59 protein-coding genes and 3 pseudogenes (1 of these 62 running past the window's edge) are annotated in these 57,671 nt (G+C 28.1%); 9 read left to right on the plus strand and 53 right to left on the minus strand.

From position 1 onward, the window contains the following. From Q0G30_RS02435 to Q0G30_RS02445, 3 genes are all read right to left on the minus strand, one after another. A partial coding sequence (locus Q0G30_RS02435; RefSeq protein ID WP_294386034.1) for a glycosyltransferase family 2 protein occupies positions 1 to 999 on the minus strand: 999 nt, incomplete at its 3' end. 113 nt (positions 1,000 to 1,112) lie between these two features. Continuing rightward, positions 1,113 to 1,805 (minus strand): TIGR01906 family membrane protein, encoded by a 693-nt coding sequence (locus Q0G30_RS02440; RefSeq protein WP_294386036.1) that lies wholly within the window; start codon positions 1,803 to 1,805, stop codon positions 1,113 to 1,115. A 280-nt stretch (positions 1,806 to 2,085) separates the two neighbouring features. Continuing rightward, positions 2,086 to 2,235: a hypothetical protein gene (locus Q0G30_RS02445; protein ID WP_294386038.1), complete on the minus strand. Its 150-nt coding sequence runs from the start codon at positions 2,233 to 2,235 to the stop codon at positions 2,086 to 2,088. Between the two features lie 306 nt (positions 2,236 to 2,541). Here Q0G30_RS02445 and Q0G30_RS02450 point away from each other — a divergent pair, with 306 nt between their 5' ends. After that, positions 2,542 to 3,726 carry an AI-2E family transporter gene (locus Q0G30_RS02450; protein ID WP_294386041.1) on the plus strand — a complete coding sequence of 395 codons (1,185 nt, stop codon included), beginning with the start codon at positions 2,542 to 2,544 and terminating at the stop codon, positions 3,724 to 3,726. Between the two features lie 60 nt (positions 3,727 to 3,786). Here Q0G30_RS02450 and Q0G30_RS02455 read toward each other — a convergent pair whose 3' ends face one another. Further along, positions 3,787 to 4,035, minus strand: a complete 249-nt coding sequence (locus Q0G30_RS02455) for a hypothetical protein (RefSeq protein ID WP_294386043.1) — start codon at positions 4,033 to 4,035, stop codon at positions 3,787 to 3,789. A 177-nt stretch (positions 4,036 to 4,212) separates the two neighbouring features. Then, positions 4,213 to 4,362, minus strand: a complete 150-nt coding sequence (locus tag Q0G30_RS02460; protein WP_195467845.1) for a hypothetical protein — start codon at positions 4,360 to 4,362, stop codon at positions 4,213 to 4,215. A gap of 341 nt (positions 4,363 to 4,703) precedes the next feature. Here Q0G30_RS02460 and Q0G30_RS02465 point away from each other — a divergent pair, with 341 nt between their 5' ends. Next, positions 4,704 to 6,605, plus strand: coding sequence for a glutamine synthetase (locus Q0G30_RS02465; protein WP_294386283.1), 1,902 nt, complete (start codon positions 4,704 to 4,706; stop codon positions 6,603 to 6,605). A gap of 48 nt (positions 6,606 to 6,653) precedes the next feature. Here the strand turns inward: Q0G30_RS02465 and Q0G30_RS02470 are convergent, their stop codons facing one another. The 5 genes from Q0G30_RS02470 to Q0G30_RS02490 all read right to left on the minus strand — a co-directional run bounded on the left by Q0G30_RS02470 (position 6,654) and on the right by Q0G30_RS02490 (position 10,804). Then, positions 6,654 to 7,196 (minus strand): hypothetical protein, encoded by a 543-nt coding sequence (locus Q0G30_RS02470; RefSeq protein WP_294386047.1) that lies wholly within the window; start codon positions 7,194 to 7,196, stop codon positions 6,654 to 6,656. A gap of 13 nt (positions 7,197 to 7,209) precedes the next feature. Then, on the minus strand, positions 7,210 to 7,830 hold the full coding sequence (locus Q0G30_RS02475) for a J domain-containing protein (RefSeq protein ID WP_294386050.1): 621 nt from the start codon (positions 7,828 to 7,830) through the stop codon (positions 7,210 to 7,212). 58 nt (positions 7,831 to 7,888) lie between these two features. Next, a complete protein-coding gene (locus Q0G30_RS02480; RefSeq protein ID WP_294386053.1) occupies positions 7,889 to 8,788 on the minus strand; it encodes a DUF5685 family protein in 900 nt (299 codons plus the stop codon). 160 nt (positions 8,789 to 8,948) lie between these two features. Next, positions 8,949 to 9,740: a TPM domain-containing protein gene (locus Q0G30_RS02485; protein ID WP_294386057.1), complete on the minus strand. Its 792-nt coding sequence runs from the start codon at positions 9,738 to 9,740 to the stop codon at positions 8,949 to 8,951. Further along, on the minus strand, positions 9,737 to 10,804 hold the full coding sequence (locus tag Q0G30_RS02490) for a hypothetical protein (RefSeq protein WP_294386062.1): 1,068 nt from the start codon (positions 10,802 to 10,804) through the stop codon (positions 9,737 to 9,739). The genes Q0G30_RS02485 and Q0G30_RS02490 overlap by 4 nt, the downstream gene beginning before the upstream one ends. A gap of 832 nt (positions 10,805 to 11,636) precedes the next feature. Here Q0G30_RS02490 and Q0G30_RS02495 point away from each other — a divergent pair. Together Q0G30_RS02495 and Q0G30_RS02500 are read left to right on the plus strand one after the other, a co-directional pair. Further along, positions 11,637 to 11,918: pseudogene (locus tag Q0G30_RS02495) on the plus strand (3D domain-containing protein); the annotation flags it as partial. Between the two features lie 78 nt (positions 11,919 to 11,996). Continuing rightward, the gene (locus Q0G30_RS02500; protein WP_294386066.1) at positions 11,997 to 12,131 is read left to right on the plus strand and encodes a hypothetical protein; all 135 of its coding nucleotides are present in this window, start codon (positions 11,997 to 11,999) and stop codon (positions 12,129 to 12,131) included. A gap of 67 nt (positions 12,132 to 12,198) precedes the next feature. Here Q0G30_RS02500 and Q0G30_RS02505 read toward each other — a convergent pair whose 3' ends face one another. Then, positions 12,199 to 12,702, minus strand: a complete 504-nt coding sequence (locus tag Q0G30_RS02505; protein ID WP_294386069.1) for a DUF4358 domain-containing protein — start codon at positions 12,700 to 12,702, stop codon at positions 12,199 to 12,201. A 246-nt stretch (positions 12,703 to 12,948) separates the two neighbouring features. On the opposite strand from Q0G30_RS02505, the gene Q0G30_RS02510 reads away from it, so the two are divergent. Further along, on the plus strand, positions 12,949 to 13,743 hold the full coding sequence (locus Q0G30_RS02510) for an N-acetylmuramoyl-L-alanine amidase (protein ID WP_294386071.1): 795 nt from the start codon (positions 12,949 to 12,951) through the stop codon (positions 13,741 to 13,743). A 58-nt stretch (positions 13,744 to 13,801) separates the two neighbouring features. Here the strand turns inward: Q0G30_RS02510 and Q0G30_RS02515 are convergent, their stop codons facing one another. From Q0G30_RS02515 to Q0G30_RS02530, 4 genes are all read right to left on the minus strand, one after another. Further along, positions 13,802 to 14,677, minus strand: a complete 876-nt coding sequence (locus tag Q0G30_RS02515; protein WP_294386074.1) for an aldose 1-epimerase family protein — start codon at positions 14,675 to 14,677, stop codon at positions 13,802 to 13,804. Between the two features lie 130 nt (positions 14,678 to 14,807). Beyond that, positions 14,808 to 15,122, minus strand: coding sequence for a rhodanese-like domain-containing protein (locus Q0G30_RS02520; protein ID WP_294386077.1), 315 nt, complete (start codon positions 15,120 to 15,122; stop codon positions 14,808 to 14,810). Positions 15,123 to 15,188: 66 nt separating this feature from the next. Beyond that, a complete protein-coding gene (locus Q0G30_RS02525; protein WP_294386081.1) occupies positions 15,189 to 15,734 on the minus strand; it encodes a methyltransferase domain-containing protein in 546 nt (181 codons plus the stop codon). Between the two features lie 192 nt (positions 15,735 to 15,926). Further along, entirely contained in the window at positions 15,927 to 16,394 is a 468-nt protein-coding gene (locus tag Q0G30_RS02530) for a hypothetical protein (protein WP_294386083.1), read from the minus strand. Positions 16,395 to 16,713: 319 nt separating this feature from the next. Here Q0G30_RS02530 and Q0G30_RS02535 point away from each other — a divergent pair, with 319 nt between their 5' ends. After that, complete coding sequence (locus Q0G30_RS02535; protein WP_294386085.1) at positions 16,714 to 17,016, plus strand: hypothetical protein; 303 nt, start codon at positions 16,714 to 16,716, stop codon at positions 17,014 to 17,016. 43 nt (positions 17,017 to 17,059) lie between these two features. Here the strand turns inward: Q0G30_RS02535 and Q0G30_RS02540 are convergent, their stop codons facing one another. Genes Q0G30_RS02540 through Q0G30_RS02610 form a run of 15 tightly spaced genes read right to left on the minus strand, consistent with a single transcriptional unit; the run spans position 17,060 to position 25,887 of the window. Then, positions 17,060 to 17,512 (minus strand): 4Fe-4S binding protein, encoded by a 453-nt coding sequence (locus Q0G30_RS02540; protein ID WP_294386087.1) that lies wholly within the window; start codon positions 17,510 to 17,512, stop codon positions 17,060 to 17,062. Next, positions 17,505 to 17,948: an NADH-quinone oxidoreductase subunit B family protein gene (locus tag Q0G30_RS02545; protein ID WP_294386089.1), complete on the minus strand. Its 444-nt coding sequence runs from the start codon at positions 17,946 to 17,948 to the stop codon at positions 17,505 to 17,507. Before Q0G30_RS02545 ends, Q0G30_RS02540 begins: the two co-directional genes overlap by 8 nt. A gap of 12 nt (positions 17,949 to 17,960) precedes the next feature. Beyond that, positions 17,961 to 18,938 carry a complex I subunit 1 family protein gene (locus Q0G30_RS02550; protein ID WP_294386092.1) on the minus strand — a complete coding sequence of 326 codons (978 nt, stop codon included), beginning with the start codon at positions 18,936 to 18,938 and terminating at the stop codon, positions 17,961 to 17,963. 11 nt (positions 18,939 to 18,949) lie between these two features. After that, positions 18,950 to 20,959 carry a proton-conducting transporter membrane subunit gene (locus Q0G30_RS02555; RefSeq protein ID WP_294386094.1) on the minus strand — a complete coding sequence of 670 codons (2,010 nt, stop codon included), beginning with the start codon at positions 20,957 to 20,959 and terminating at the stop codon, positions 18,950 to 18,952. Beyond that, positions 20,956 to 21,291, minus strand: a complete 336-nt coding sequence (locus Q0G30_RS02560) for an NADH-quinone oxidoreductase subunit K (RefSeq protein ID WP_294386097.1) — start codon at positions 21,289 to 21,291, stop codon at positions 20,956 to 20,958. The genes Q0G30_RS02555 and Q0G30_RS02560 overlap by 4 nt, the downstream gene beginning before the upstream one ends. Beyond that, a complete protein-coding gene (locus Q0G30_RS02565) occupies positions 21,292 to 21,732 on the minus strand; it encodes an MnhB domain-containing protein (RefSeq protein WP_294386099.1) in 441 nt (146 codons plus the stop codon). 1 nt (position 21,733) lies between these two features. Then, positions 21,734 to 22,012: a hydrogen gas-evolving membrane-bound hydrogenase subunit E gene (gene mbhE / locus Q0G30_RS02570; protein WP_294386102.1), complete on the minus strand. Its 279-nt coding sequence runs from the start codon at positions 22,010 to 22,012 to the stop codon at positions 21,734 to 21,736. Continuing rightward, entirely contained in the window at positions 22,009 to 22,272 is a 264-nt protein-coding gene (locus Q0G30_RS02575) for a hydrogenase subunit MbhD domain-containing protein (protein ID WP_294386105.1), read from the minus strand. Before Q0G30_RS02575 ends, mbhE begins: the two co-directional genes overlap by 4 nt. Beyond that, the gene (gene mnhG / locus Q0G30_RS02580) at positions 22,265 to 22,609 is read right to left on the minus strand and encodes a monovalent cation/H(+) antiporter subunit G (RefSeq protein ID WP_294386108.1); all 345 of its coding nucleotides are present in this window, start codon (positions 22,607 to 22,609) and stop codon (positions 22,265 to 22,267) included. The genes Q0G30_RS02575 and mnhG overlap by 8 nt, the downstream gene beginning before the upstream one ends. Continuing rightward, entirely contained in the window at positions 22,609 to 22,872 is a 264-nt protein-coding gene (locus Q0G30_RS02585; protein WP_294386286.1) for a monovalent cation/H+ antiporter complex subunit F, read from the minus strand. Before Q0G30_RS02585 ends, mnhG begins: the two co-directional genes overlap by 1 nt. Further along, positions 22,872 to 23,366 (minus strand): Na+/H+ antiporter subunit E, encoded by a 495-nt coding sequence (locus Q0G30_RS02590; RefSeq protein WP_294386110.1) that lies wholly within the window; start codon positions 23,364 to 23,366, stop codon positions 22,872 to 22,874. The genes Q0G30_RS02585 and Q0G30_RS02590 overlap by 1 nt, the downstream gene beginning before the upstream one ends. Positions 23,367 to 23,420: 54 nt before the next feature. Then, positions 23,421 to 24,065: a hydrogenase nickel incorporation protein HypB gene (gene hypB / locus Q0G30_RS02595; protein WP_294386114.1), complete on the minus strand. Its 645-nt coding sequence runs from the start codon at positions 24,063 to 24,065 to the stop codon at positions 23,421 to 23,423. Next, positions 24,066 to 24,407 (minus strand): hydrogenase maturation nickel metallochaperone HypA, encoded by a 342-nt coding sequence (hypA, locus tag Q0G30_RS02600; protein WP_294386116.1) that lies wholly within the window; start codon positions 24,405 to 24,407, stop codon positions 24,066 to 24,068. A 4-nt stretch (positions 24,408 to 24,411) separates the two neighbouring features. Then, positions 24,412 to 25,494, minus strand: a complete 1,083-nt coding sequence (locus Q0G30_RS02605) for a nickel-dependent hydrogenase large subunit (protein WP_294386119.1) — start codon at positions 25,492 to 25,494, stop codon at positions 24,412 to 24,414. A 15-nt stretch (positions 25,495 to 25,509) separates the two neighbouring features. Further along, a complete protein-coding gene (locus Q0G30_RS02610; RefSeq protein ID WP_294386121.1) occupies positions 25,510 to 25,887 on the minus strand; it encodes an NADH-quinone oxidoreductase subunit C in 378 nt (125 codons plus the stop codon). Between the two features lie 245 nt (positions 25,888 to 26,132). On the opposite strand from Q0G30_RS02610, the gene Q0G30_RS02615 reads away from it, so the two are divergent. Continuing rightward, entirely contained in the window at positions 26,133 to 26,549 is a 417-nt protein-coding gene (locus tag Q0G30_RS02615; protein ID WP_133015558.1) for a hypothetical protein, read from the plus strand. Positions 26,550 to 26,984: 435 nt separating this feature from the next. On the opposite strand, the gene Q0G30_RS02620 is transcribed toward Q0G30_RS02615, so the two are convergent. The 8 genes and pseudogenes from Q0G30_RS02620 to Q0G30_RS02655 all read right to left on the minus strand — a co-directional run bounded on the left by Q0G30_RS02620 (position 26,985) and on the right by Q0G30_RS02655 (position 36,927). After that, positions 26,985 to 27,698: a hypothetical protein gene (locus Q0G30_RS02620; RefSeq protein WP_294386123.1), complete on the minus strand. Its 714-nt coding sequence runs from the start codon at positions 27,696 to 27,698 to the stop codon at positions 26,985 to 26,987. A 152-nt stretch (positions 27,699 to 27,850) separates the two neighbouring features. Next, positions 27,851 to 28,056, minus strand: a pseudogene (locus Q0G30_RS02625) (ABC transporter transmembrane domain-containing protein); the annotation flags it as partial. A gap of 718 nt (positions 28,057 to 28,774) precedes the next feature. Beyond that, positions 28,775 to 29,932, minus strand: coding sequence for a tRNA uracil 4-sulfurtransferase ThiI (gene thiI / locus Q0G30_RS02630; RefSeq protein WP_294386126.1), 1,158 nt, complete (start codon positions 29,930 to 29,932; stop codon positions 28,775 to 28,777). Beyond that, positions 29,929 to 31,071 carry a cysteine desulfurase family protein gene (locus tag Q0G30_RS02635; protein WP_294386128.1) on the minus strand — a complete coding sequence of 381 codons (1,143 nt, stop codon included), beginning with the start codon at positions 31,069 to 31,071 and terminating at the stop codon, positions 29,929 to 29,931. Before Q0G30_RS02635 ends, thiI begins: the two co-directional genes overlap by 4 nt. Positions 31,072 to 31,320: 249 nt before the next feature. After that, positions 31,321 to 31,758, minus strand: a complete 438-nt coding sequence (locus Q0G30_RS02640) for an ACT domain-containing protein (protein ID WP_294386129.1) — start codon at positions 31,756 to 31,758, stop codon at positions 31,321 to 31,323. A gap of 1 nt (position 31,759) precedes the next feature. Then, on the minus strand, positions 31,760 to 32,659 hold the full coding sequence (thrB, locus tag Q0G30_RS02645) for a homoserine kinase (RefSeq protein WP_294386131.1): 900 nt from the start codon (positions 32,657 to 32,659) through the stop codon (positions 31,760 to 31,762). Then, on the minus strand, positions 32,652 to 34,121 hold the full coding sequence (thrC, locus tag Q0G30_RS02650) for a threonine synthase (protein ID WP_294386136.1): 1,470 nt from the start codon (positions 34,119 to 34,121) through the stop codon (positions 32,652 to 32,654). The genes thrB and thrC overlap by 8 nt, the downstream gene beginning before the upstream one ends. Positions 34,122 to 34,377: 256 nt before the next feature. Continuing rightward, positions 34,378 to 36,927 (minus strand): calcium-translocating P-type ATPase, SERCA-type, encoded by a 2,550-nt coding sequence (locus Q0G30_RS02655; RefSeq protein ID WP_294386139.1) that lies wholly within the window; start codon positions 36,925 to 36,927, stop codon positions 34,378 to 34,380. A 276-nt stretch (positions 36,928 to 37,203) separates the two neighbouring features. On the opposite strand from Q0G30_RS02655, the gene Q0G30_RS02660 reads away from it, so the two are divergent. Next, a complete protein-coding gene (locus Q0G30_RS02660; protein ID WP_294386142.1) occupies positions 37,204 to 38,841 on the plus strand; it encodes a putative manganese-dependent inorganic diphosphatase in 1,638 nt (545 codons plus the stop codon). Positions 38,842 to 38,887: 46 nt separating this feature from the next. Here the strand turns inward: Q0G30_RS02660 and Q0G30_RS02665 are convergent, their stop codons facing one another. The 10 genes from Q0G30_RS02665 to Q0G30_RS02710 form a co-directional block, all read right to left on the minus strand. Continuing rightward, entirely contained in the window at positions 38,888 to 39,055 is a 168-nt protein-coding gene (locus tag Q0G30_RS02665) for a YvrJ family protein (protein ID WP_294386145.1), read from the minus strand. A gap of 90 nt (positions 39,056 to 39,145) precedes the next feature. After that, a complete protein-coding gene (locus Q0G30_RS02670) occupies positions 39,146 to 39,817 on the minus strand; it encodes a hypothetical protein (protein ID WP_294386148.1) in 672 nt (223 codons plus the stop codon). A gap of 69 nt (positions 39,818 to 39,886) precedes the next feature. After that, positions 39,887 to 40,711 carry an aminotransferase class IV gene (locus tag Q0G30_RS02675; RefSeq protein WP_366013370.1) on the minus strand — a complete coding sequence of 275 codons (825 nt, stop codon included), beginning with the start codon at positions 40,709 to 40,711 and terminating at the stop codon, positions 39,887 to 39,889. Further along, positions 40,712 to 41,350, minus strand: coding sequence for an HAD-IB family hydrolase (locus Q0G30_RS02680; RefSeq protein WP_294386150.1), 639 nt, complete (start codon positions 41,348 to 41,350; stop codon positions 40,712 to 40,714). 60 nt (positions 41,351 to 41,410) lie between these two features. Further along, positions 41,411 to 42,604 carry a pyridoxal phosphate-dependent aminotransferase gene (locus Q0G30_RS02685; protein WP_294386153.1) on the minus strand — a complete coding sequence of 398 codons (1,194 nt, stop codon included), beginning with the start codon at positions 42,602 to 42,604 and terminating at the stop codon, positions 41,411 to 41,413. Positions 42,605 to 42,617: 13 nt separating this feature from the next. Then, on the minus strand, positions 42,618 to 43,445 hold the full coding sequence (locus Q0G30_RS02690) for a PHP domain-containing protein (protein ID WP_294386156.1): 828 nt from the start codon (positions 43,443 to 43,445) through the stop codon (positions 42,618 to 42,620). Between the two features lie 276 nt (positions 43,446 to 43,721). Beyond that, on the minus strand, positions 43,722 to 44,048 hold the full coding sequence (locus Q0G30_RS02695) for a DUF1292 domain-containing protein (protein WP_294130525.1): 327 nt from the start codon (positions 44,046 to 44,048) through the stop codon (positions 43,722 to 43,724). A gap of 214 nt (positions 44,049 to 44,262) precedes the next feature. Continuing rightward, the gene (gene nifJ / locus Q0G30_RS02700) at positions 44,263 to 47,781 is read right to left on the minus strand and encodes a pyruvate:ferredoxin (flavodoxin) oxidoreductase (protein WP_294386157.1); all 3,519 of its coding nucleotides are present in this window, start codon (positions 47,779 to 47,781) and stop codon (positions 44,263 to 44,265) included. A 150-nt stretch (positions 47,782 to 47,931) separates the two neighbouring features. Next, entirely contained in the window at positions 47,932 to 48,363 is a 432-nt protein-coding gene (locus Q0G30_RS02705) for a flavodoxin domain-containing protein (protein WP_294386160.1), read from the minus strand. Between the two features lie 109 nt (positions 48,364 to 48,472). Then, positions 48,473 to 49,552 carry an undecaprenyldiphospho-muramoylpentapeptide beta-N-acetylglucosaminyltransferase gene (locus Q0G30_RS02710; protein WP_294386163.1) on the minus strand — a complete coding sequence of 360 codons (1,080 nt, stop codon included), beginning with the start codon at positions 49,550 to 49,552 and terminating at the stop codon, positions 48,473 to 48,475. Between the two features lie 288 nt (positions 49,553 to 49,840). Between Q0G30_RS02710 and Q0G30_RS02715 the strand changes: the two are divergent. Next, positions 49,841 to 49,936 (plus strand): annotated as a pseudogene (locus Q0G30_RS02715) (small, acid-soluble spore protein, alpha/beta type); the annotation flags it as partial. A gap of 59 nt (positions 49,937 to 49,995) precedes the next feature. Here the strand turns inward: Q0G30_RS02715 and Q0G30_RS02720 are convergent. The 5 genes from Q0G30_RS02720 to Q0G30_RS02740 all read right to left on the minus strand — a co-directional run. After that, the gene (locus tag Q0G30_RS02720) at positions 49,996 to 50,202 is read right to left on the minus strand and encodes a hypothetical protein (RefSeq protein WP_294386166.1); all 207 of its coding nucleotides are present in this window, start codon (positions 50,200 to 50,202) and stop codon (positions 49,996 to 49,998) included. A gap of 193 nt (positions 50,203 to 50,395) precedes the next feature. Continuing rightward, positions 50,396 to 52,150 (minus strand): single-stranded-DNA-specific exonuclease RecJ, encoded by a 1,755-nt coding sequence (gene recJ, locus Q0G30_RS02725; protein ID WP_294386292.1) that lies wholly within the window; start codon positions 52,148 to 52,150, stop codon positions 50,396 to 50,398. 157 nt (positions 52,151 to 52,307) lie between these two features. Continuing rightward, positions 52,308 to 52,847 (minus strand): DJ-1 family glyoxalase III, encoded by a 540-nt coding sequence (locus Q0G30_RS02730; protein ID WP_294386170.1) that lies wholly within the window; start codon positions 52,845 to 52,847, stop codon positions 52,308 to 52,310. 94 nt (positions 52,848 to 52,941) lie between these two features. Beyond that, positions 52,942 to 55,857, minus strand: a complete 2,916-nt coding sequence (locus tag Q0G30_RS02735) for a DNA topoisomerase IV subunit A (RefSeq protein ID WP_294386173.1) — start codon at positions 55,855 to 55,857, stop codon at positions 52,942 to 52,944. A gap of 20 nt (positions 55,858 to 55,877) precedes the next feature. Further along, positions 55,878 to 57,671: the 3' portion of a DNA topoisomerase IV subunit B gene (locus Q0G30_RS02740; RefSeq protein ID WP_294386174.1), read on the minus strand. It continues 156 nt past the right edge of the window; 1,794 of the gene's 1,950 nt are visible here — the last part of the coding sequence; its start codon lies off the right edge, out of view — the gene reads right to left on this strand; the stop codon is at positions 55,878 to 55,880.

The following is a 57,671-nucleotide window of genomic DNA, read 5'->3' on the forward strand; positions in this document are numbered from 1 at the left end:
AAAGAAATATGAACATTTTATTTGACCTAGATTATAATAGCAAACACATAACTGTAAGCTTGGTATCCATGTATAATAATCACTATTTGAAATAGCCATATTATAACTATCTGGCCTTGAATCTAATGCCACTCTATACCAAAATGCTGCTTGTTTAAAATTCTTTTTTTCAATATAATACTCTCCCAAACTACATGCAATTTCTGCTGTGGGCGTATCTATCTTAAAGGATTCAAATGCAATATCAGGTATTTTATCCTTTTTATTTATTATATTTAATGCACTTATAATCTTTAAATATGCACCCTTTACATCCTCTATCCATCCTTGCTTAGTATTTATAAACTTTCTATATTGTTCTATGGCCTCATTATAATATTTATTGTCAAATAATTCATTAGCATAATAATACATATCTCTTGGAGTAAATTTTTTGTTGTTTTTCTCCATGTCTTTAAATATTTGAAGATTTCTATCTGTATACTCTTTAATTTTACCATGTTCAATAGCAAAATCTCCTTCAAGACCTTTACCATAAACCTCTAGATATTCATGAACATTTCCTATCCAAATAAATCTACATTTTCTTTTAACTATTCTATTTCTTCTTAACGATGTAGTCACCTTACCCTCATTATTTCTAGCTAGTATATATTCTGCACTTACATAATCATAACTATCATCCATATTTTCTAAAAGTAATTTTATTTTTCTAATATCGTCATCATTGATATAATCATCACCATCTAACCACATTATATAATCACTCGTTGCTTTACTAAATGCAAAGTTTCTTGCTGCCGAAAAATCATTTATCCATTTAAAATCATATATTTTAGCATTAAATCTTGATGCAATTATCTTTGTTTCATCCTTAGAACCTGTATCTACTATTATAATTTCATTTATAAATGATTTCACTGAATTTAAGCATCTTTCAAGGGTTTTTGCTTCATCCTTCACAATCATACATAAACTTAAAGAAACCTTTCTCTCCATGTATCTCCTTCAATAAAATAAAAATTAATACACATATTATAATAAGAAATCTTATTAAAACATGTGCATTACTATTTAATTATTTAATTCTAAGTAAAAAGCTTTCTCTGAGTCTAATGCTTTGATAATTTTTCCTTTAAAAATTTTTTATTTATAACTTTAATAGTTATAGCTGATATTATAATTATACCTAATATTATAGCTCCATATATCATAAATAAATCCTCAGGTAACGCATTTATTATAGGATCTATCTTTTCATCAAATATCCAATAATCATTTTTAAAAAATATCTTATGAAATATTATAAATGCCTTCGAAAAATCTATAATATATGCCGCTACTAATGTTATAAAAAACATAATTAAAATATTTGCTCCTAAATTAAGATTTCCTATAATTGCTCTACTAAAATATTTATATCCTTTAAGCTTACAAACAATAATATAAATCAAATTACCTACTATAAAAATTAAAGCTATAATAATTAACAAAATAAAAATTCTTTTAACTTCATAGAAATGTATCTCGCCAGAAGAACTCATAGCAAAACTTTTAAATTTTAATGATTTTATAAATGGATTCTGAAGATAATTTATTAATCCACTATAGTCAATAATTAAGTTTTCTCTTGTAACCCCAGTAATATTAATTAAATCATACTTATCTATAATAAATTTATATATAAATTTAAAATTCAATGCTATTATTGTGGAAACTGCTATAATTGATATTGCAGTAAATATACCCATTAGTATTTTTAAAACATTATTTAAATACCCCTTTTTAACATTAACCTTTCCCATAACTCCTCCTTTAACTATATATTATTTTAACATATTTAAACTTATCTGTAATATAATAAGTATTATTCACAAAAAAATAGTAACCTTATTTTTAATAAAGTTACTATTTATATTAATATTAAATTTATCTATTTTATACTTCCTAAAAATTACTTATACTTAATCCCCTCACTTTAATAATAAAAATACTGATTTAAAGTAATATTTAAAAATTTAATTTATACTTATAACTTCTAAATATTACTTTGAATCAGTTTTATTTATTGATTACTTTTATTTATTATACTTCATCATCTTCTGAAGAAACTGTAAACACCTTTGACGGATCAATTCCTAGCTCCTCACAAGCCTCATTTAAATTACAACCAGTTTCATCGATATATTTTGCTACGTAAGCGTTAACATCAATTTGTGAATAAATATTTTCCACTTTGAATTCCTCCCTACCTTTTAATTAATACTTCGTAATTTATATTTATTATATATTTTTATTAATTAAAATATTCCTATATTATCCTTCCTCTTTAAAACTTAGTATATTTTCAGAAAAATTCTAATAATTATAATTATTCTATATTTTAAATATTTATTCTTCTATTTTCTTTACTCTCCTTTTCTACTTTTATACTATTTTATAAATTTTAAAAGCTTATTTTTAACTAATATAACCCATGAAATAATTCAAATTTATGTTATAATATACTTAATTTACTTTAATCTTAAGGCGGTGAGATAATTGAAAATACATTTTGATAAAAAACTATTAAAGTACTCAATATACATTACTTTAACAGCTATTGCTATTTATTTATCTTTAACTATTATGTTTAATATAGGTAAAATTTTTACTACTATATTTAATATTATCAGGGCTGGATTACATCTAATTAAACCCCTGATTATTGCTATAATTATTGCTTACCTACTATATCCATTAACAAAGTTTATAGAAAATTTTCTTAAAACAAATAACCTATACCAAATAAAAAATAAATCTACTAGAAGAGTAATAGCTATTGTATTATCTTATGTTTCAATAATTGGAATTGTACTTTCTTTACTTTGGGGTATTTATTTCATGATTGGTGGTCAGCTATCAAAAAATACAACAATAACAAATATAATATCGGATATATCTTCATACTTGAGTACTAATTCATTTTCTACTTCCACAATAGAAAATACTTTAAAAAACCTTAATATACCATTCATTGATACCTTACAACCATATATAATTCAAATAGTTGATTCTCTTCAAAAATATATTATGATTAATTTTGGAGCTATGACTTCTAATATTATGTCTATCGGAAGTAGTATTGCTTCATTCTTTGTAGCAATTATTATAAGTATTTATATTCTTAAGGATTCTGAATACTTTATTAGATTGTGGAAAAAATTATATTATTTAATTTTTAGAGAAAGCCGTGTTGGAAATAAAATTGAAGAAATATTTAGGCTAGTACATGACGTATTTTCAAAATTTATTCGAGGTCAATTGTTAGAGGCATTTTTTGTTGGTGCATTATCAGCAATAGCTTTATCTCTAGTTGGCATAGATTATGCTATTGTAATAGGCCTTATTGCAGGTATTTGCAATATGATTCCTTATGTTGGACCTTTAGTTGGTACACTTCTAGCTGCAATTATGGGACTATTGAGTGGTAGACCTATTAAAGTTATTTACGCTATTATTGCTATGCTCATTGTTCAACAAATTGATAATAATTTATTAGCACCTAAAATTGTTGGAAATAGTGTTGGTCTTCATGCCGTCTTTACTATGATGGCAATTATAATAGGTGGTAATATAGGTGGCCTACTTGGAATGTTACTTGCAGTTCCAGTAGCAGCTTCTATTAGAGTTTTATTTAATAAATGGTATGAAGAATACACAAATTCAAACTTACCAGAAAATTAGATATTTATTATAAAATAAAAAAAGTCTGTTTTCAGACTTTTTTATTTTACTTAATAAAATTTATACTACACAACTTAGAAGCATAGTAGCTATTCCCCCTATAATTACTGTTTGCCCTATCTTTATGTTATCAATATTAATAATGGAATATAAGAATCCACCAATAACCAAAAATACACCTGTATATAATATTACATCAAAATAATTATTTAAATAACTCTTAGAAAGAAGACTACTAACTAGCATTACCACTAACGTAATTACTATTCCATATATTTCTTTCTTAATCCTTTCTTTGCAATTATTCATTTTCCCCCATCTCCTTTATTATTTATCCCTATTTTTTATTTACTATATATAAACTACTAATTAAAACGTATACTACAATACTATTTTACCATATTATTCCATATTTTTCTATGCCACTTCCTTTTTTTATAAAAAAAATAAAAATCTCACTTAGACGTGAGATTTTAAATTAATATTTTAATTTCCTATTTTAGTTATTGTTTTCTTACCATCACATTTCCATTTAATTTGTTCTTTACAGCTATCACAAGTTATAATTCCATTAGCCTCACAACCTGGTTCCTCAAAAATTATTTCTCCACAGTTAGGACATACAACGTTATTCATAATAAATCTCCTCTTATTGTTAAAACTATATTTATATATTTTTATTATTAATCATTTAAATATTATTATGCAATTATAGTAGTTAACTTTTTTAAATATATGTTTATCAAATTTTTAAAAGTGTGTTATAATTTGTAAATAGGAATAATTTATGAAAAATTGTGATATTTTATTACAATTTAAACAATAAATATATTGACATATTTATCAAATTTGTAATAAAATCACTATAAGGAAATTGCGAATATTTTTCTTCTTATCCTTATTATTATTCGACTTTTAAATGAGAGGATGTGAACTTATTTCGTAAATATTATATAGATATTACGAAATTAAAGCTTATGATTGATAATTTACTTTACACTATACCTAAAGAAAATCATACAAATGAGCAAGTAAGAGAACTTCTGTATGCCCATCCAGAAATAAAATTTGTATCATTTGTTGGTGTTGATCTTTCTGGAAATGATACTGATGAAAAAATTCCAATAAACTTATTTTTAGATGACTTAGATTCATTCCTTCATGGTGTTGCAGTGCAAACAGATGGTTCATCAGTTGTTTTACCTGGAATTGCTACATTAAATAATGCAAAAGTAGATATGGTTGCTGACTTAAACTGTAAGTGGTTTGTTGATTATAACTATGATTTTATTGATTATTCAACAAATAAACCTGTAGGTACTTTAAGGATCCCTTGTTTCTTATATCATGATAATAAACCTGTAGATTCAAGAAACATTTTAAATAATGCAGTTAAAACTTTTAAAGATAACTTATGGAATATATTTGAAACAAATCCTGAAGTGTTAGATATTTATAATATAAATAAAGATGATATTGATGAAATAGTTATAACTTCTGCTACAGAATTAGAATTTTGGGTTAAAACCCCAAATACCGATGCTGAACTTGAAGAGTTGTCTACTTCTCAAGTACTTCATGAACAATATTGGACAAGAACCAAGGGTAAAGTTCGTACAGCATTAGAAGAAAGCTTATTATTAATGGAAGCTTATGGCTTTGAACCTGAAATGGGTCATAAAGAAGTTGGTGGGGTTAGAGCTAAACTAGACTCTTCTGGTAACTTTAATCATGTAATGGAGCAAATTGAAGTTGACTGGAAATATTCTGATGCAGTTCAAGCTGCTGATAATGAATTATTTATAAAAATATTAGTACAAGAAACTTATAGAAGATATGGATTAGATGTTACATTCATGGCTAAACCTATTGATGGTGTGGCTGGTTCTGGTATGCACGTTCATTTAGGAATTAGTTTAAAACTTAAGAACGGTAAGAGAATAAACTTATTCCATACTACAAAAGATCACTTCTTAAGTGTTATTGGGTATGGTTCATTAATGGGTCTTCTTAAGAACTATGAAGTTATGAATCCATTTATTTCTTCAACTAATAATTCTTTAAAAAGATTAAAGCCTGGATTTGAAGCTCCAGTTTGTATAGTTACTTCTCTTGGATTATCACCAAGTAATCCATCTAGAAATAGATCTATACTTGTAGGGCTTATTAGAGACTTAGCTAATCCTCTAGCTACAAGATTTGAGTTAAGATCTCCAAACCCACATTCAAATGCATATATAACTATAGCTGTATGCTACATGTCTATGCTTGATGGTATTCTTTATGCTGTAAATAATAATAAAACTGATGATGAACTACTAGCTGAACTTTCTAAAGAATATGGCGAAGAGGCAGATTACTTAGAAAGAGATAGAAAATATAGAGCTGAAGAAGATGTATTTGAAGATTTCACTGAAGAAGAAAGAAATAAATATTTTAGTAAAGCACCAGCTACAATTTATGAAAATATTAGTGCCTTAGATAAATATCCTGAAAAGGTAGAGGTTTTAAAGAGAAATGGTGTATTAACTGATCAACTTATTAATAGCTTTAGAATGGCTACTATTCAAAGATGGAAAATGGAAATATCTCATAGAATAGTAAATAAATTCACTGCTGAGATAAGAGCTTCAAAAGCTCTTCATGATGTAAATAAAGCTCTTGATTTAGATTTAACTAACTGGATGAGAATTCATGAATTAAGACTTTATATAATGAAAGATACTAATTCTACTAAGAGTCTTTTCACAAGACTTAAAGATGCAATTAATGATGATAATTTATCACTTGCTTCTGATCTTTATTTAGAATTAGAAGATAAAATGAGTTTATTAAGACATCTATACTCTTCATATAAGAAGAATTTATTAGATATTTAGCAAAAAAATGAACTGCTACTTTTAGCAGTTCATTTTTTTATTATTATTCTATATATTTTTATGTATTCTCTCCATATAGAATGTAATAATCATAGTCATTGCATAATCATAGATTAGGAAAACTGGTTGTGCTACTATCCATAATATTATCAGTGCAATAGTTCTTGCTGAATCATTAAAAAATTTAGACATTAACACTTCTAATCCAGCTATTATATTTACACCCAAAACATTTTGCATTATTATAAATCCAATTATAAATACTATGTTAAAAAATATAATCTTAAGCATTATTTCTAATTTTTCTTTTCTTATTTTTTCTATAAAGTACTTAATTATTCCGTATACTCCAAAAAATATAAAATATAAAAACGATATATTAATTGGAACTAAGAAAAAAGAAATTAAACTAGATGATATATACACAAAAATAGATGTCTGAATATTACTTCTTATAATACATATTGGTATTATAGCAGATGCAATTGTTAATATTGCTAATGTACTTATTGGTAATATTGATGTTGCATATAACACTATAGCAGTTAATGCAACTAAAATTCCACCAAGAGCTATATCCCTCGCCTTCATAAAATTCCCCCTATTAGCAGCAGCCTATAAGATCCCCACCAAAACATTGGCATAATGAATCTAAACACCATAAATTCATGCAACAATCACAAGCATCCATATTTCCAGTTGAAGTTCTATATGTTTGACCGTATCCTCTTCCTCTTGATTGTAATTGATTTAACGCTTGCCTATACTCAAAATTATTGGGATCCATAGAACATGCTCTTTGTATATTGTTATAAGCTGATTCAAACCAGCCCTTTGCCATCATAACATTTCCATATAAGTAATACCATTCTGCATCTCTTTGCTTTATGATATTAAGCTTTGCTTCTGCCGCAGTTATACTTCTCATCTGAATAAGACTTCTCACTTCTGCATAAATAGCTGTGTTACTACTGTATGAATTAGATCCATTATTATAACTAGAATTATATTTATTTGATGAAGAATTATAACTTGAATTTTCTCCACCATTCTTTAACATATCATAAGCTTTATTTATTTCTGCTAATTTTTCCTGTGCTAAATCCTTAAGTGGATTATCAGCATATTGATCTGGATGATATTGTTTTACTAACTTTCTATAGGCTGATTTTATTTCTTCTTGAGAAGCCCCAGGCTTCACTCCTAATACTTCATAGGGATTCATTTTAATACACTCCTTTTATCCTCTGCTATCATCATAATTTATAAATCTTAAATATATATTAATATTTAGTTTTTTTATTCTTGCAATTACAATTACTTATTATTTTTTCATATTTATCCATCATACCCAAATTAATTATATTTTCTAAAATAGCTTTATTTCTCTTTAAAGGTAATTTATCTAATGAATACTTACAGTTATATCCACAATTTAAAATTATAAATTCCATTCTTGGTTTAATTTCTTCTAATAATTCTTCATAACTTTTATTATCTTTATTATATAAATAGTTTATTGGATTAAATTTATTTTTTTCTATATCTTCCTTTAAGTCATCTAACGCATCTATTAAATAAATCCATTTCCCAAGGGCATAGCCTAAGTCATAAAGTTGATATCTTAACTCATTACAATCATCATCAACCCTCTCAGGATATAATTCTAGAATTTTAGCTACTATCAAACTAAAAGGGTGAGAAATTTCATCTATTGATGAAAATTCTTTAGTTTTTTCTAAATTAGATAGCATATTTAAATTTTCTTCTATTATATCATTAATAATAGTAACATTTCTGTTAAATTTTTGTTTATATGGAGCTAATGCAGCACTTTCAAGTTTACTTTTCAAACTTCTATCATCATTTACATCATCTATTAACTTATAATATACTAATGAAACATTCATAGCCGCTGTATATTCTAATGCTTTATTATTTATAATCATAGGCTTATTTTTTAATGGATGAGCCATACACCTTTTAAATTGAATATTAGGCTCTTCGCTATGTAAAGCATCTAAAAGTAATCCTAAAAAGGCCATATCATAATTTAATGCTAACCTCGGAATATTTCCAAAATTATCTTTAATATGCATACATACTCCACAGTAATATCCTCTAAACATTTCATATTCTCTTATTTTAAGTTCAGGTTTAAGCGGAGTCACATAACCAAACAAATAATCACTCCCTTATATATGTTATTTATATATAGATTTAGTATAATTTATTTACAAATATTAATCAATTTTTACTATTTATATTTTATTTATTATTCATTATCTATCTATAAAATAAAAATAACTCTTTAAAACCTAATTTTAAAGAGCTATTCTAAACTTAAAAACTTCCACCACCACCGCCGTGAGTATTTCCACTGCTAGAATTATGGGTAGAACTTCCACCACTACTTGAATTATTTTTTTCAATTTTTCTTTTAGTAGTGAATGTATTTACAAAAGTATCCCTTCTTCTGGTGAATACTATAGAATTATTATCTACATAATTTATACTAGAAATTGATTTTGTATTTTTATAAGAATTAACTACAACTATACACACTAAACTTGCTACTATAGTTGCAGCCGCTAAAGCAATTAATACTACCTTTATATTATTCTCTTCTTCACTATAGGTATATTGATCTTCTGGTATTCCACTCTCCATATAATATTGTATATCTGTTAAGAATATATTACATCCATCAAAATACTCTTCATTACTCAAATACTTACTTATATCACTAACAATAGAATCTATCCTATTATCAGTAAAATATTCTATTGCATCTCCACTAGTAGAAATCCAAATTTTTCTATCACTCATGTCTATTAATAATAATAATCCACTATTATTATTACCTAATCCATAGCCATTATAATCATAATAATCATCTGCATAATCTCTAGGAGTTTTTCCTTTCAAATCATTAGAGGTAACTATAACCGCATCCATACTATATTTTTCTCTAAATTTTTCAATATTCTCTATTAACTGATTTCTTTCATTCTGTGATAAAAGGTTTGCGTCATCAACTACAGGATTCACATTAGCCTTAACCATAAAACTAATGGATAATATAAAAATTAATGTACTAATAAAAGGTATATACTTCCTATTTAAACTATTCATATAATCATACCTCCTATAAATACTAATAAAAATACAATAATAAAAACAAATAAAAATAATATAAATATTTTCCCCTTAGATACAGGTAATGACCCAAAAATTTTCCCCGTCTGTCCATTCATAGCAAAAATATAATTACTACTTCCTGAACTATATGTCATCATCCATACAGGCATTAATGCATAATTGCAAGAAGTTTTATTAAAGCTTTCCTTAGTTCCTATAACATCAACAGTTGAATATCCACTTATTGAACTTCTTAATATATCATTAGTTCCTAACTTTATTTTCTTTTCTATTAATGGCAAAACCTCATCTTTTGTTTTATCATATTTTTCCGAAAAGAAACCTGGTAAATAAGCAATAGAAAACTCTTGAAATCCTTTAGAATCATATGGCTCTATACTTTCCATAATCTTATCATCCATTTTACTTGATGCATTGCTAGGCACATTTTTAAAGCTTAAATTTGCTTCTCTATAAATATTATATATATCTGTTTTAGTATATTTATAATCTCCACTCACCCATGTTGTAATTTTTTTACCTCTTGCACTCATTTGTCCAGTTACATCAGAATCAACTATCCAGAAAGGAATATAAATACCTGTTATTTTTTCTAATTGTTTGGATGAATAAAATTCATTAGGTAAAAACCATTTCTTTTTACTCCACTTCATAAAATTTTCAATAGCCTTATCTTTATCTATTTTAAATGGAATAACCTTAGAAGGCTTAAATTCTCCATTAAACTTATCACTTAAAACAACAGGTCCATGGCAATAACAACAAAATGTAGCTGTAGTATTATTATCTACTACTACCTCTGCCCCACACCTTGGACATGAATAAATCCTAGTTTTTTCATCAATATTATCCCATTCTTTATTATAAGTATAGTCTAAGTTTTCCTTATTTATATGTTCATTATCTAAGGTATTCAATCTTTCTATTTCATCTATAGTAAACTCACTTAAACAAAAATCACATTTACCTTTTTGTACTTCTGGATTAAATTTAATCTCTGCTCCACAATTTGGACATTTATAGGTAACAGCAGTCATTTTTTTCCCCCTATTTAATATTTCTTATTTATAAAATTATACCATATATTTTAAAATATTATTTAAAATACCAATTATATTTCATATTTAAAAACTTAATTTTAATGGAACACATTTTTTTAATTTGTCTATATATTTTTATCAAAATTTTAATTTACTCTATTATAATATTTAAGGCTATTTGCCCATATTTATACATTTTATTTTTCTTGACTTTTATTTATTAATGTGATTTAAATTCTTTATTTATAAGTGCTAAGAGCATTTTTCCGTAATTATCCAGTTGACCTTTGGAAATACAACCCTTGTTCTATTTTTCCAGACTAATTTGACAGTATTTTTGATATATAGTATAAACTAGTTGCAGAACGAAGGAATTAAATTTACAATCTTGGAGGTGTATTTTCTGTTTAAGAAAATTTTTATTTTAACAACTTCACTTGCACTATTAATATTCGGTATAAATGAGTTTTATGCACAAGCAAGTGTTTTAAATAATTCAAGTAAAAAAGTTGTTAATGTTAGTTATTTAGAAAAACATAATGATAATAATCAAACAAATTCAGATAATGATTCAACTAATAATGGTAATGCTATATTAATTAACTCTAATAACGATATAATTATTAATGACATTACTACTAATACTAATGTAAATATTGAATTTACTTCTACAGCTGATAACATAATGAAAGATGTGTCTATCTATAATAAAAAGGTGAAAGAAAAACAAATTAACGAAAAAGCTGATAACACAAAATCAGAAGCTAATGTAAAATCTGAAACCGTATCTGAAACTAAAGAATCTGACAATTCATATAAAGCTATTTATACAATGGAAGCTACTGCATATACTGGAGATACTACTACTGCTACCGGTATTACCCCAGTTCGCAATCCTGAAGGACTTAGTACTATTGCTGTAGATCCATCAATAATTCCTTTAGGTTCAAAAGTTTATATACCAGGATATGGTGAAGCTATTGCTGCTGATACCGGTGGAGCTATTAAAGGAAATAGAGTTGATTTATTTTTAAATTCTGAAAATGAATGTACTAATTGGGGTAGACAAAATATCACTCTATATGTCCTGTCATATCCAGGTGAATGGTAAAATTAATAGTAATAATTCATTTACTATTGTTCATACTAATTAAAGTAATGCTTTTTATTTTAATTAGGAGGGTTCAGTTTGTTAATACCTAAATTTACTTTTTGTATACATAAATACAATTCTGAAATAGTAAGAAATATTTGCTTTAAAGGTGGCTATTATGAAAAGTTGACTTGTAAGAAGTGTGGTAAAGTTAAAAATCTATATTGGTAGAATAACTTTATTGTATAAAATACAAAGGAGTATATTAATTTCAATATACTCCCTTTTTTTAATTTAACTATTTTATTAATTTTTCGTAAGTTGCTTGTGCATCTGCTGATACGTCACTATTTACTATAAATAATGAAACTAAATTTCCATCAACCTTTACTTCTGCACTTTCAGAAACTTCTTGTTCTTCTGGATAAAAAGCACTTCCTATTTTATCTTGTAAAACTTGCTCTACTGAAGCTTTTACCTCATCTACTTTACCTTCCTTTGCTTTTACAACCATAATAAATCCTGGCCCTGGAGATATTTGAGTGTCTAATATTCCGTAATCTTCTATATCATCTAAATTTAAATGATAAATTTCTGATGCCATAGTATCATCAATTTCAGCAGCAGCTCTCACATATTCTTTCTCATTTAACTTTTCAACTATTTCTTTTGCTGATACTGAATTTGTTTGTTGTGTACTTTGTTCCACTGATGAAGAATTTCCTGAATTTTTATTTCCACACCCAGTTAATGTTGCTCCAATCATAACTGCTATTAATGTACTTACTAATATTTTTTTCATTATTGTAACCTCACTTTATTCTTTTGCTATATCAATTTTCTTGTCCTCTTATTAGACTATCTTGTTATTTAAATTGTTCCCAAGATTTAAAATTTTTTTAATTTTATTTATTTCCATTTATTTACAATTCATTCTATTTTAATTATACTTATATTAAGAAACACAATCTCTTCTTAAAGCAAAGGTAAAAATTTTATTAATAAAATTACTACTTAGATAACTTTTAGGACTCCTTTATGAAATGAGGTGATTTATATAGACAATGATAATTTTAACTTAACCGAAAGACGAAAATTACTTCATGAACGACAAAGAAAAAGGCAAAAAATATTTAAGCTTATAACTTTATCAATTCCTCTATTTATTGTATTAATAACCATAATAAGCATTATGTCAAATAGAAATAATACAATTGCAGCTTTTAATTTAGCTATACCTAAAATAGAAGAAAAACAGCTTTATACTGTTTGTATAGATCCTGGTCACGGCGATTGGGATTATGGTGCAATTAGCCCAAATGGTACAGCTGAAAAAGATATTACACTTTCTATTTCTTTAAAACTAGGTAAGTTATTAGAAGAGGATGGTAGTTTTAAGATTATTTATACTCGTGCAACAGATACTATGGATTGGATAGAAACAGCAAATGACAGTTTAAAAGAAAGAATTAAAATCTCGAAAATATCTAATGCAGATATCTTTGTGTCTATTCATTGTAACTATAGCTCTGATTCTAATGATGTTTTAGGGGTTGAAACCTGGTATAATCCTTCTGATGATAGTAGTTTAACCTTAGCAAAATATTTACAACAATCTCTAATAGATTTAGATTATACTAATAATAGAGGAGTAAAATCATATGTTCCCGGCGAAGAGCTTGCAGTTTTAGAATTAAACTCTACAACATCAGCTTTAGTTGAATTAGGATTTCTAACGAATCCTTCTGATGAAAAATATCTTACTTCAAGTATTGGGCAAGATAATTGTGCAAATGCACTTTATAGAGCAATTCTTGAATATAGAGATGATACTAATGAATAAGAGAAAAAAGAATCTAAATAATAGCAATACTTTACTATTATTTAGATTCTTAAACTTATTATTTTATTGTTACTGTATATGAACTATTAAACTTTTCTCCTATATCTAATTTTTGTATTCCATCCTTATCTTTTAATTCTCCAGTAAAATCTTCAAAATCAGCATGTCCATACCATGGCTCTATACATACAAAAGGTGCTCCTGTTGACTTTGTCCATAATCCCATATAAGGGAATCCAGTAAAGTCCATAGTTAATACTTTATCATGATTAACAGATTTTAATCTTATTTTATTTGACTTTAAGCTATCAAAAACTAAAGCATCACCTTTAAACAAATCAAAACTTAAAGGTATTATATTATTATCAACTAAATATTGCTTTCTTTCACGTTTTATATAACCATCTTTATTTATAGGCATTATATCGCAATTTTCCTTTTCATTGAACTCAAAATAATAATCATCTATTATTTCTCCAGGCATAATTGGACACATAAATGCTGGATGCGCTCCTATTGAAAAGTAAATCATCTTATTATCAGTATTTTCTACTATATATTCTGTTATAACTCCATTTTCTAACAAAGTATAAGAAATTTTTAATGAAAATTTATATGGATATACCTTTAAAGTTTCTTCTGAATCAACTAATTCAAAAACAATATTATCATCCGTCTTTTTTATCATTTCAAACTCTTTCAGTCTAGCTAATCCATGTTGTGGTAAATTATATTCTTTTCCATCAACTCTATAACTCCCATTGTTAACCTTGCCTACTATTGGAAATAATACTGGTGCACTATATCCCCAATATCTCTTATTTCTGTTCCATAAATATTCAATTCCATCTACTTTAGATTTAATATTGTGAAGTTCTGCACCCTGATTGCTTATAGTAATTTTAATTTTTTCATTCTCCAATGTATACAACATTTTTCTCCCCCCTACCATCTATAATATACTATACATAATTATACAATATATTAACAAATTATTACAGAATGAAAAATAACGTATTTAAAATAGTGATTTTTAATCATTCACTACTCTAAATACGTTATTTCTATTCTACTATACCCTTATATCCTAAAAGTCCTTGTCCTAAATTATATAATTTAGTAAATCCTTCTTCCTCTAACATTTGACATGCCAATGCGCTTTTATGTCCAGCCTTACAATAAACCAAAATAGGTCTATCTTTATTTTCTTTTAGATCCTCAAGTTCCCATTCTAGCTCTTCAACTGGTATGTTTATTGCATTAGGTATTTTATTTTCTTTAAATTCACTATATCTTCTAACATCTATGATAATTAAATCTTTACAATCTTTTATTAAATTTTGAGCTTGCATACTATTAATTGACTTAAATGAACTCATAATTACACCTCTTTTGTCATTACATTTAAATTAATTATATAATAATAAATTTTATTTACAAGCAAATTATTTATTTATCGGCTTTACAGCATCTATAATAATTGAAACCATTCCTAAATTATCTTTAGAATTTCTACTATCAAATCTATAGCTTCTACATATTTTCCCCTTTGATTCATCCCATTCCCTATAATGAAAATCTCCTTGTTCATCACAGTATTCTAAAAGTGTAACTTTAAAGCCTGCACTTTCAAATACATTAACTAATGTTTTATAGTCATATACAATTTTATGTGCTGATGCTGGATGCGCTTCATGCCCTGGGCCGCCAACCTTAACCATATTTTGATACCATTGATTTCTAAAATTTTTATCTGGCACTGCACATCTTACATATCCACCTGGTTTCAAAAACTTATAACAATTCTCTGCAGCCTTTACTCCATCTTCATAAGATAAATGTTCCCATACATGTTCCGCCAAAATTGCCTCTATATCACCATTTTGGGCAATATTTTCCCATTGTTCTATTGACAATAAATTAAGTTCATTTTCCTGCGTTGAAATCCATCCATCATATTTTACTTTTCCTGCTCCTACTATTATCCTCATAATTTTTTCTCCCCCTAATACTTTATAAAAATGTAGATTTATATAACTTTAGCTAGAACTTATTATCCAAATAATTTATTTTTTATAATTATATTGAATAATATATATTTTATACCATTTTAGACTTTTAAGTAAATATTTTTAATTATTTTCATAAAGATATTTTTAGTCGTTAGATATTCAAAAAATTATTTAACAATTTAATATTTCAAAATTTATGGTAGTTCCCAATAATATCAATAATATTGAAATAACTCTCTTATAGCTATCGCTAATTTCCTTTTCATCCCTATTTTCACCAGTTTGTGATAAGGCTGTTCTATAGTTATCAAATAAAATTCCTGTAAAAATTGCTGTTACAAATAAATATATTACATTTGCTCCCTTAGGCTCTTCTGTTAAATCTTGTAATGTATCAGCATAATTAGTAGAATTTAATTGATCCGTTATTTTTACCTTTTGCCATTCAAGATATAATATATTAAGTATAGAAGCATATATAATTAAACAAATTCCAAATTCTGATAAATTACTAATTCCTAGTTGTTTTATTAATTCATATTTTTCTTCTTCTGTATTAGTTGCGCTACCATTTGAATTAAAATTACTTTTATTCTTACTATCAGTTCTAGTTGTTTTATTTTTTTTACACCTTTTCATAAATTCAACTTTAAAATTGCTTTTCTATAATATGATATTCTAATAAAAATATACAGTTCCCTATAGTTTTTTCTTCTTCTTTTGTTCTTAATATTATTTTGTAATATGATTGAAATATAGACTTTTTTAATATTAGCTGTTTTTATAACTTTAACTTTTTTATTATAATATAATTATAAATTTGATTTTTCTTAATAAATTTATCACTTTGGAATTGTTTCCAATATTTTTTTGATAAATTATCATTTTTACCGTTGTAAATATTTTACATAACGCATATAATATTAATACGCAAGGGAATTTTTAGGAGGTTTTTTCTATGGTAGATAAGTATATTAACGTAAAAGATTCATTTCAAATTTTTTTAGCTGAAAGAAATATACCTGATCCAGATGAGATGCTAGGTAAAGCTTTAAAATACTTAAAAGATAAAGGTCAAGAGGTTTCATTTAAAGGTTTTGATATAAATAATACGCCTATTGTTGAAATAGATAACGTACTATATAAATTTGATAAATGCTTTGGTCTTTGGCAATCAGCTAAATTCACTAAAATTCAAGGAGATTTTTCAGATTCTCTTATAACTAATAAGAAATCAAAAATTGAAAGCTTTTATTCTTAAATATATAGTAAAGGCGCACATTAAGTGCGCCTTAATATTTTAATTATTTATTGGCATTATCTTTTTTGTTTGTCTCATATTCTTTTTGCTTTATTATATTTTTAGGTTTAGCTGCCGGTTTTGGAGGCAACTTTTTTATAAAATTTCCTCCCACCCTTAAATCTTTCTTATTATTTGAAACCATAAGTACCTCATCTGTTAATGTTATTGCTTTCTTAGGGCAAAAATCTTTACATAATCCACAAAATGTACATGAAGTCAAATCAAAATTCATTTTTATCTCTTGTCCACCTTCTACTGATTTTATTTCTTTAGTTATTGCCTCAGCTGCACATACTCTAATACATATTCCACATCCAATACACGCATTTGAGTCAAAAGAAAGCTTTCCTCTATAATTCTTAGCTCCCTTTACCTCATCAATTGGATTTTCATCTGTCAATATAGGCTTAAATATATTAGATATTCCTTCTAAAAAGTAAGGAATTTTAAACATAATTTTCATCCTCTCTCTTTTTATTCAATATTTTAACTGCTTCTAATATTCCCTTTGCTATAGCCTCTGGCTTTGGTGCGCACCCTGCTACTGTTACATCAACCTTTGTCCATTTATCTAAAGGACCATCAACTGAATAACTTCCTTTAAAAACATTACAGGACGCTGGGCATGAACCAATTGATACGACGACCTTAGGTTCTGGCACTTGAGATAATACTCTTAACATTCTATCTCTTGATTGAACTGTTACTGGTCCCGTTACAACAACTATATCTGCATGTCTTGGTGAACCTGCAAGTTTAACTCCAAATCTTTCAATATCATATCTAGGTCCAAGTAATGCTAAAAGTTCAATGTCACATCCATTGCAAGAACCTGTATTTACATGATATATCCAAGGAGATCTTTTTCTTCCTTTTTCAACTATTGACATTTATATACCTCCCTATAGATTCAAGCTTACTAAAACATAGCTTAATAAAGATAAAGTTGTTGGTATTGTCCAATAGAACTTAAACATTTGATTGGTTTTGTATCTTCCCATAAGTCCTCTAACTATTGATAAAAATACTATAGATATAACTATTACTAAAACTATTAATATTAATGTATTAAGCAATATATCAATGTCTCTATTACCTGTAGTTACACCTATTCCCCCTAAAAATAATACTACGAACAATGCACTCATAACATAAACTTTTATACTATGAGTAAGCTTAAATAACCCTAAATGCAATCCACTATATTCAGCTAATGGACCTTCACAAATCTCTGTTTCAGCCTCTGACACATCAAAAGGTGATATTCCAATTTTAGCTGGCAATATCATTAAAAATGCAATTGCTGCTGGAAGTAAGGATATTGTAAATAAGAAGCTTCCATTTCCATGTTGTGCACTAGCTATTGCTAATAAAGAATATGTTGTTCCTTCTTCTAATATCATTCCAGCTTTTTTACAAACAGCAAGTATTGATGTTACTAAAGGTAACTCATATGCCACCATTGCTACAACCTCTCTTGATATACCAATAGATGCAAATGGTGATGCTGATGCCATACCTCCAACTATCATTGCTACTGATGGTATAATTAATAAATAAATTATTACAACTATATCAGCTGTACCACCAAAAAGTGACCAATTATATATAGGAAATAATACTGGTATTATACAAATACTGACTAATGCTATTATCGGAGCCAAAGTAAACAATCTTTCATTTGCATTTCTTGGAATTATAGTATCTTTTCCTAAAAGCTTTGCAAAATCATAAAATGGTTGTGTAATTTTAGGTCCTCTTCTTCGTTGCATTCTAGCTACTATCTTTCTATCTAATCCTGATAAAAATAATCCCACAAGCACCGTAAAAATGAATCCTGGGAATATAAATAAATATATCAACTTGCTTAAATACTCCATATTCCCACCTCCTACAAAAATGTAATTGTAATTATTGATACTATTACCAAGGTTGCTACTATCCATAAAGAATAATCATTAACACTACCACTATGAACCTTCTGTATTATATTAAAATATCTTCTTAATTGATATTTCATTCCCCAGAATAAATCATTAGTACCTACTTTTACCTCTTCTCCCTTTTCTCCTCCAACATAAATATCATATTTACATGCTGAATTTAAAGTTACTTGTGAATAGTTTACACTATTACCTTTGTGATTCTTATATTTTTTAAATATACTCATGTCAAATTCATTATCTGACTTTTCATGTATTTCTTCCCCTGAATTATCACCTTTAAAAATAACAAATACTAAAACAGCAAGTAATAATATTACAAATAATATTAAAAAATTGCTTGGATTATATATGCCTTTTGTTAGAAATTCAACATTATTAATATCATCAAAAGCAAATATTGAATCATAAGCATTTCCTAAACTTGAAGATACATACCCATTTAAGTTATATATACTTTTAATTACTGGAATTAATACATTATTAACTATTGCCTCTGGAAATAATCCAAATATCACTGTGCCTAGTGATAACATTCCCATTGGAATTTTCATTGAGGTTGGAATATCTTCTATATTTTTATATTCTTCATTTATAGGACCAAAAAACACTGAATGCCCTACTTTTATAAATGATGCTAGAGTAAGAGCTGAAACCACAACTGCTATTATAGATACTATTCCTAATGAACCTGTAAATCCTGCTTCATATATCATCCATTTTGATGCAAAACCATTAAAAGGTGGAATTCCACTAATTCCTGCTGCTCCAAATAAAAACATTGCCATAGTAAATGGCATCCTTTTACCTAACCCTGAAACTGACTCTAAATCTGTAGTTCCAGTAGTATAAAGTACAGCTCCTGCAGTTAAAAATAATAACCCCTTAAATATGGCGTGATTAATCATATGATAAGTTCCACCAGTCATTGCTAAAATACTTATTTCTCCACTTTCTACTATTGCAATACCTAAAGCTGTTATAATATATCCTATTTGAGAAACTGAATGAAACGCTAGTAACCTTTTAAAATCATGTTGTAATAATGCCATAGATACTCCTATTACCATTGTTATAACACCCCAAACTAATAATAAATATCCTACCGGTTTATTTGATGCTAATCCAAAAATCATAAATACTAATCTTATAATTGCATATACTCCAGTCTTACTCATTACCCCTGATAGTATCATTGAAATTGATGATGGTGCTGCCATATGTGCATCCGTTGGCCATGTATGACATGGAACCATAAATGCCTTAACTGCATATCCAACCATCATAAGTGAAAATGCTACTATTAATATTGGTGTCATGGCTTCCATACTTTTTATAGCTACTGCTATCTCAGCCAAATTTAAAGTCTTTGTTTCACTATATATTAAACAAGTTCCTAGTAAAATTAATGATGATCCTAAAGATCCTGTTACTATATATTTAAATGCTGCTTCTACCGATTTATCCTTATAATTTCTAAATGCAGTTAATGCAATTGCTGCAAATGTCATTATCTCAAGCATTACATACATATTAAATAAATCACCAGTAAATACAAAACCTATCATACTTGCAGTTAATAATAAAAATAATACATAATATTTTTCTAATCCATTATCATGACTCATGTATTTTAAGGAATAAATCACTGATAAAAGAGATGCTCCTGTAATTATTAAAGCTAAAAATATTCCTAATGAGTCTATTTCAAGGCCAATACCAAAAGCATTTCCTCCAATTGGACTCCAATTTCCCATCCAATTTACTATAATTTTTCCCTCAATTAAAATTGGCTTAATCAATAATATTACGCAAAAAAATGATACTGCTGTTCCAATAACTGCAAGTGTTCTCTTTACCTTTATATATTTATCTTTAAATAATCCAAGTACAAATGCTAAAATAAATGGAGCCATTATTGCTATTATCGGAAGATTATTAATAAATTCTGTACTCATCCTCTAATCCTCCTTATATCGTCACTTTCTATACTGTTATAATATTTTTGTATTTTAATTACGATAGATAATGCAAGTGCTGTAACACATGCTCCAATTACTATGGATGTAAGAGTTAAAGCCTGAGGAATAGGATCTACAAAATAAGTGCTATTATCACTAAATATTGGTGCTGTACCATTAGTTCTAAAGCCGATTGAAATTAACAACAAATTAATTCCTGAATCTAAAATTCCCATTCCAATAACTATCTTTATTAAATTTTTCTTTAAAACAATTATTGCAAGTCCAATTACAATTAAAAGAAAAGCTCCAATATAATTTATTGTCATCTATTCCTCCCCCTTACTTTTTAAATTAGTTATCATAATTAATATTAAAAAGGAAATTCCCGCAAAAACTTTAAAACCTACAGCAAAATTCATTAAAAATATACTTCCTGATGAGAATAAATCCCCTGGAGTACCCTTTTCAAGAACATTTCCAAAAAACACACCTGAGCCTATTAGTCCTATAAATGCTAGTATTATAAATCCTAATGCTCCAATATCCTCTGCAATTTTAAATGTATTTGCTGCTATTCCTTTATTTACTCCCTTAAATCCATATCCAATATAAATAATAGCTATAGCACCAGCTATTAAAACTCCACCTTGGAATCCTCCCCCAGGTGATAGATGGCCATGAATTATAATATATAATCCTAACGTAAGCAAAATTGGTAATACTAAGTTTGTACAAGATATTAAGATAGAATCTCTTCTCTTTTTCATACTATTTCTCCTCCTTTGCTTTCTTTTCTGGCCTTAAAACTGCTGCAACTCCACAAATTGCAGTAAATAATACTATAGCTTCTCCTAAAGTATCATATCCCCTAAAATCAAATACTATTGCTGTAACAGAATTTATTGCTCCTGTTTCCTTAATAGTCTCACCTATTATTATTTCAGATGCATCTCCAAACACTTCTGGTTTTAAGCCCATTTTAAAACCTAAAAAAGTAAAAATCACAAGAAGTAAAAAAAGAATTAAATAAGTTATCTTTTTTTTCATTTCTTTTCCTCCTTAATCTTTTTTGTCTTAACTTTATTTAAAGTTATTATAAAGATTACTGGAGTTAATATAGCTCCAACTGCTGCCTCTGCTAAAGCAACATCTGGTGCTTTTAGTAATAAAAACTCTAAAGCTAAAAATCCCCCTAAAACTGCCATAGCAATAATACACTGAAGTATATCATCTAGGAAAAACACACAAAATGCAGATGCAACTAATCCAACTATTATTAAGGTATTTAATACACTAAAACTACTCATTTATGTCCCTCCCATAATGATCGAACTTTGTTTTTTCATAAAGTCCCGCCTTAATTCTATATGCAGCTCTTGCCATGGCATGGGCACCTACTGGATTACTTATAAGTAAAAATAGTACCATTATCAAAGCCTTTACTCCTAATGAAGTATTATCATTTCCAAAACCATATATACTACAGGCTAATGCTATTGGCATTGCTCCCATTGTAGCTATGTTTGTTGCACTTTGTAACCTACAAAAAGTATCAGGCATTCTAATTACGCCAACAACACCGGCAAAAAGAAAAAAAATCCCTAAAACAAGTAGCAAACATACTACTATCTCTAATATAGACATTATAATTCCCCCTCTAAATACTTAGAAATCAATACAGTTCCTATAAATCCTAGGAGAGTTACTATAAGTCCAAGATCTAAATACATTGCCCTATCCTCTACTGCTCCAAATAAAATCATAATTATTCCTAAAATTATATCTATTGAATCAGCAGCTAAAACTCTATCTATTACATTAGGGCCTTTAAATACCCTGTATAATAAAACCAAAGCTAAAAGTGCTAAAATTATTGAAACTATAGTAAATATAGAATTCATATTCATCACCTAAAAAGCCTCCTTACAAAATATTCAAACCTTCCCTTTATAATTTCTGATGCTTCATTAGTATCTTCTGTTTTAGCATCTATCCAATGAATATACATTGCACTTTTGCCTTCCTCTTCATATATATCCATTGTTATAGTTCCAGGTGTCAATGTTATACAATTAGCTAACATTGCTAATCCATAATCTGATTTTAAATCTGTAATTATTTTTACTATTCCTGGATTAATATTTAAATCTGGTGACAATGCTTTTATAGCAACAATAAAATTTGCTTTTATTAGCTCCCATATATAAACGGGAATAAAAATTATTAAATTTATAAATCTAAACTCTTTAAATAACCAAAATCCATCTTCTCGAGCAAAAAATGATTTTGAAAAATAAGCAACCACTACAGCTACTACAGCCCCTACTATTAGTTCTTGATTTCCTAGCTTTAAAATATTAAAATCTTGCATCAAAAATAGAATCCAAAATAAGTATGACAAAATGAAAGTCCCCACAAATGATGTCCATTTTTTCATTCATAATCACCTTCTATATTATATTTTCTTTATTAACCATTCGGCGAATTCCTTAGTCTTGCCTTTTTCTAGCGAATTAACGGTAAAAATTTGTGAATTTGGATTTCTAATAAGTGTTTCTCTCTTTACTTCTGCTTCATTAAACTTGAAGTATTTTATCATATCATATTTAGTAAGAACTAAGGCATCAGCCTTTGAAAACATTAGCGGATATTTAACAACTTTATCATCCCCTTCTGGTATACTTAATAATGCCACCTTTAATACTTCTCCAATATCAAATTCTGCTGGACATACTAAATTACCTATGTTCTCAACTATAATAATGTCCAATTCATCTAAATTAAAATTTTCTATTATATTTTTTATAGACATAGCCTCTATATGACAGGCTCCCTGTGTATTAAGTTGTACAACTGGTATTCCTGCATCTTGCATCTTTTTAGCATCTATAGTACCTTCTATATCTCCCTCTATTACACCAATATTTAAGCCTTTACCTTTAAGCTCTTCTATTAAATTCAATATAAACGTTGTTTTTCCAGCACCTGGTGATCCCATTACATTAATCATTTTCACATTTTTATTATAAAGTTCTTCTTGTACTTCTTTATGGCAATCTTTATTCCATTCTAAAATTTGTCTTACAACTTTTATTTGCATTTATTCAACCTCCATAGTATCTAAATAAAACTCTCGTCCCCTTATAATTTCGTATTTATTACCCTTGCATCTTGGACAAACATAATTATTTTTTCCCAACCTTCCTTTATAGCTACATTTATTACATTTAATTTCTACTGGTATTCTTTCTATATTTATTCTTGTATTCTCAGCAATAGTATCTTTAGCTATAATATTAAAATAATATGATATACAATTTGGTACTAAATCTGTTAATTCACCAACCTTAATATTTATCTCTTTTATTCTTTTAATATTATGCTTTTTACCTTCTTCTAAACATATCTTAAGTAATCCTTGTGTTACTGATAATTCATGCATATTTTTACCTATCCAAACATGAGAAGCATGGATCTATACTTGCTACTATAAGTCCTGCATCTGCAATAGTATTATTTTTTAACATAACTGGAACAGTCATTGCATTTTTAAAGGTTGGTACGTGAATATTAACTCTTCCATTTGTTTGTCCACCATTTGAAACTACATAGTAAGTAACCTCTCCTCTAGGCGCTTCAGTTACAGCCATATATTCTCCTACCGGAACCTTAGGAATTTTATTTCCCAAGTTAATAGGACCATCTGGCATGTTTTTAAGAGCTTGCTCAATTATCTTACAACTCTCTTCAATTTCCATTAATCTTACAACAACTCTTGAAAAAACATCTCCATCATTTGCTATAGCTACATTGAAGTCAAATTCTTCATAACAATTGTATGGCATTGTTTTTCTTACATCAAAGTTAACTCCTGAAGCTCTTCCATGAGGTCCACAAGCTCCATAATTTAATGCATCATCCTTAGTTAATACACCTACCCCCTTAGTTCTTGCTGCTATACTTGAGTCTTTAGAATAAACATTATAAATATTTTTATACTCTCTTCTTAACTCTTCTATCATTTTTATTAAAGTTTCCTTTTGTTCGTTACTTATATCTCTTCTTGATCCACCAATTATGTTCATAGCATAATTTACTCTATTTCCTGATATAACCTCTAACATATCCATTATTTTTTCTCTTGATGCAAAACACATCATGAATAAAGAATCAAATGCTACTATATGAGCTGCTAATCCTAACCATAAATAGTGAGAATGTAGCCTTTCTAATTCACTTAATATTACTCTTATATAGCTTCCTCTCTTAGGAACTTCCATTCCCACAATATTTTCTACTGCTAAACAATAAGTCATAGCATGAGAATGAGAACAAATTCCACATACTCTTTCAACTAAAGTTATTGTTTGAATAGGATTTCTAGTTTCTGTTAATTTTTCTATTCCTCTATGGTTATATCCTATAAAAACTTCAGAATCCTTTATAATCTCCCCTTCAGTAAGAAGCTTAACATGCACCGGTTCTTCTAATGCAGGATGATATGGCCCTAATGGCAAAACGTAACTCAAACTTTTTCCCTCCTTTTAATTATCCTTTAATTTTTTAAGTTCATTTAGAGGCATTATAAGTATTTGTCCTTCACCCTCTTTAAATTCTTCTGGTAAAAATAATCTTCCACTAAATATTAATCCTTCGAACTTTAATGGCATTATTTCTTGTATTTCTTCTTCAAACCATTGTGCACCTTTATATACATTAGTTACTGTTGGTAATACATTTTCTCCCTTTACATGATAATGTCTTCTAACATCATCACACTCTAGGGTATAAACTACTACATTATTTTTCTCCTTATCAACATAACCATTTATAGCTACTAAACGTCCTCCTTTATCCCTAACATGCTGTACTTTTGATACAATATCTTTCTTTTGAATTTCTTCTACTGTAATATTGCCCATATACTCCTCCTTGTATTAGGAAAATTTATTATTTATGTATTTATTTTACATTATCTTACTCTTTATTATACATAAGATTAATATTTATTATAATAAAATATTGGAATTTTTTTCAAAATAATTTCACCTATTTATCCTTCTTTTCATTAATAGTATTTTTTGTTTTATATCTATAACTTTTATGCTATAATGTCTATATAATTTTTGTTAATATAGTATAATTTATAATAAAAGGAGTTTTTGCAATGGGTTTCAAAGATAAAATGACTAAATATTACTCTGATGCATACATGAATAAATATGGAGATAGAATGACAAGTGTTTCTGGTACAGTTTTATCAGTTAAAACAGAAACTAAAAGTTTTCTAGGGATTTTCAATAGATTACATGTTTGGCTAGTTGTTAAGTCTGATGCAGGTAAACAAATAGCTAAATGCGAATATAAGAGAAATAGATGGTTTAAAAAACCAGAATTTATAGATATATCTCAAGGTCACAAAATAATTGTTATGGGAATTAAAGGTGAAAAAGGCAAGGCAAATTCTGAAGTTGTTATGGCTTCAAATATAGCTAACTTAACTACGAGAAAAGATCTTCACCCATTTGATCATAGTCAAATAAAGAAAGCTAGACAACAAGCTACTAGAATGAGAACTAGATAGTTAAAATACAAAAAGAGATTTTGCAAATTGCAAAATCTCTTTTTTATTTTTAATAATTTGGCTAACCTTTATAAGTATATATATTTTACCTAATACTTTATCGAAAGGTTTTCTGAATTAAATAACCCTCACAGTATTACTTTTTATTACAAATATGGTATTATGTTTATAGCAATATTTTATAGGAGTATACATATGAATTTATATAACAAAAATAAATTAACTTTACTGTTATTAATTATATTTTATCTAAAATAGTAAACCATAAAAAAATTTAATTTTCTCTATAATAATAACTCTATAACTTAAAATAACCCTAGCATATTAAATTAATAATATACTAGAGTTTTTATTATTTACATTATAGTAACTTTCTAAAACTTATGTGAAAATATTTTTCAACTTTTTTATTATTAAGTTAAGCTCTGATAGTAATTATTTACAGTTTTCACATTTAAAATCTTTACCACTTTCATATACTGTTCCACTATTTATTATCTTACTTCTTGATAATGATCTACAAGTATTTTTAGTGTGATAAGTTTTTCCATTTGGAGTCCAGAAAACTAACTCTTCACTAACTAAATTTAATATATCATCTAAATTATTAGCTTCTTCATCTACTTCTTCACTTGATTTGTCTATTTCTTTTATCTCTTCATTTGTATCTTCTATAATTTCTTTACTTTCTATACTTTCTTCAGAATTATTAGATACTTCCTTTAAATTACCTTCAAATGAATTATTAATATTAGTATTTATAACTTCTTCTATATCTTTTGTAGTATCTATTCTTATATCTTCATCTATATTTTCTTCTTCATTTACATTATTTTCTTCAATTATATTTTCTTCTTCTATAACTTCTATATCTTGTTCAATTTTAGTAATTGCTACCTCATTTAATACTTCTTTATTAAAATCAACAATATTTTCATAACCATTGTCTTTTATAGAGATTACTTTATTTCTCTCATCTTTTAATATATTATCAGATTTTATTTTACTATCTTCTTTAACCCACTTTTTAAAAATAGATAAAGGTAAGCTTTCTATAACAGTTACACATACATCTCTTCTTATAAAATCACTTTTAAATATATATATAATACAACCAACTACTAATATTGCTATTGCTATTTCAATCATCTTTATTTACATCCTCTTTATATTAATTTATTTAAACTAATATTGATTATACTATTAATAATATATATAAATAAAGTACTATTATAAATATTATTACTCTATTAAGTTAAATTTTTATAATAATTTAACTTAATTAACATTTCTTTCACCATGAAAGCTTTTACAGTTTCTATACCTTCAATGGATTCTACTAAATAAGAAGTTAGTCTTGCATTATCTTCCATAACATTTCTATTTACATCTTCAAGTGACTTTTTAAATATAAATACTAATCCTAAATATAAAACTATTGGAATAAAACATACAAAAATAAAGTTAAACTTTGCATATAAAGAATAACTCCACCTACAATAGCCATGTTAATGGTGGTGGCTTCTGTGACGATCTGAGATATTGGACTGGTAGCTTAATTGGTGGTGGATTACGAGGTACCGTTAATAAAATTGGAAATATATATACTCAAAACTATTATGGAATTTCTTATTCTGAGTATTGTAAACTAGTTGGTATTAAATTCTAATTTGGAGGTGTATTATTAATAATATGACTGAATTAAAAAATGAAGAATTATACTTAATTAATAAAGAGAACATATTAGCTATTAAATTTTATATCTCCACAGTCTAATATAGTAATTGAGATATTTCAGCGTCTTCTATTATTGCTTTCAATCTTCTGTTATTTTTTTAATAGGTTTAAATATAATGTTTAACCTTATTAATCACTATAGCTGATATTTATTTATCTATAAGTCTAACATAATTTAATTTAAGTTAATACTCTTCTTAAATAGAAGGCGCCAAAATTTAAGGAGATTATTATAAATATATAAAATAAAGTTGAAGATTTTAATTAGTGAAATGACTTTAAATGCTAATTTTTTAGCTATTGAAAATGATGATTTAGATTTAACTTGTACCTATATCAAGGATATAAACAAAATATACTTAAAAATAAAAAGCTGATTTCTGTATTGAACAGTAATCAGCTTTTTATCAATCTACTATAAATTATTTGACTTTAAAACTAATCCAAATATACCTTTTATTTTATATGCTTAAGAAACTAGATAATTACTAAAATACTACTAATTCAGTTTCATTAATTGCTTTTTCTACCATAGCCTCTACATCTAAAACTGACTCAGCTTTTCTCATAGCCTCTAATTGTGGTTTAGTCTTTGGATGCTTTGGTACAAATATTGTACAACAATCTTCATATGGTAAAATTGAAGTTTCATATGTTCCTATTTCCTTAGCGATATCCATAATATCACCTTTATCCATTGCAATTAATGGTCTAAATACTGGTCTATCTGCACAATCAGTACTTACTATTAATCCTTCCATAGTTTGGCTTGCAACTTGCCCTATGCTTTCTCCACTTGAAATTGATTGTACTCCATATTTTTCAGCTAAAACACAAGCACATCTCATCATAAATCTTCTCATTAATATAGTTAATTCATCTTGTCTACACTTTTCCATTATGTCTAATTGAATTTCTGTAAATGGTACTATGTATAAATTAACTCTTTCTGTGTAGTTTGAAAGTATTTTAGCTAACTCTTTAACCTTATCTTTAGCTCTTTCTGAAGTATATGGATGACTATGGTAATATACACAGTTAAGTTCTACACCTCTTCTAGCCATTAAATATCCTGCAACCGGAGAGTCTATTCCACCTGATAACATAAGCATTGTACTACCATTCATTCCATATGGTAATCCTCCAACACCTTTTATTTTATCCTTGCTTGTAAATACATATGCTTTTTCTCTAATTTCAATATTTACTAAGCATTCTGGATTCTTAACATCAACTTCTAATCCACCTCCAAAATGATGAAGTACATATCCTCCTACATCTCTAGAAGTTTCAATAGAATTTAATTGGAACTTTTTATTTGCTCTATTTGTTTCTATTTTAAATGTCTTTGGATTAGCTTCTTTTACTTTTCTTAAAGCTTCTTCTTTTATTGCAGTTAAATCTCTTTCCACTTCAGTAACTATACATACTTCAGACACTCCAAAAACCTTTCTTACTCTCTCTACAGCAGCATCTATATCTTCTGCTTTTATAAATCCTCTTCCTTGGTCAGTAACATATTCAAATTGTAAACCTGAAAGCTTTTTTTCTATATTTTCTTTTAATTTTCTTTCAAACTTTCCTCTATTTAATCCCTTTAGAAATATTTCTGAAGCATATTTAACTAATATTAACTTATTACTCATCTTTTTACTCTCCTTAAAAACATCAATGACTTTTTCAGTACATCAATTGTATAATCTACTTCTTCCTTCGTATTTTCATATGAGAAAGAAAATCTTATAGCCGATTCTATTTCTCTATTATTCAATCCTAAAGCCTTTATTACATAACTTCCATGAGCTGCACTACTTTTAGATGTACATGCAGAACCAGTAGCAACATATATTCCTGATTCCTCTAACAAATGCAATAATACTTCTGCTCTTACTCCTAAGAAAGATACATTTAAAATATATGGGCTAAACCCTTCTATCCCACTATTGATTCTAATATCTTTTATTTCCTTTAATCTTTCAATAAAATAAGATTTAAGCTCTGAAACCTGTCTATATCTTTTATCCATATTTTCAAAAGTAATTTTTGCAGCTTTTTCAAAGCCAATTATTCCAGGAAGGTTTTCTGTTCCTGCTCTAAATCCTCTTTCCTGACTACCGCCTGAAATAAGTGAATTTAATATTATTCCTTTCTTTATGTAAACTAATCCAACTCCCTTAGGACCATGAATTTTATGTGATGCAACTGTTAAAAAATCTATTTTATCCTTATTAACATCGATAGGTAATTTACCATATCCTTGAACAGCATCTACATGGAATTTTGCTCTAGAACTTCTTTTCTTTATTAGATTTCCTATAGCCTCAAGATCTTGTATAGATCCCATTTCATTATTCACATACATTATTGATACTAAAACAGTATCTTTACATATAGCCTCTTCTAAATCTTCTAATGAAATTTTTCCATCACTATCTACATCTAAATATGTAATTTTAACACCTTTTTCTTCTAATTCTTTACATGTGTTAATTATTGAATGATGCTCAAAGCTAGTTGTTATAAGGTGATGACCTGGTTTTAATAATCCCTTTAAAACAAGATTATTTCCTTCACTTCCGCCAGATGTGAAGTAAATCTCATCCTTATTACACTTAATAGTAGATGCAAAATACTCTCTAGCTTCATTTAACCTTTTCTCACAATTCATTCCTATCTTATGTAAAGATGATGGATTTCCAAAATATTCCTTCATGCCATTACTTACTTCTTCTATTACTTCATTATAAGGCATTGTAGTAGCACTATTATCAAAATAAATATTCAATAACACTCACTCCTTTCTCTTAGTATTTACATCATAAGTGAAATTTACAATTTTAATTTTGCAAATTAAGTTCAATTTTGACATAAAAAATTCTTTTATATTAATTTAAAATTCTACCATTTCCTTTAGAATAAGTAAACCATTTATAAAATAAAATCTAGTATTCCTATCATTTTTCTATGAATTAATATAAATTTATAGAAAAAACTAGGAAGTTTGTTAATAAAATGATAACAAACTTCCTAGTTTTTATTCCATTGCAATAAATTCAACCTTTTCAACAAATTCTAATTCTTTTAAGCTTTCCAACATTTTTCTTAATTCAATTTTCATTGTGGATATATCAATAGTTAAACTTAAATTTGCTAAATTATTAATTGGAATACCTTGATCAATAGTTAAAATATTTCCACCTTCTTCAGAAATAAGGTTTAATATATTAGAAAGTACACCTTTTTTATGTGCGATTATCATATTAAAAGTGGCTTTCCTTCCATTAGACATTTGTGAAAACTCAAACACATAATCTTTGTACTTATAATAAACACTTCTACTTATTCCCACTAATTTAGTAGCTTCAGTAATTTCCTTTACCTTACCTTCTTGCAAGATTTTTTTTGTATTAATCACCTTTTCAAATATCTCTGGCAAAACCTTTTTATCAATAACTAAATAATTACTGTTCATATTATTCACCTTTCAAAATTTTTGCCCCATGTTTATCTATTTTTAACTCTTTAATATCCCAATTAATATTTTGTTCTTTCATAAATATTATAAAATCATTTACAAATTCTATGTTATCTTTATCTACTATTGCCATTAACGTTGGTCCTGCACCACTTAAAAAACAACTAAATGCTCCAAGTTCTAATGATTTATTATAAACTTCATCAAAATTATCAATAAGCTTACTTCTAAACCTTTCATGAATTCTATCCTTAGTAGCTTCTCTTAACAAAGTATAGTTTCCATTTGAAAAACACGATATTAATAGGGCAGCCCTCCCTACATTATAAATACAGTCTTTAAATGAAATCTCTTTAGGTAATATAGCTCTAGCCTTTTCAGTTGAAAGCTTAAATCTTGGAATTAATGCTACAAACTTAACTCCATCCTTAACTTCTACACAGTTATATACTGGCTTTTTATTATCTACCATTACAGTAGAAATTAATCCTCCGAAAATAGCTGGACATACATTATCAGGATGTCCTTCAACTTCAACTGCTAAACTTAATATCTCATCTTTGTTTATTTTTTTATTCATTAACGCAAAAGCCCCTACGAGTCCTGCTACTATACAACTTGAGCTTGAACCTAATCCTCTTGATATTGGGATATCCTGCTTTATTATTTTAATCCTTATACCATTAAATTTAAAGTCATATTTATCAAAAACTTTCTTTATGGCCATAAAAATGATATTATCTTCATTTTGAAATTCTTCTTCAAACCCTTCAAAGAATAGCCCCTTATTCTCTTTAAGTTCAAATTCATATTCATTATATATATTTAAGGCAATTCCCAACGAATCAAAGCCAGGCCCCAAGTTGGCTGATGTCGCTGGTACTCTTACCTTAATCATTTTTAGTTCTCCTTAAAAAATCAAGTAAACTATCTGTCATTTTATCCTTATCACATACCTCATTATGAAGTACTTCTTTTTTATCTAAGTTCCTTAGATTATTAGGTATATTAGTGTTGGTATTATCCCTTAATATATTTAATATTTCAAAATCATTTTTTCCACTAATATTTATTCCTAAAGCATTACAAATACTTCTTGGAAATTTATACGGACTCGCCGTTGATGCAATTAATGCCTGTCTATAATCTGAAGTTTCCTTTCTATACTTATCTAATACTACATAGCCCACTGCAGTATGTGTATCCATTAAATATCCTTCATTATCATATACATACTTAATAGCTTCATAAATTTCATCAATATTAGCGTAATTTCCATAAAAATCTTTTAAAAACTCTTTAGCATTTTTAGAGATTGAATATATCCCCTTTAAATTCAATTTCTCCATAAGCTTTCTAGTTTCTAATGAATCCCTGTTATTAGCCTCAAATAATAATCTTTCTAAATTTGATGAAATTAAAATATCCATTGATGGTGATTCTGTTAGTATTAACTTTCTTCTTCTATCATATACTCCAGTATTTAAGAAATCTGTTAATACGTTATTTTCATTTGAAGAGCATATTAGCTTTCCTATTGGTAGCCCCATTTTTTTCCCATAGTATGCTGCTAATATATTCCCAAAGTTCCCCGTTGGAACAACTATATTTATCTTATCGCCCTCTTTTATTTTTTGCTTATTAATCAAATCAAAATATCCATAAAAGTAATAAACAATTTGTGGTATCAACCTTCCAATATTAATTGAATTTGCTGAAGATAATAAAAATCCCTCTTCTTTTAATTTTTTCTTTAATTCGCTGTCTCCAAATATTGATTTAACACCACTTTGTGCATTATCAAAATTGCCCCTAATCCCGATTACTTTTACATTATTTCCCTCTTGTGTTACCATTTGCTTTTGCTGAATTTTACTTACCCCTTTTTCGGGGTAATAGACTACAACTTTAAATCCATCTACATTGCTAAACCCCTGCAATGCAGCTTTTCCTGTGTCTCCAGAAGTTGCAGTTAATATTACTATATCTTCATCTATCTTTTCTTTTTCCTTTGCAGCCTTCATTATTTGCGGTAAAAATAAAAGTGCTGCATCCTTAAACGCTGATGTAGGTCCATGAAATAATTCTAAAAAATTCTTTTCTTCCTTAACAAAGAATTTATTTTTATAGGCATTCTCTATTGCTTCTTTTAAACTTTCATCACCAATATCATCAAAAAATTCTCCAATTATTTCATATGCTAAATCTTCATAAGAAAGCCCCATTTTCTTTTTCAAACTATCATATAATTTTGGAAACCCTATTGGAACATATAATCCTCCATCATCAGCAATGCCCTTTATAATTGCTTCAGAAGATGAAATAGCTTCCCCATTTCCTCTAGTGCTTATAAATTTCATTTTACACCTCCAATAGCTTTATTTATTTTTCATCTCTCTGTGTTATATTTGTATTTTAAGCAATAATTACCATAAAAGAATTTTACCATGTATTTCTATAAAATACAAGTGTTTTTTTATTGTAAACATTTAGATTTGAACTTTTTATTAAAAATAGGCTATCCTTGATTTGATATGCTTCCCTTATAGTAGATAGTTAAAATAATAAAAACTGTTACTATGATGAGGACATATCAATTAGAATAGCCTATTTTGTTTACTTTTTAGACTTTATAAGAAGATATACACTATTTATTAAGAAAATTATTCCTGAGAAGAATATTACTAATAACCATTGTCCTAAATTTAAAGCAACTGTATTAAATATTCCCTTTAAAAACGGAATATATAATATACAACATATCATAGTAATTGAAACTAATACTGCTCCTAACAAATATATATTTGATAATACATTTATTTCAAATATAGAATGTCTTTCTGATCTACATTCAAATACATGTAAAAGTTGAGACATAACCAATGTGCATAATGCAATAGTTCTACAAGTTGCTAAATCCATTCCATAATACCTTCCTACCATAAAAGATAATAAGGTACAAATTCCAATTAGACATCCTCTAACAATAATTTTTTCCCAAAGTCCTCTTGCAAATATTCCCTCATTCTTTTCTCTAGGTGCCTGTCTCATTATATCTTTATCTGCAGGGTCAATTCCTAATGCAATAGCTGGTAATCCATCAGTAGCTAAATTTACAAATAAAATTTGTATTGGTGTAAGTGGATTTGGTAAATAAAATAATGATGCTAAAAACATCGTTAAAACTTCACCTAAATTACAAGATAATAAGTATCTAATAAACTTTCTTATGTTATCATAGATAATTCTTCCTTCTTCAACAGCAGATACTATTGTGGCAAAATTATCATCCATTAAAACCATTGATGCAGCTTCCTTAGTAACATCTGTTCCTGATATGCCCATAGCAACACCTATATCAGCTTCTTTTATTGCAGGAGCATCATTAACACCATCACCAGTCATTGCAACTATGTTATTATTCTTTTTAAAAGCTCTCACTATTCTTAACTTATGATTTGGAGATACCCTTGCAAATACCCTTAATTTCTCAACTCTCTTTACTAACTCTTCATCAGACATCTTTTCTAATTCATCACCTGTAATAGCTTGATCATCTGTAGTACAAATATTAATACTCTTGGCAATTGCTAATGCAGTATTTTTGTGATCACCTGTTATCATTATAGGTTTAATTCCTGCCATTTTACACTTTAATACAGCATCTTTAACTTCTATTCTAGGAGGATCCATACTTCCTGCAACTCCTAAGAATATTAAATTTTCTTCCACAGAATCATTTTTAACTAAATGTTCCTCTTTATAAGCTGCAGCTATACATCTTAAAGCTCTATTTGACATAGATTCAATATAATTATAAATTTGCTTTTTCTTTTGAGCTGTAAGAGGCTTTATTTTGCCATTTTCTAATACTGCACTACATCTCTCTAATACCCTTTCTGGAGCACCTTTCATATAACAAGTTTCTTTACCATTTACCTTCATTATTACAGTCATCATTTTTCTAGTAGAGTCAAATGGTATTTCAAATAACCTATTAGCCTTTGCAATAAAATCTTCTGCTTCTTTTGTTTCTTTAAAAAATACTTTAACTAAAGCTGTTTCTGTAGGATCTCCCATAACAGCTTTATCAATATTCTTAATATCATAGTTATAATTTGTATCATTACAGTATACAAACGCTTCTTTTAGCTTTTCACAATCATATAAATTTTCCTTATCTAATTCATAAATTTTCCCATTTGTTAAAATTTCTTTTACTGTCATTTTATTTTGAGTCAAAGTTCCTGTTTTATCCGAACAAATTACAGAAGTGCATCCTAAAGTTTCAACTGCTGGCAACTTTCTAATTAATGCATTTCTCTTAAGCATTCTACTTACACCTAATGCTAATGCAACAGTAACTATAGCAGCTAAGCCTTCTGGTATCGCAGCAACAGCTAATGATACACCTAAAAGAAACATTTCAGTAATATTATTTCCTCTTAATATTCCAAGAACTGTAACAATAATACATACTATAATACAAACTACAACTAATATTTTACCTAAAGAATCTAGTCTTTCCCTTAAAGGTGACTTTTCCTCTTCTATGTTATCTAAAAGATTTGCTATTTTCCCCATTTCAGTTTCCATACCAATGGAATCAACTACTAACAATCCTCTACCCTTTAAAACTATTGTACCCATGTACCCTTCATTTTTTCCTTTGTTTGTATCTTTAGATATACCTACAGATTCTCCTGTTAATAATGATTCATCTACTACCATATTTGCAGCATCAATAAAGGTTCCATCTGCTGGAATTCTATCCCCAGCTTCTAATATTACAACATCACCTTTTGTTAATTCTCTTGAATTTATCACTTTAATATTTCCATCTCTTATAGCTTTACAAGTTGGTGCTGCCATTTCCTGTAACGCTTCTAGTGATTTCTCTGTTCTAAATTCTTGTACAAAACCTAATATTGCATTTACAATTACTATAATAAGTATTGTTATTGCATCTGCCTTATCTCCAATAAATCCTGATATAATAGTTGCACCTATTAATACCCATACTAAGAAATCATTGAATTGAGATAAGAAAATCAAAACCGGTGACTTTTTCTTTTTATGTTTAAGTTCATTTAGACCATAGGTTTTAATTCTTTTTTCTGCTTCTCTAGTACTTAACCCCCTACTAAATTCTTTTTCTTGTATCACTCTTTCTCCTCCTCATCAAGAACTCTTGTATATATATATTAATGTTTATGTAATACTATGATAATTAAGTTAAATTTCTATTTATTATACTTTACATTTTTATTTACAAATTTCATTTACAAATATAGAATAGTAGTATGCGAAAATATGTATAAGGCCATTAAGATACTACTCTTTAAATAGTACTTTACTACCTTAAAGAGTTGAGAAGTTGTCTTTGATAACATATAAATTAATTGCTTTATTTATCTAAATATACTAAGGAGGTCATATTGCATGAAAGATATAATTTATGTAACTGGGCATAAAAACCCTGATTCAGACTCAATATGTGCAGCTTATGCATATGCTGAATTCAAAAATAAAATTGGTGAAACTGAAACTGTTGCTTGCAGACTTGGTGATGTAAATCAAGAAACTCAATTTATACTAGATTATTTTGATGCAGAAGCACCAAAATTCTTAAACACAGTTAAACTTAAAGTAGAAGACTTACAATTTGATAATATAAATCCAGTTTCTCCTGATATTTCATTAAAAACAGCTTGGACAATTATGAGAGAGAAAAACATAAAAACTTTACCTGTAGGTGATGAAAATAATCATTTATTAGGAGTATTAGCTGTTGCTAACCTTACTTCTTGCTACATGGATATTTGGGATAACAGAATCTTATCAAAAAGTAATACAACTTTAGATAACATAATTGATACTTTATCTGCTAAAATCTGTTATGTAAATGAAGATATAAAATTCTTCCCTGGTAAAATTGCAGTTACAGCTATGCAACCTGACACTATGACTGAGCATATAGAAGAAGGCGACATTGCTATAGTTGGTGATAGAGAAGAGGCTCAAGCTGCATTAATAAACCTTAATGTTTCATTAATGATCGTTACTGGTGGATATGCTCCATCTGAAAAAATAATAAACTTAGCTAAAGAACATGGTGTTACTATAATAGTTACTCAACATGATTCATTTACAGCTTCAAGACTTATCGTTCAAAGTATCCCTGTAGGATATGTAATGGTTAAAGAAAATATAGTTTCTTTCAGAACTGATGATTTAGTTGATGACATAAAAAAAGTTATGTCTGAAACTAGATTTAGAAGCTATCCTGTTTTAGATGAAAACGGAAGAGTTGTTGGTACTGTTTCTAGATACCACTTAATTTCTAACCATAAGAAAAAAGTTATCCAAGTTGACCATAATGAAAGAGGTCAATCTGTTGATGGCTTAGAAGATGCTGAAGTATTAGAAATCATCGACCACCACAGAGTTGCTGATATTCAAACTAATAATCCAATTTACTTCAGAAATGAACCAGTTGGAAGTACTTCAACAATAGTTGCTAAATGCTTCTTTGAAAGTGGAATTAGACCTTCAAGAAAAGCTGCAGGACTTCTTTGTGGAGCAATAATCTCTGATACATTATTATTCAGAAGCCCAACTTGCACTCCACAAGATCAATATATCTGCAAAAAGCTTGCTGAAATTGCTGGTATAAACATAGAAGAATTTGCAAAAGAAATGTTTAAGGCTGGTACTTCACTAAAAGGTAAAACTGTTGAACAAATATTCAACACTGACTTCAAACCATTTACTATTGAAGGTACTAAAGTAGGTATTTCTCAAGTTAATACAATGGATATTGAAGGATTTATGCCTTTAAAGGAAGAGATGTTAAATTACATGGATCAAAAAGCTAAAGAAGCTGGCTTAGAAATGGTTATGTTATTATTAACTGATATACTAAACGAAGGTTCTGAGATATTAGTTACAGGTGCTAAACCTGAGATAGTTGAAAAAGCATTTAAGATTACTTTAAAAGATAAAGGTGCATTCCTTCCTGGAGTTCTTTCTAGAAAGAAACAAGTTGTACCTCCAATAACTAATGCTATAACATCTTAATATAAAAATGAGTGTATCATTAAGATACACTCATTTTTGTTTCTTCTTAATTGTCAATTACAATACCAAGTTTAGCCGAAATTATTGTATTTAACTTATTTATTGAAAATGTTAATGTCATTATTTGCTTTTCTAAGCGTATTAATAAATATGCACTAATAGCTACTGGAAAACCAACATTAGCAATTAAATTAATAAGTTCGCTTATCTCCATAAACTTACCCCCTAAAATAATTATTACACTTAATATATATCCAGTAACTAACACTTTTTTATTTTAATTTTTTATTTTTTTAATTTTACACTAGTACTTTTCTATAATTTTCTTAATATCTTCAATTATACTTCTATGATTTAATACTGCTATATCTAGTTTTAAAATTTTACACCACATTTGAATAATATATCCTAATCCAATTGCTGTTATTATAGTACCAATCCCTACATAACCACCTAATAACCAACCACAAATTAGAGCACATACTTCAATAGTTGTTCTTATTACCTTTACTGGCTTTTTAGTAATTCTAGTTAATGCAGTCATCAAGCCATCTCTAGGCCCACACCCTAATTCACAACTTAAATAGATGCATGTTCCTAGCCCCATAAAAACCATTCCAATTACTAGCATTACTATTCCTATAAATAAATTATCTACAAGAGAAATAATATTCATCATTGTTATTAAGTCAATAAATATACCTATAAAAATAGTATTTAATATAGTTCCTATTCCAATTTTCACACCTAAAAATACACTTGAAATAACAACAATTATACCAACAACTATATTAGCTTGTCCCATTGTTATAGGCATTACTTTTGTTATTCCTTGATGTAATACATCCCATGGTGATAATCCTAAATTAGCTTTTATCATAAATACTATTCCTAAAGCAGCTAAGAAAAACCCTCCCATAAGTTTAAATAAAACAAACAAATATGTATTAATTTCTTTTTTAATATTTATTTCCATAGCCCACCTATTTCCTTTATTTTTAAATTTAATTTAGGATAGTGACAATCACTATCCTATTGTATTTTCTTATAATTTTCCCTCTAAAAGCTCATTATACTTTTTCATAATTTTTCTCAAAATTTCATTATTAACATCAAATTTTATATCATCAACTTGAGATATTGGTAATATAGCAACTGAAGTTCCTGAAATAAATAATGAATCCAAATCACTTATTTCAGATGCCTTTATTTCTTTTTCTTCTACTTCTATCCCTAATGATTCCGCTATCTTAAATATTTTATCTCTTGTAATTCCCCTAAGTACTGCTTCACCTTTAGCTGTTATAAGCTTTTTATCCTTTATTCCAAAAAAGTTTGATTTACTTCCTTCTGTAATAAAACCATTTCTATCTACTAAAAGTGCTTCATGAGCCTTAGCTTCCTTCATTTTTTCTGTAATTTTAGCTCTAAACTCTGTACTAACTATCTTTAAATTAGGATTTTCTCTTTCACCATAATAAAGAATAACTTTTACTCCCTTTTCATAGTACTCTTCAGCCGGATAGGAATGCATTATATAATATATTTTTAAATTACCATTGCTTGTATTATATGTAACCTTTATATTACCAACAGCATTATCATTCTTTATAATAACTTTAACTATTAAATTTTCTATCTCTTCTTCACTATATGGAAATTCTTTATTTATCATCTTAAATGATTTTTTCATTCTAGCTAAATGTTCCTTTAAAAACACCGGCTTTCCATTAACAACTCTTAATACCTCATATATTATTTTTTCCTTATAATCTTCATCACTAAAATCACTAATAGGATATATTACTCCATTATTTAAATAAAATTTATTTATTGCTTCCATTAATATTACACTTCCTTTGAAGATCATTTATTTCCACTTTAAAACTTCTATTTTATGTTTCTTTTTATAATTAATTAGATATGGATTTCCAACAAGATCTAATAATGGCTTATCTGATAAAGAGTCTGAAAACATATAAGAATTTTTAAAATCTACTTTTATATTTTTTTCTTTTAAAACCTCATTTAATCTTCTGACTTTCTCTTCACCCTTGCAATTATTACCATCCATTTTTCTTATGAATTTTCCACCTTCAAAAGCAAATTTAGTTCCAATTATTAAATCTACTTCTTTTATCGCATAAAATTCTTTAATATAAAATTCTGGTGATGCTGATATAAGTATTACCATATACCCTTCTTTTTTTAATTTCTTTATCATCTCTACTGCATCCTTGTAAAGTATTTTACTTAGTCTTTCATCATAAAATGCTTTAGTAAGATTAGCTAATTCTACTTCATCTATGTTTTCTATAAATTTTAAGAAGCACTCTTTAACCTTTCTTTCATCATAGACTTTAATACCATACATTAGCCCTGAGTATAAAGCCCTTGGTAAGAATTTTATATTTTTTATATCCTTAGATACAATATATTTAAAAAATTCCATTAACGACTCTTTTCTTGTTATTGTATAATCTATATCAAATATTGCTAATTTTTCCACTTATTTTCCTCCAAACAAACTTACTAGAGGCTGAGCATTTTATATGCTTCAGCCCCTTTTTTATTTTAACTTATTAATAAACTTATTAATTCTTTCTAAGCCTTCTTTAATCAACTCCATTGAAGTTGCATAAGATACTCTTACATAATTATCTAATCCAAAAGCTCTTCCTGGAATAACTGCTACCTTTTCATCTTCTAATAATCTTGCAGAAAAATCCATTGAATTAGTAATTTTTTGTCCATTAATTTCTTTTCCTAAACATCTATCAATGTTTATCATAATATAAAATGCACCTTGTGGTTTAATTATACTTAAATTATTCATCTCTTCTAAAGTCTTAACCATATAATTTCTTCTTCTTTCGAATTCAGAAATCATTTCTTTAACCTTATCTTGAGAACCATTTAAAGCTTCAATGGCTGCATATTGAGTTATAGAACAAACATTAGAGGTCATATGACTTTGAATATTAGTCATAAGTTTTGCAATCTTTTCTGTTGCCCCGCAATATCCTAATCTCCATCCAGTCATAGCATAAGATTTAGATAAACCATTAATAACAATAGTTCTTTCATAGGCATCATTTGAAATACTAGCAATACTTATATGCTTTTCTCCATCATATATTAACTTTTCATACATTTCGTCAGAAATTATTATAAGATCATATTTTTTTGCAAATTCAGCTATTTCTATTAATTCTTCTCTAGTATAAATAGTTCCTGTTGGATTATTAGGCGTATTTAATATAATAGCTTTAGTTTTTTCAGTCACTACTTTTTCTAAATTTTCTTTAGTAAACTTATAAGAAGATCTTTCATCACTTTCTACAAATACAGGATTTCCATCAGCTAATCTTATAAGTTCTGGGTAACTAACCCAATAAGGATTAGGTACAATTACTTCATCATCTGGATTTAATATTGCTAAAAATGCATTTGCAAGTGATTGTTTAGCCCCTGTAGATACTACTATTTGTGATGGATTATATACTAAACCATTATCATCATTAAATTTTTTACATATAGCTTCTCTTAACGGAAGTATTCCGTTTACATTTGTATATTTTGTATTTCCATCTTCCATTGCTTTTATTGCAGCATTAATTATATTTTGTGGCGTATTAAAATCTGGTTCTCCAGCTCCAAAACTAATTACATCAATTCCATTTTCCTTCATCTCTTTAGCTTTTGCTGTTATTGCTAAAGTTGCTGATGCTTCAATTCTTTGTGCTTTTCTTGATAATTCCATTGATTTGCCCCCATTATTTCTTATTAAATTTAATAAACTTTTCTAAATAATCTTCATTTAAACCACAACTACCTATAGATAAATTATCATAGCCTAAAGTTTTACCATGATAATCACTTCCTCCAGTTACACATAATTTATACTTTTTAGATAAATTAAAAAATTTATTTATATCTCCTTGCGAATGGCTTGGATGATATACTTCTATACCCTTAAGGCCAAAACATCTTAATTCCTTTAAAATATTTTCTACTTCAATTTTTCTATATATCTGTCCCGGATGAGCTAAAATAGCTACCCCACCTGATTTATTAATTACATCTATGCAGTCTCTATAATTTAATCTAAACCCCTTAACATATCCTGGTTTCCCTTGAATTAAAAACTTTCTAAAAGCACTTTTATAGTTATCAAAGTAACCTTTTCTAACCATTGCATTTGCTACATGACTTCTTCCTACTGTTGCATCTATATCTATTGCTAGATCTTCTAATTCTAATTTAATATCATATTCTTTTAATTTAAATAATATATTTTCTACTCTTTTTATTCTTTGAGTATTTAATTCATTTACAACTTCTTGAAGTGCTTTATTATCAATATCCATAAAGTATCCAAGGATATGTAATTCCATTTCTTTATATTCACTACTAAGCTCAATGCCTGGAATTATATTTATTCCTTCATAGTTGTTTTTAGTAATATACTGTGCTGCTATAGAATCATGATCTGTTATAGAAATATATTTAATATTATCTTTTATTGCTGAATCAATTATTTCTTCTGGACTTTTTACGCCATCAGAATAATTTGAATGAATATGTAAATCCGCATACTTCATCTTATTCACCTTTTCTTTTCAAGTGAAATTTTCATTTATAACTTTTACTTAGTTTAAGTTACTTATGAAATTGTTATTCCAAGTTATAATATAATATTAAAATTTTAAATATTTTTTAATATTATATTATACACTAAGCAATATTTCCCATAATAAAAATATATCATCTTACCTGTAAAATGTAAATTGAAAACACTGAATTAAATTCTCAATAATGCTAAGTAAATTATAGAAAAAAGAGATTATACAAATTGCTCTGTATAATCTCTTTAACTATTATTGATCAGCTAAAACGTTAGTGTAATATTCAGTTACTTTATCAAATTCAGCTTCTTCTGGAACTATAAGTTCTCCTTCTTCAGTTGATCTGAAAAGATATACTGATTCATCTTCTGGATTTTGAGCTAATACATATTCATTTTCTTCAAATTCAAATGCATCAACTATTGGGCAAGATATAACATTTCCGTTATCATCTTCTAAGTCAACAACAAAGTGTTCATGTTCGTGTTCTCCACACCCACAGTTATCTCCACATCCGTGACTATCATGATCATGTCCACATCCGCAGCCTTCGCCGCATTTATTTAATTCATTTTCCATTTTACATTCCTCCTTAAATAATAAGTTAAACAATCTTATTTAAAATAAGTACAAAAATTTATTTTATTAATATTGTTTAACTAACTAGTCTTTATAATTGTACCCTTATTCTTAGGAAAATAAAAGAAAAATATTTTTTTTTATAAAAATTTAAAGTTTTTTTATAAAATATAAATAAAAAAGAGGCTTTCACCTCTTTTTTGTTAATTTATTACTATTCTTGATTGGCAAGTTTTTTATAATTTTCTAATCTTTCCATTGCATCTGCTTGAGTCTTTTCAAATAAAGCTTCTGCTGCTTCAGGGAATACCTTAGCTAATGAAGCGTATCTAACTTCACCCATTAAGAATTCTCTAAAGTCACCCTTAGGTTCTTTTGAATCTAAAGTAAATGGATTCTTAGTTCCTTTTAATGCCGGATTATATCTATATAATGCCCAATATCCACACTCTACAGCTTTTTTAGCTTCTGCTTGTGAATTTGTCATTCCTGCTTTAATACCATGATTAATACATGGAGCATAAGCTATTATTAGTGATGGTCCATTATAAGCTTCTGCCTCAGCTATAGCTTTAAGAACTTGGTTTTTATCTGCTCCCATACAAACTTGAGCAACATATACATAACCATAACTCATAGCCATCATACCTAAATCTTTCTTCTTAGTTCTCTTACCAGAAGCAGCAAATTTAGCAATTGCAGCTGTTGGTGTAGCTTTAGAAGATTGTCCACCAGTATTTGAGTAAACTTCTGTATCAAATACTAATACATTTACGTTATCTCCTGATGCAAGAACATGGTCAAGTCCACCGTATCCGATATCATATGCCCAACCATCTCCACCAAATATCCATTGAGATCTCTTAACGAAGAATTCTTTATCATTTAAAATAGTCTTAGCTATTTCATTATCACAATTTTCAAGTACAGTAACTAAAGCATTTGCTCTTTCTCTAGTTCCAGCGCTTTCTTCTTTATTATCTAACCAATCTTTTAATACAGCCTTAGTTTCATCTGCTAAGTCACTTTCTAAAGCAACTTTTACATTTTCAGCAACTCTATCTCTTATAGCTTGAACTCCTAAGAACATACCTAATCCATATTCAGCATTATCTTCAAATAATGAATTTGCCCAAGCTGGCCCATGTCCATTATGGTTAACTGTATATGGAGTTGCAGGAGCTGATCCTCCCCAAATTGAAGAACATCCTGTAGCATTAGCTACCATCATTCTATCACCAAATAATTGAGTAACAAGTTTAGCATATGGAGTTTCTCCACATCCAGCACAAGCTCCTGAGAACTCAAGAAGTGGTTGTTCGAATTGACTGCCTTTTAATGTATTCTTATTCATTGGGTTCTTCTTAGCAGATACTTCTGTTGTTGCATAATCCCAAGCATCTATTTGATCATGTTGACTATCTTGTGGTTTCATTACTAAAGCTTTATTCTTAGCTGGACATACTTCAGCACAGTTTCCACATCCTGTACAATCAAGAGGTGTAACACCAATTGAGAACTTATATGGAGCTTCTGTCTTTAATGCCTTAGCATCAGTAGTCTTCATTGAAGCAGGAGCTTTTTCAGCTTCTTCACCAGTTAATAAGAATGGTCTTATTGCTGCATGAGGACATACTACTGAACATTGATTACATTGAATACAATTTTCTGGTATCCATTCTGGAACATTAATTGCAATTCCTCTTTTTTCATATGCAGCTGTACCAGCCATGAAAGTACCGTCTTCCATACCATGTTTAACAAATGTTGAAACAGGTAGTCCAAACCCTTCTTGTCTATTCATAGGTTCAACTATATCTTTAATAAATGCTGGAGCTTCTTTAGTAGTAGCTACTTCTGCATCTACTGCATTTGCCCATGTTGCTGGAACTTCTATTTTTACTATAGCTTCAATACCAGCATCAATAGCAGCATTATTCATATTAACAACTTTTTCACCTTTTTTACCGTATGATGTAACAACAGCTTGTTTTAAGTATGCTACTGCTTCATCAACAGGAATTATATTAGCTAATTTGAAGAATGCAGCTTGCATTATCATGTTGATTCTTCCACCAAGTCCAATTTCTTGAGCTATCTTAACAGCATTTAATGTATAGAATTTTATATTCTTTTCAGCTATAGTTCTCTTCATTTCTGCTGGTAATTTCTCTTCTAATTCTTCTGGTGTCCAAATTGTATTTAATAAGAATGTACCATTGGCCTTTAATCCATCTAATACATTATATTTATAAACATATGATTGATTGTGACATGCTACAAAATCAGCTTTATCTATTAAATATGGTGATTTAATTGGCTTCTTACCGAATCTTAAGTGAGAAACTGTTATACCACCTGATTTCTTAGAATCATATGAGAAATATCCTTGAGCATACATATCAGTATGGTCACCGATAATCTTAATAGCACTCTTATTAGCACCAACAGTACCATCTGAACCTAATCCCCAGAACTTACAAGCCTTAGTTCCTTCTGGTGTAGCATCTATATCTTCTACTGTTTCAAGTGATGTAAATGTTACGTCATCAACTATACTAATTGTAAAACCATTCTTAGGCTCGTCCTTAGATAAGTTAGCATAAACTGCAGCTATATCTGAAGGATTTGGATCCTTTGAACCTAATCCATATCTACCACCAACTATAATTGGAGCATTTTCTTTACCAGCAAATGCACTTACTACATCTAAGTATAATGGTTCGCCAATTGATCCTGGTTCCTTAGTTCTATCTAAAACTGCAATCTTTTTAACTGTATCCGGAATTGCAGCTAATAATTTTTCAACTGAGAAAGGTCTATAAAGTCTAACTTTTACAACACCAACCTTTTCCCCTCTACCATTTAAGTAATCTACAGTTTCTTCAGCAACATCAGTTCCTGAACCCATTGCAATAATTACTCTATCGGCATCTGGTGCTCCATAATAATCGAAGCAATGATATTCTCTTCCTGTTAATTTAGTTATTTCAGCCATATATCCTTCGACTACTTCTGGAATATCATCATAGAATCTATTTACAGCTTCTCTTGTTTGGAAGTATATATCAGGGTTTTGTGCTGTTCCTCTAGTTACTGGATGATCTGGATTTAATGCAGATTTTCTAAATTCTTTTACTGCATCCCAGTCAACTAACTTAGCTAACTCATCATATTCTAAAACTTCTATTTTTTGAATTTCATGAGATGTTCTAAATCCATCAAAAAAGTTCATAAATGGAATTCTAGTTTTAATTGCTGCTAAATGTGCAACTGCAGATAAATCCATAACTTCTTGCACTGAACCTTCAGCAAGCATAGCAAACCCAGTTTGTCTAGCAGCCATAACATCTTGATGATCTCCAAATATATTTAATGAAGATGTTGCTAATGCTCTAGCAGATACATGTATAACACCTGGAAGTCTTTCTCCTGCTATTTTATACATATTAGGAATCATTAATAATAACCCTTGTGAAGCTGTATATGTAGTTGTATAAGCTCCAGCTTGTAATGATCCATGTACAGCACCTGCTGCTCCTCCCTCTGATTGCATTTCCATAACCTTTACTGGTTGTCCAAAAATATTTTTTCTACCTTGTGCAACCCATTCATCAACATGTTCTGCCATTGGTGATGATGGAGTTATTGGATAAATAGCAGTTACTTCTGTAAACGCATATGATACGTGTGCAGCAGCAGTGTTACCATCCATAGTCTTCATTTTTCTCATCTCGTCTACCTCGCTTCCCTTTTTTAAAATTAAGCATATAAATAATATGGTACATATCGAATTAAACTATATTTAATTTCAATAATATACCATAGTTGCTTACATAAAATGTATACCTTTTTTATTTAGTAGATATGAGCTAACTTTAAACTATATATCCAAAGTTAATAATTTTCCTAACTCTTTAGCCTTTTTTAAATCATCCTTTTCTATAGAATCCTTAACCGCTAATTTTCCTAAAACGTTAAATCCACAGTCTTCCATATTATTTTGCCATTTATCAATAAATTTTGTATCACGCCATCCGCATGATCCAAACAACACTAAAGGTTTATTTCTAATCTCTAATTCCTTTAAACTATTGATAAAAGGTTTCATATCTATTTCTTCTATATCATCGTTTATCATTGCTGGGCTTCCAAAAGCTACTGCATCCGATTCTAAAACATCTTTAGCAGATGCATCTGCCACATGCTTCGTTTCAACTTCTACATTTCCTATACTAGCTCCTTCACATATAGCATTTGCTATAATTTCGACATTTCCACCATTACTCCAATATATTATTGAAACTTTTTTCATTTTAGCACCTCTTCTACTTTTGTTTGGTTTATTATGTTAATTTTTCCATCAATTTCATTATATAACAGTGAATTTTTTTTTCAAGTTATTTACATCTATATTTTAAAATTTATTTTTTCTTAATACTATTCATTATTACATTTATTATTGCATCAACACCATTTTTCATTTGGCTATTGCTCATATTTTTTACAAATTCATTTTTTCTTGATTGTAATTCTGAAAGCTTTTCCATTAAATTATGCTTTTCTATCATTTCATCTTCATCTAAAACTAATGAATACCCTTCTTTAGCAAAAGATTTAGCATTTAATATTTGATCTCCTCTACTACTTTTTTTAGATAAAGGTATTAATAGTGTTGGCTTTTTTAATGCTAATAATTCAAATATTACATTGGCACCAGCTCTAGAAATTATAAAATCAGCATATTTAAGTAAATGTGGTAAATCCTCCTTAACATATTCAAACTGTTTATATCCATCTAATCCCTCTAATGATTTATCCAAATTTCCTTTTCCACATATATGAATTACATTAAAACTCTTTAATATTTCATTAATATGATATCTAACTTCATCATTTATATTCTTTGCACCTAAACTGCCGCCTATAACTAAAATTATCTCTTTATCCTGCTTAAAGTTACAAATTTCTTTTCCTCTTATTCTACTTCCCTTTAATATCTCTTCTCTTATTGGCGTACCTGTTAATTCACCTTTACCGTCTTTTATATAATTTAAACTTTCTCTAAAAGTTACACATAATTTATCACAAAATGGAGCAGATAATTTATTTGCAAGTCCTGGTGTTAAATCTGACTCATGAGATACTACTGGTATCTTTTTCATTGATGCAGCTATAACTACTGGTACAGCAACAAATCCACCTTTTGAGAAAATAACATCTGGCTTCTCTTTTGATAAAATTTTACTTGCCTGAAGAACTCCCTTCATAACTTTAAATGGGTCTGAGAAATTTTTCATATCAAAATATCTTCTTAATTTTCCTGATGAAATTGAATAATAAGGTATACCTGCATCACCTATAATTTCTTTTTCAATTCCTTCATAGCTTCCTATATACTTTATTTCAAAGTCTTTTTCCCTTAACTTTGGAACTAAAGCTAAATTTGGAGTTACATGGCCTGCTGTTCCCCCACCAGTCATTATAATCTTATACTTACTCATTAAAACACCTCATTGATTATTACTGTATCTATATTATTAATTATACTTATTAAAATAATATAGTTTTACAATTTTTTAATATTTGCCTTGAAAACTTTTATTAAGATTTTAACCAAATTTCAACTCTTAATTCTAATGCCTATTAGATATTTACCAAATTTAAGTTGTAAATAGTTAATCATCCCTATATATTCTACCACTAACCCAGCATTTTTCCACCTTTTCCTCTAATTAAATATAATATAAACTTTCTACTTGGATAAGCTATTAACATAAAGATATAGTGAGGATTACAACTCTGATTTAACTTCTAAACAATGCAGTAGCGTTGGTGAAGAAATAATTAAACGTATGGTTGAACAATATGAAAATGGATTAAAATAAAAAATTTTAAAGTAAATAATAGGATACTTTATAAAGCACCCTATTATTTATTTTATAAACTATATATAATGTATCTCTACTCCTGAAAGTCTAACATTTCCAGTTAATATTAAAGTATTATTATATACCTTATCCCCATACTTTTTATTTTGAATTCCACCTAAAAACACATTAGTTCTATTTTCAACATTCCAACTTCTTGGAATATATATTTCTAATCCTGAAAAAGATACATCTAATCTAAGAACCGCTGTATCTTCTGCCATTATTGCATTATCAAAATATATTTCAAGACCTGAATACTTGCAACTAATATTAGCACTTACAAATTTATCAGTATTTATATATTTTGTCCCCCCTGAAAAAGCTGAATAAATTTTTATATTAGATTCATCTTCAATGTTAATTTTTTTTAACTAATATAAAAGGAGACATCTCTGCCTCCATCCACTAAAAAAATTATTTTGAAATTCTATAATTACTTATAACTAATTGAACCTTTTTATTTCCATTAAACTCATTAATATCTGGCATACAAATTATATCTAAATAAAGATTATTAGATAAACCATTAAATACCTTATTATATTCAATTTCACCTAACTCATCTTTTATTGAATTTTCAAAGTCTTCTATATCTCCAAAATATATACCTTCAATATAAAGCCTTCCATCTGTTAATTTAAGCTTAAGTACATTTCTATTTTTACCTAATATTTTTGCCTCTACAACTTTTAACTTTTTCATCCCAAAGGTAGGCTTAGGATTTGCTTTACCATAAGGCTCTAATAATGATATTTGATCTATTAACTCATAATTTATTTGACTTAATGATAACCCCATATCAATTGAAACCTTAGGAATTATATCCTCATCAGTTAACGTTGTAACATTATTTAATCTATTTCTAAATTCATCTATATTCTCATTTGGTATAGACATTCCTGCTGCCATTGGATGACCGCCAAACTTACCTAATAAATCTTTGCACTTAAGTAATTCTTCAAACATATTATATTCTTCAATAGATCTTCCTGAACCTTTAGCTCCATCATGTGCTTTTGTTAAAATAATTGTAGGAAGATTATATTTTTCTCTTACTCTACCCGCAATTATCCCTGCAATACTTTCATGAACATCTTCTAAATATACAACTAATACTTTATCTTTAGCCATATTATTTTTTTCTATTATTTCAATAGCTTCTTCTAATCCTTCTTTTGTTAACTCTTGCCTTTCTTTATTTAAATCATTAAGCTTTTCTGCTAACTCTTTAGCTTCTATTTCATTATCGCTTAAAAGCATTTTTAATGCCCATTCTGCTTGTTCAAGTCTTCCTGAAGCATTTATACTTGGCCCTATAACAAATCCTAAAGAATAGACAGTTATTTCTTTATCTTCTAAACCAGTTTCTTTAAATAAAGCTCTAAGTCCTATATTACTAGTATTATTTATCCTCTTTAATCCTTCTTTAACTATTATTCTATTTTCAGAAATTAAATCAACAACATCACATACAGTTGCTATGGCTACATATTGTAGTAAATCATAAAGTTCTTCCTTATCAATATTAAACTCTTTATAAAGCCACTCTATAAATTTATATGCCACTCCAGCACCACAAATTTTATCAAATTTATAATTACAATTTTCTTGCTTAGGGTTTATTACGAAATCAGCATCTGGAACTACATATTTTCTTTCTTTATTTTCTTCAATAAAAGGTACATCATGATGATCAGTAATAATTACCTTTATCCCTAATTCCTTTGCTAACTTAACCTGCTCTATAGCGGCTATTCCATTATCACATGTTATTATTATATTAACCTTATCTTCACTAGCTTTTCTAATTATACTTTCATTTATACCATATCCCTCTTTTATTCTATCAGGAATATGAAAACTAACATTTCCACCACATTTGCTTATAGCTCTATATAATATATAAGTACTTATAACGCCATCTACATCGTAATCTCCTACTATTAGTATCTTTTCATTATTATTAATGCTATTTTTCATTAGCTCAACAGCACCGCTCATTCCTAGCATATCTAATCCATTGTATAAATTATCAATTGATGAATCTAAAAATCCCTTTGCTATATCTAAATTATATATGCCTCTATTAACTAATAGTTTTGCTACTACTTCACTAACTCCTAAATCCTGTGCTAATTTCGCAGTATTAAACTTAACATTTCTAACCATCCATTTTTCCAAAAAACCACCCCGCTTATTTAGTGATAAGTGACAAGTTTAAAGTTTCAAGTTAATGAATAAAGTCAGCTATCGCTGACTTTACTAAAAATTATATTGAAGAAACTCCATAGGGAGTTTCCTCCTTAACTTATCAATTAATACTCTTCTAACTATTAAAAAGCATTCCTTCTTTAATTTGCTCTACCTTTTCTGGTGCTACATGATTTAATATTTCAAATGCAAATGGTATTGCAGCTGCAGGTCCTCTTCCTGTAATAATATTTCCATCAACAACTACAAGCTCTTCTTTATAATTGCATCCTACTAATTGATCTTCAAAACCTGGATAACATGTTGCATTTTTACCATTAACTATTCCAAGCTTTCCAAAAGTTATTGGTCCTGCACATATAGCTGCTACAATCTTACCTTCATCATAAAATCTCTTTACAAGATCATTAACCTTTTCATCATCTCTTAAGTTTACTGCTCCTGGCATTCCACCTGGTAATACAACAACATCATAATCATAAACTTCTTCATTTAAAACTTTATCTGCTTTTATTGTTATTGAATGAGATGTAGTTACTTCTAAACTCTTCGTTCCAATAGTATTACAAGTAACACCTGCTCTTCTTAAAATATCAACTGTTGTTAATGCTTCAATAGTTTCAAAACCTTCTGCTAATAAAACTGCAACCTTCATTTTATACACCCCTTTAAATTAATTTTTAATTTATAGCTAATGGCTTTAATATAGTAGTTATGATTTTTATTAAATAATTACTAACTTAAAATTCCTAACTATATTGTACTTCTGCTATTTCATCATCTAAATTAATAACCATAATATTAGTTCCTCGTCCTGCTCTATTTTGAATTCTAATATTATTTAATTCTATTATTTTTTTATCTTTATTTTTTGTTACTAAGATAATTTCTTTATCTATATTATTATCATCTATGGCTATTTCATCCATATCATTCTTTATTGTACAAATTACACTACCTGAAATTGCTTCATCATCTTCTTTTAAACTTATTCCAGTAACACCTGATGCAATTCTTCCCATAGTGTTTACACCTTCACTTAAGAATCTTATTGCCATACCCTTCTTAGTTACAATTAATATTTCTCCATCATTTTCTTCTATACATACAGAAATAACTTCATCATTTTCATATTTTAATTTATATGCTTGGCATAAAGAGTAATTTATATCATACTCATTAAGAGAGGTCTTCTTTATCATACCCTTTTTAGTAAAGAAATAAACCATACTTCTTTCATCAAACTTCTTAATTGAATATACGTCTATTATCTTTTCTTTTTTAGAATATCCCTCAATTATATTTTCTAATGCAATTTCCTCTTTAATAACATTAGAAATTAAGAATGATGGTACTTTATACATATTACCCTTACTAGTAAACAGTAATAATGTACTTAAAGAATCTGTAGTAACTTTTAGTCTATCATTAGCTTTTGCTTTTGCAAATCCTTTTAAAGTCCCCTTTGCGGTTATTCCAACACTAAATGTCATAAATTCAAATTCATCTACGTATTCTACATTTATAATTTCGTCATTTTCAATTAAATTAAATAATTGAGTTCCTAAAATATTTCTTGGTGTATCTTCTACTTTAGGTAACTCCAAGCTAAACTTTAATCCTAATTTAGTTTTTACTTCTAAGAATTGCTTTTCTTCTTCATTATCTAGCAGTATTATATTTAATACATATTCATTGTCTTTTAATTTTAGTGCTTGAATTTTACTATAACTAGTTTGGAATTTATCTAAAGTACTCTTCTTTATTATACCTCTATTAGTTATAAATTGAACACTCTTACTTCCATCTAATACTCCAACAGAGAATGCTTCTACAATATTTTCATCTTCTAAATTTAATGTCTTAATTATTGAATCTACTCTTTCACCTTTTTCTTTCCATTTACCTTCTGGAATATTTATACCCTTAACCTGATACATATTTCCCTTATCAGTAAATAACAGAATATTTTCTGTAGTATTAGACTTAAATAAGAATTTAAGTTCATCACCTTCTCTATATTCTATATCTTCAGCTTTAGCATTTGATCTTTGATAAGTTTTTACTGGAATTCTCTTTATAAATCCATCTTTAGATAAAGTAATCATTACATCTTCAACTACAATAAGTTCATCTAAATCAATCTTAGCCTCACTATCATCCTCTACTATCATAGTTCTTCTTGGATTTCTAAATCTATCAGTTATCTCTTTTAATTCAGACTTTATAACTTTTAAAAGTTCATTTTCATGTGCTAATATTTTTCTTAATTTCTTTATAGTTTTTTCAAGTTCTGCATACTCTTTTTGGAATACCTTTATTTCAAGTCCTGTTAATCTATAAAGCATAAGTTCTAATATTGCTTCTGCTTGAATCTCTGTAAACCCAAACTTTTCGATTAAATTTATACCTGCATCTTTTTTAGATTTTGACTCTCTAATAGTTTTAATAATTTCATCTAAAACATCAATTGCTTTAATAAAACCTTCAACTATATGGAATCTTTTTTCTGCTATCATAAGTTCTTTTATAGTTCTCTTTGTAACTATATCCTTTTGATGGTTAACATAATGCATTATTATAGTCTTTAATCCCATAGTTTGTGGTTTACCATTTGCAAGTGCCACCATATTAAAACTTATATTACATTGTAAATCTGTTTTCTTAAACAAGTATTTTAATATCTTATCTGCTGTATCATAATCTGCTGCCTTTTTAAGCTCTACAACAGCTCTAATACCACTTCTATCTGATTCATCTCTAATATCAGTAATTGCTTCTAAAGCCTTTTGATGCCTCTTATCACCAGTCATTTCTGATATTGTTTGAAGTATTTTTGATTTATTTCTTCTATAAGGGAATTCAGTAATTACTATTCCATATCTTCCATTTTCAAGTTTTTCTATATTAGTTTTTGCTCTTAATGTAACTTTTCCTTCTCCAGTTTCATAAGCAGACAATAAAGAATTCTTACCTATAAGAACACCACCTGTAGGTAAATCTGGCGCCTTAATATACTCCATAAGTTCTTTAGTTGTTATTTCTGGATTATCTATATAAGCAAGTACCCCATCAGTAACTTCTCCTAGATTATGCGGTGGTATATTAGTTGCAAGTCCAACAGCAATACCAAATGTTCCATTTACTAAAAGGTTTGGATATCTTGCAGGCAGTACCTTAGGTTCCATTTCACTATCTGAATAGTTAGGAACCATCTCAACTGTCTCCTTATCTATATCTCTAAGCATTTCCATAGCTATTTTAGATAATCTAGCTTCTGTATAACGCATGGCAGCTGCTCCATCACCATCCATAGATCCAAAGTTACCATGACCATCAAATAAAGGTTCTCTAGTTGAAAAGTCTTGCGCCATAAGTACCATTGCATCATAAACTGATGAATCACCATGTGGATGGAATTTACCAAGTACATCTCCAACTATTCTTGCACTTTTATAATAAGGTCTATCAGGAAAAGCTTTTAAAAGATACGCTCCATAAAGTATTCTTCTATGAACTGGCTTTAAACCATCTCTTACATCTGGAAGAGCTCTATCCTTTGCAACCTCAACAGCATATGGAAGATAGTTGTCCGGCATAGCCTCTTCAAGGGGTATTCTTAATATATTATTATCTCTTGGAATGTCATGTCCCTTCTTAGCCATAATAAAACTCCTTTCTAATTCTAAAACTCTGCATACTTATACATATAATTTTTTCTTGGCTCAACAACATCACCCATTAAAAGCGATACCATTTTTTCTGCCTTAGCTGCATCTTCAATAGTAACTTGGAAAAGAGTTCTAGTTTCTGGATTTAAGGTAGTATCCCAAAGTTGATCTGGGTTCATTTCTCCAAGACCTTTATATCTTTGGATTAATGCTCCTTTTCCTATTTCTTTTTTAACTTTTTCTAATTCTTCATCACTATATGCATATTTTGATACTTCCTTACCTTTTACAACTTTATAAACTTTGTATAAAGGTGGTTGTGCTAAATAAAGATGACCATTTGCAATAAGTGGTCTCATATATCTATAAATATAAGTCATCCATAAAGTTCTAATATGGAATCCATCAACGTCAGCATCACTCATTATTATAATTTTATCGTACTTTAAATCTTCTTCCTTATAATTATCTAAAGTTCCAGTTCCTATAGCTGTATTAAATATTTTAAGTTCTTCAGATGCTAGTACATTTTCAAGCTTTTGCTTTTCTGTATTCATTATTTTACCCTTTGAAGGCATTATAGTCTGGAATCTTCTATCTCTAGCTTGTTTTGCTGAACCACCAGCAGAATCTCCCTCAACTACTATAAATTCATTTACAGTATTATCTTTTAATGTACATACTGCAACTTTACCAGCAAGTGGTGCTGTTCCTTTACCTATTTTTTTCTTCTCAGCTTCATTTATCTTTTTAATTTTTTCTCTTCTTTGAGCTGCAGCAAGAGCATTATTTATAAGACTTGTTGCAACTTCTTTATTATCCTCTATCCATTCACAAAGCTTAGTATATGCCAAATCATTCATCATAGTATACGCTTCTGAACTTCCAAGTTTAGTTTTTGTTTGACCTTCAAATACAGCATTAGTAATCTTAATTCTTACTATAGCTGTCATTCCTTCTCTTAAGTCATCGCCTTCAAACTCTTTATCTTTTTCTTTAATAAGCCCTAACTTCTTTGCCCATTCCTTAAAAGCTCTTGTCATACCTGTTTTAAATCCTGACTCATGAGTTCCTGCTTCCGTAGTAGGAATATTATTAACATAACTTGCAATATATTCAGTAGTTGAATCTGTAAATTGCATACAAACTTCACCATACATAGAAATATTATTTATTGATCTTTCACCTTCAAAAAGAATTGGTGTAGGATGAATAGTTGTTTTACTTTCATTTAAGTAATCTATAAAGTCAAGTAAACCTCTTTCAGAATAATATTCCTTTTTAACTTCTTCATCTTTTCTTTTATCTATAAGCTCAAGATGTATCCCTTTATTTTGGAATGCAAGCTCTTGTAATCTTTCATCTATAATATCAAATTTAAAATCTGTTGTGGAAAAAATATCTCCATCTGGCTTAAATGTAACTCTAGTTCCTGTATCTTTAGCTTTTCCCACAATCTCTAAAGATGTAACTGCAGTTCCTGGCATATCTTTTTTTAGCTCTTTATCATAGGCATATTCAAATCTTTGTTTATATATATTCCCATTTTGATGAACTTCTACTTCTAGCCATTTTGATAACGCATTAACTACTGCAGCTCCAACTCCATGAAGCCCTCCTGATGTTTTATAGTTTTTATTATCAAATTTACCACCAGTATGTAATTCGGTAAATACCATTTCAACACCTGATTTTTTCTTAATTGGATGGATACCTGTTGGTATTCCTCTACCATTATCTATAACTGTTACACTCTTATCTTTATTTATAATAATTGTGGCTTTATCTCCAAAACCATTAGATATTTC

Origin of the sequence: uncultured Clostridium sp., assembly GCF_934754925.1 — a bacterium.
In the GTDB taxonomy this organism is placed as follows: Bacteria; Bacillota; Clostridia; order Clostridiales; family Clostridiaceae; genus Clostridium.

Excerpts from the sequence above, each read along its gene's own strand:
- Q0G30_RS02460 (WP_195467845.1), bottom strand. The coding sequence starts at position 4,362 with ATGAATAACGTTGTATGTCCTAACTGTGGAGAAATAATTTTTGAGGAA.
- Q0G30_RS02540 (WP_294386087.1), bottom strand. The coding sequence starts at position 17,512 with ATGTTTAAAATTCCTTACTTTTTAGAAGGAATATCTAATATATTTAAG.
- Q0G30_RS02675 (WP_366013370.1), bottom strand. The coding sequence starts at position 40,711 with ATGATCTTCAAAGGAAGTGTAATATTAATGGAAGCAATAAATAAATTT.
- Q0G30_RS02520 (WP_294386077.1), bottom strand. The coding sequence starts at position 15,122 with ATGAGTTCATTTAAGTCAATTAATAGTATGCAAGCTCAAAATTTAATA.
- Q0G30_RS02485 (WP_294386057.1), bottom strand. The coding sequence starts at position 9,740 with ATGAATAGTTTAAATAGGAAGTATATACCTTTTATTAGTACATTAATT.
- Q0G30_RS02620 (WP_294386123.1), bottom strand. The coding sequence starts at position 27,698 with ATGATTGAAATAGCAATAGCAATATTAGTAGTTGGTTGTATTATATAT.
- hypA (WP_294386116.1), bottom strand. The coding sequence starts at position 24,407 with ATGCATGAATTATCAGTAACACAAGGATTACTTAAGATATGTTTAGAA.
- Q0G30_RS02575 (WP_294386105.1), bottom strand. The coding sequence starts at position 22,272 with ATGAGTAGTTTTAGTGTATTAAATACCTTAATAATAGTTGGATTAGTT.
- hypB (WP_294386114.1), bottom strand. The coding sequence starts at position 24,065 with ATGCAAATAAAAGTTGTAAGACAAATTTTAGAATGGAATAAAGATTGC.
- thiI (WP_294386126.1), bottom strand. The coding sequence starts at position 29,932 with ATGAGTAATAAGTTAATATTAGTTAAATATGCTTCAGAAATATTTCTA.
- Q0G30_RS02475 (WP_294386050.1), bottom strand. The coding sequence starts at position 7,830 with ATGAATCCCTATGAAGTATTAGGAGTGAAGCCTGGGGCTTCTCAAGAA.
- Q0G30_RS02565 (WP_294386099.1), bottom strand. The coding sequence starts at position 21,732 with ATGAAAAAGAGAAGAGATTCTATCTTAATATCTTGTACAAACTTAGTA.
- Q0G30_RS02490 (WP_294386062.1), bottom strand. The coding sequence starts at position 10,804 with ATGACTGCTGTTACCTATAAATGTCCAAATTGTGGAGCAGAGATTAAA.
- Q0G30_RS02735 (WP_294386173.1), bottom strand. The coding sequence starts at position 55,857 with ATGGCTAAGAAGGGACATGACATTCCAAGAGATAATAATATATTAAGA.
- Q0G30_RS02535 (WP_294386085.1), top strand. The coding sequence starts at position 16,714 with ATGGTAGATAAGTATATTAACGTAAAAGATTCATTTCAAATTTTTTTA.
- Q0G30_RS02525 (WP_294386081.1), bottom strand. The coding sequence starts at position 15,734 with ATGAGGATAATAGTAGGAGCAGGAAAAGTAAAATATGATGGATGGATT.
- Q0G30_RS02710 (WP_294386163.1), bottom strand. The coding sequence starts at position 49,552 with ATGAGTAAGTATAAGATTATAATGACTGGTGGGGGAACAGCAGGCCAT.
- Q0G30_RS02690 (WP_294386156.1), bottom strand. The coding sequence starts at position 43,445 with ATGAAGTATGCGGATTTACATATTCATTCAAATTATTCTGATGGCGTA.
- mnhG (WP_294386108.1), bottom strand. The coding sequence starts at position 22,609 with ATGTCTATATTAGAGATAGTAGTATGTTTGCTACTTGTTTTAGGGATT.
- mbhE (WP_294386102.1), bottom strand. The coding sequence starts at position 22,012 with ATGAAAAAAAAGATAACTTATTTAATTCTTTTTTTACTTCTTGTGATT.
- Q0G30_RS02660 (WP_294386142.1), top strand. The coding sequence starts at position 37,204 with ATGAAAGATATAATTTATGTAACTGGGCATAAAAACCCTGATTCAGAC.
- Q0G30_RS02730 (WP_294386170.1), bottom strand. The coding sequence starts at position 52,847 with ATGAAGGTTGCAGTTTTATTAGCAGAAGGTTTTGAAACTATTGAAGCA.
- Q0G30_RS02505 (WP_294386069.1), bottom strand. The coding sequence starts at position 12,702 with ATGAAAAAAATATTAGTAAGTACATTAATAGCAGTTATGATTGGAGCA.
- Q0G30_RS02720 (WP_294386166.1), bottom strand. The coding sequence starts at position 50,202 with ATGGCAGAAGATACAGCGGTTCTTAGATTAGATGTATCTTTTTCAGGA.
- Q0G30_RS02550 (WP_294386092.1), bottom strand. The coding sequence starts at position 18,938 with ATGGAGTATTTAAGCAAGTTGATATATTTATTTATATTCCCAGGATTC.
- Q0G30_RS02685 (WP_294386153.1), bottom strand. The coding sequence starts at position 42,604 with ATGGAATTATCAAGAAAAGCACAAAGAATTGAAGCATCAGCAACTTTA.
- Q0G30_RS02640 (WP_294386129.1), bottom strand. The coding sequence starts at position 31,758 with ATGAACAGTAATTATTTAGTTATTGATAAAAAGGTTTTGCCAGAGATA.
- nifJ (WP_294386157.1), bottom strand. The coding sequence starts at position 47,781 with ATGAGAAAAATGAAGACTATGGATGGTAACACTGCTGCTGCACACGTA.
- Q0G30_RS02670 (WP_294386148.1), bottom strand. The coding sequence starts at position 39,817 with ATGGAAATAAATATTAAAAAAGAAATTAATACATATTTGTTTGTTTTA.
- recJ (WP_294386292.1), bottom strand. The coding sequence starts at position 52,150 with ATGGTTAGAAATGTTAAGTTTAATACTGCGAAATTAGCACAGGATTTA.
- Q0G30_RS02465 (WP_294386283.1), top strand. The coding sequence starts at position 4,704 with ATGATTGATAATTTACTTTACACTATACCTAAAGAAAATCATACAAAT.
- Q0G30_RS02530 (WP_294386083.1), bottom strand. The coding sequence starts at position 16,394 with ATGAAAAGGTGTAAAAAAAATAAAACAACTAGAACTGATAGTAAGAAT.
- thrB (WP_294386131.1), bottom strand. The coding sequence starts at position 32,659 with ATGATTAAGGTAAGAGTACCAGCGACATCAGCCAACTTGGGGCCTGGC.
- Q0G30_RS02470 (WP_294386047.1), bottom strand. The coding sequence starts at position 7,196 with ATGAAGGCGAGGGATATAGCTCTTGGTGGAATTTTAGTTGCATTAACT.
- Q0G30_RS02515 (WP_294386074.1), bottom strand. The coding sequence starts at position 14,677 with ATGTTGTATACATTGGAGAATGAAAAAATTAAAATTACTATAAGCAAT.
- thrC (WP_294386136.1), bottom strand. The coding sequence starts at position 34,121 with ATGAAATTTATAAGCACTAGAGGAAATGGGGAAGCTATTTCATCTTCT.
- Q0G30_RS02610 (WP_294386121.1), bottom strand. The coding sequence starts at position 25,887 with ATGGGCAATATTACAGTAGAAGAAATTCAAAAGAAAGATATTGTATCA.
- Q0G30_RS02555 (WP_294386094.1), bottom strand. The coding sequence starts at position 20,959 with ATGAGTACAGAATTTATTAATAATCTTCCGATAATAGCAATAATGGCT.
- Q0G30_RS02615 (WP_133015558.1), top strand. The coding sequence starts at position 26,133 with ATGGGTTTCAAAGATAAAATGACTAAATATTACTCTGATGCATACATG.
- Q0G30_RS02455 (WP_294386043.1), bottom strand. The coding sequence starts at position 4,035 with ATGAATAATTGCAAAGAAAGGATTAAGAAAGAAATATATGGAATAGTA.
- Q0G30_RS02665 (WP_294386145.1), bottom strand. The coding sequence starts at position 39,055 with ATGGAGATAAGCGAACTTATTAATTTAATTGCTAATGTTGGTTTTCCA.
- Q0G30_RS02705 (WP_294386160.1), bottom strand. The coding sequence starts at position 48,363 with ATGAAAAAAGTTTCAATAATATATTGGAGTAATGGTGGAAATGTCGAA.
- Q0G30_RS02440 (WP_294386036.1), bottom strand. The coding sequence starts at position 1,805 with ATGGGAAAGGTTAATGTTAAAAAGGGGTATTTAAATAATGTTTTAAAA.
- Q0G30_RS02560 (WP_294386097.1), bottom strand. The coding sequence starts at position 21,291 with ATGACAATAAATTATATTGGAGCTTTTCTTTTAATTGTAATTGGACTT.
- Q0G30_RS02545 (WP_294386089.1), bottom strand. The coding sequence starts at position 17,948 with ATGTCAATAGTTGAAAAAGGAAGAAAAAGATCTCCTTGGATATATCAT.
- Q0G30_RS02695 (WP_294130525.1), bottom strand. The coding sequence starts at position 44,048 with ATGGAAAATGAATTAAATAAATGCGGCGAAGGCTGCGGATGTGGACAT.
- Q0G30_RS02585 (WP_294386286.1), bottom strand. The coding sequence starts at position 22,872 with ATGAATATGAATTCTATATTTACTATAGTTTCAATAATTTTAGCACTT.